Source organism: Atopobium sp. oral taxon 810 str. F0209, assembly GCF_000466405.1.
Lineage (GTDB): Bacteria > Actinomycetota > Coriobacteriia > Coriobacteriales > Atopobiaceae > Olegusella.
In genome coordinates, this window is record NZ_KE952944.1 from 1 (window position 1) to 57,671 (window position 57,671).

The window sequence follows — 57,671 nt, forward strand, 5'->3', positions numbered from 1 at the left end:
GTTTGGCACGTAGGGCTGCTCCAACTGAAAGAATCTGTGGCGTTTGGCAGACAGGTGTTGCCGAAATAGGGCGATGGCTCATTTTGAATGTAAAAGCTAGGAGCCGAGACCCATCAGCGCACTACAAAAAAGACCCCACCGAAGCAGGGTCTGAAAATTTCCTGGCGGGATATGCGGGGCTCGAACCCGCGACCTCCGACGTGACAGGCCGGCGCTCTAACCAGCTGAGCTAATACCCCAGGAATCACGTGCGGAAGCATTGTACACAGAAGCGATGGCATTTGTCTAGCATTTTTTTAAAAATTTGTACCTAAGGACTTATTTGCGGTTACAGTAGTGCCCTAAGCGTGCATTTTGATGGTACTTGTGCACATTTGGTGACCAAACGAGAGGATTTTTTCATGCCCCAGATGAATATGCAGCAAATGATGAAGCAGGCCCGCAAGATGCAGGAGCAGCTCGAAGCAGCTCAGGCACAGCTAGGCGATATCGAAGTCTCTTCTTCAACGGGTGGTGGCATGGTCAAAATGACTGCCACCGCTGATATGAAGGTTACTTCTGTCACTATCGACCCACAGGCACTAGATCCTGAAGATGTTGATTTGCTACAGGACATGATTCTCACCGCAGTTAACGACGTGATTGAGTCTGCTCAGGCGGCAGCAAGCCAGCAAGTCTCTGCTGCTACTGGTGGATTCAATATTCCAGGACTGATGTAGACGTTGGAAAATACCAGTAATAGGCACACTCTGCAGCGCCTCCTTGACGAGTTGGGGCGCCTGCCGGGCATTGGGCCAAAGTCGGCACAGCGAATCGCATACTATTTGCTTGAAGCGGATGCTGAAGAAGCATCGCGCTTAGCTCATGCTATTTTGGATCTTAAGAGCCAGGTGCATTTTTGTCCGATTTGCTTCAACTACGCCACTGAAGATCGCTGTGAAATTTGTGCGGACTCCAGTCGTGATCGCTCGGCAATTTGCGTTGTATCCGAACCGCGCGATATTAGCGCTATCGAACGAACGGGCGCCTATCACGGTCTGTATCATGTGCTCGGCGGCGTTATTTCACCGATGGACAAAATTGGCCCCGACCAGCTCCATGTACGCGAGTTACTCGCACGTCTTTCTGACGGCGAAGTGACCGAAGTTATTCTTGCTACTAATCCCAATGTTGAAGGCGAAACCACCGCTACTTACCTCGCCCGTATCATTTCCCAACTGGGCATAACCACCTCGCGCCTTGCGAGCGGATTGCCTGTTGGCGGCGATCTAGAATATGCCGATGAGGTAACGCTTGGCCGAGCCATTGAGGCACGTCGTATTCTTTAGGTTCTTTAAGTAGCGCAAGCGGTAAAATCACAGAACAGTCTTTAGATGCGGCTGAGAGGACAGACGATGGCAGCAAACCATGCACAGCACGGGAATAACGCTCAGCACTCTGGAGCAGCCGCAAACCCTTCTCGCAGAGGGTCGCGCCGCCACATGACTGGCGTTGCGCCCAGCACAAAACCCGCTAATACGCGAATTCCCTCACCGCTTGATGATGACTCTCCTCGCCCCATTGGCGTAGATCCCGCTCAGACTGGCTCATTTTCACTTTTGGGAAAAGGGCAGGGCGCGCGCATTACCAATCGCGACAATGCTGAGTTGACACGTCAAGCACAGACGCAAACACCACTGTCAAGCAAACGTCGTTTATCGCGTTCTGCTCGTCCTAAGGTAAAGTCTCATCAAACTAAAACTCATGGCGATCACAAACTCTATATCCTGCTAGGAGTTCTAGCGACAATCGTAATTTTGTTGGCTGTAGTCTTGCTGCGCGCTGCTTTTGCACCAAACCCTGCAGCGAAGAAGAACGCTCAGCAGACACAGGCAGCTGTTGGTGAGACCCTCAAACATGATGGTGCTGCATATGCCCTGCGCGAGCAGGCTGATGGCAGCTATGCCCTAACCTATCTTGCAAAAGGCGCAGAAGCAGAACAAACCCTATGTACGCTGAGTGGTCAGCCAATAGGCCTTTACTTCTTTGATGGCTCGTTGATCATCCCTGAGAACACCAAAGCTGGCTGGGATGTTCTTGCATACATGCGCGGCGTCAATACTGAGCCTGTACCTGTTGATGCAGGTGGAAAACCAGTCGGCGGCAAGGGTTCACTGGTCTCTGCTGAATTGAATGAGTCTACGCTGACCGTCACTGCCAAGGATGGGACAACCACCGAAGTAAAGTTGTCGTAAGCCTTTCCCACGCATTCGCATAAGTCCCTACCTCCGCATACGCTTCTGCGTTCTCAAATTTCTACTTCTGCAAAATCCTCGCTTCTACAAGCCTCTGCTTTCCTACATCTCTGTCTCTACATCTCTATAAAGGCAATCCCCCCTCATCCCTGTCTCTACATCTCTATAAAGGCAATCCCCCCTCATCCTTTATCGTTTACTTAAAAAATTTAGCCCTGAGGTAGCCTTTTTATTCGGAATGCGAATAAATCTGGCTCCTCGGGGATAAAAGATTTAACTACCTAGACGCAGGGGTGCCTAGACGCGGAGGGCACCTAGACGCAGAAGGTGCGTAGGCGCAAAGGGTACCCAGATGCAGGGGGTACCTAGATGCAGAGGCGCCTAGACGCAGGGGGTGGACAACCAAGCGGCTAAGCGGATAAGCAGGACGAACGGATGGCCGAATAACTGGGCAGGCTGATAGGCAGCTAGTCGGGCGGACTGCCAAACAGATGTCGAGCAAATCTTGGACAAATTGAGCTAATTCTGGCCACTGCGATCTTTGACTCCGTCACCAAAGATGCTAACAAGCATGTTCATTACACTCGCTGCGTCAGAGGGGTCAAAGTCAGGCTGCGAAGTATTCGAAGACTTCGTAGGTGATGGCTTTGGTGCAGCTGCCGGAGCGGGATGCGACGCAGGCACAGCGACTGGTGTTGGTATTGAATTTGGGACAGGAGCCGAAGCGATAGTTGATGCCGATGCGGACATCGTAGGTTGTGCGGGAGTTTGCGATACGGGCGTCTCAGGCTGCACGGGCACTACTTGCGATGTAGGCGCCGCAGGCTGTGCAGGAATTGACTGTGACAAGGGTGGGATTGCTGCAGCGGGCGCGGGCGTAGGAGCGGGTCGTGGCTGAGGCTGAGGAGTAGACGGAGAGGCTACAGGGTGAGATACTGGCGCATTCATTGCGGAAACGGCAGGTGCGGCAGAGGTAGTGCTGACGGCAATTTCATAATCTATCTGTCGGCGACCAAACTGCATAGCCACAGCTTCGCTCACCGCTTTAGCAACGTCAGACCGAGAAAGCATCTTGACGGCAAAAGGCGAGGCATTGTGCAAAACAACAACCAGCGTACTGCCGTCGTCAGACTTAACGCTAGAGTTAAGAAGCAAAGCAGCACTTGAAGGCTTTGCCTGCTGAAGCTGAGCGATAACTTGATTCCAATCTCCACCACCTGTTACGGCAGGAGCTGATGCAGCTGTCGTGTGAACCGCGTAAGCAGAGGATGTGGGCTGCTGCGACTGAACTGGCACCGCCTGTGGCGTAATAGGATGTAACTCAGGCGCAGCAGGATGCGGAATAGATGCGGATGCTGGTTCTGGCTTGGGTGTGACGACAGAGTGCGGCATAGGCTTCGGCGTGGGCGCGGGTGTCGACACAAACTGGACAGGCGCAGACATGGGGGTGGTAGGGGCTGCAGGCTGGAGTGATCCTGCGGGCTTGGATGCCATCGCAGACTGGAGTGATCCTGCAGGTTTGGATGCTGCCACAGGCTCAGGTGCCATCGCAGGCTCAGATTCCGCCACGGGCTTTGTCATTGCCACAGGCTTTGCCACTGCCACAGACTTCGCCACAGGCAAGGCCGCCCCATCACACGCCCGCGTCTCAAGCACAGCAATACGCTCCGCCAAAGACTCAAGTGTCAAGTCACTTTCAGGACGAGCGCAGCGCGTAAAAGCCAATTCAAGCGTCAAACGCGGATTGCGTGCGGTACGCATCTCCCCCATCGTCTCACTCAAAATGCCCAAAATTCGAGCTACGCGATCTGCAGAGCCAAAAGCAGTAGCCTCTTCACTCAGCTCTCCAAGTTCTTCTTGGCTGGAATACACAACATCTGCCTGGGGACCAACGGCTGCAATCACATACACATCACGCAAGCGTGCCGCCAACTCACGGGCGAACTGAAGCAAATCTTGGCCTTCATCGACCAAAGTGGAAACTTCAGAAAAAAGTTGAACTACATCACGCGCAGCGAGTGCCTTTGTCACGCCCGCAAGTGTTGCCGAGCCAACTTCGCCCAGCAAGCTCGACGCCATCTCAAAACTCACGGAACCAGCACCAAAAACCGATAGCTGCTCAAGCGAGGAAAGCGCATCACGCATACCACCGCGCGCATGGCGTGCAACCAATTCAAGTGCTGCGGGCTCATAACTAAACTCTTCCTGCTCACAGACATACGCGAGCCGCTGCTGCAGCTCTGCGTTGCTGATCGAATGAAAATCAAAGCGCTGCACACGCGATAAAATTGTCGCTGGCACCTTTTGCGGATCGGTGGTACAGAGCACAAAAGTTACGTGCGCTGGAGGTTCTTCAAGGGTCTTGAGCAGCGCATTAAAGGCTGCTGTCGTCAGCATGTGGACCTCGTCAATGATATAAACCTTGTGGCGCCCACGCACGGGAGCAAAACTGACGTTGTTGATAATCTCTTCGCGCACATTATCAACACCTGTACGCGATGCCGCATCAAGTTCGTAGACATCGGGATGTTCACCCGCAGCAATAAGCTGGCATTGCTCACAAGTGCCATCAGGCAACTGACCTACCCCACGCTCGCACATTAAAGCTTTTGCCAGCAAGCGTGCCATGGTTGTCTTGCCTGTGCCGCGTGGTCCACAAAATAAATAAGCATGGCTTGTACGACCTTCAACAACTGCATGCTCCAACGTAGAAACCACATGCTGCTGTCCAACAACATCTTCAAATGTCTGGGGACGATATTTGCGATAGAGCGACTCCATGCTTCCTCCGTACAGGTTGGGTGAATACTAAGTATACCCACCGACCTAGACTACAGAATAGCCAGAGCCAAACGCAAAAATTTATAAGCAGAACAAACGAAAGCGCCTTCAACGTCTAAAGCTAGAACAACAGCTTAATTCCAATCACGATACGAATGGAAAAATGCACGGGTTTCGGGATCGCTTGGATTGTCCATAACGTCGTGAGGCGTACCATTCTCGGCCACCTTGCCACGACGAAGCAACACAATGCGATCTGCCGCACGATGAGCAAAGCCCATCTCATGTGTTGCCATCAAAATTGTGGCACCTTGATTTTTGAGCTCTTCAACCATTTCGAGCACTTCACCCACCAGCAGCGGGTCAAGGGCAGAGGTGATCTCGTCTAGTAGCAGCAGCTCGGGCTCCATCATCAACGCACGCGCAATGGCTACACGCTGTTGCTGACCGCCAGAAAGGCGATCGGGAAATTCGCGAGACTTGGCATCCATGCCAATGCGCTTGAGCAGTTCCATCGCGCGTTCCTCAGCACGCGCTCGATCCCAACCAAAAACTTTACGAGCAGCCAGAGTGACATTATCGATAACGCGCATATGAGGAAAAAGGTTGAATTGCTGGAAGACCACACCTATGCGTGCACGGGTCTTATCCTGATCTATGTGCGGATCAGTAATATCGGTATCTCCCAGCCAAATTTGCCCATCATTGACCTGCTCAAGAAGGTTGACGCACTTCATCAAGGTTGACTTACCCGAACCCGAAGGTCCCAACACTGCCACTGTCTCGTGTTTGCGCACGTCAAAGGAAATATGATTGAGCACAACATTGTCGCCAAAGCGCTTGACCACACCATCAATGCGCAGGACTGGCTCGCCAACCACTCGCTGTTCCCGCTCGCTATAGCCTGCACCAGCAATCAAATCTGCCACAAAAAGCTCCTATACCATGCCAGACGTCTGCTCACGCTTGCGCAGGCGCGCAGTGTACCAGTCGTTAAGAATAATGAACGGGATACTCATGAGGATAAAAAGCAAGCTTGCAACCACATAAGGCGTGTAGTTAAACGAGCGCGCCACCGCAATCTGTGCCGCGCGAACCGCATCAACCGCACCCAACGTCGAAATCAAGCCCACGTCTTTTTGCATAGAGATAAAGTCATTCATCAGGGCAGGTGCAATCTTGCGCAGTGCCTGCGGAATAATAACAAGACGAACCGTTTGACCCGAAGTTAGCCCCAATGAGCGAGCAGAGGCGCGCTGCGAGGGGTGCACATCTTCAAAACCCGCACGCAACACCTCAGCGATATAGGCGGAGTAACTCAAAATAACTGCAATAGTACCCAGTACCGCTGAGTCCATGCGCCCAAAAAGTCCTAGGCCCGGTATACCAAAGCCAATCAGATACAGCACCACCAGCATCGGAATGCCACGCATAATCGTGGTATAAGCACGCGCAAGCACACGCAGAGGGAAAAGTACCGGTGATTTGGAAATGCGCACAACTGCCAACAAAGTGCCAAGCACTGCTGTACCCACGAGTGCATAAACCAACACACGCATATTGAGCCACAGACCATCAAGCACCTTGGGGAACGACTCGGCAAAATATTCAGGTGAGAAAAACATCTCGCGCACACGTGGCCAACCAGGAGATACGTTGAGAATCACACCCACAGCCATAACAAAAGCAACTGTGCTCAGCAAACTCACCACAACAGAACGCATACTCTGGTGACGTCGGAACGCCTCACGCTCCTGCTCGATGCTGCTTACTTCAGTATCGAGTGGCTTGCCGTCTGACATCCTATCCACCTTTTCCATAAATCACGACCACCCATAATAGCGGGCGGTTTTCTTGTCCTGCGCAAAGAATGAGCAGCTGGGTTGATGGCCCGTAATAACAACGGCAGGACGGAAGGGTAGTCCGCCTGCCATCGAAAATAAGTATTACTCAGAAAGTATAGGAACCTCGGTAGTGTACTCTGCCATCCACTGCTTGGTAAGTTCCTCAATCTTGCCGTCTTTGGTCAGGGCGTCAACAGCGGCCGTAACGGGAGCGGTAAGCTTGGAATCCTTGGGCAGAATAAAGGCAAGAGGCTCTGCTTCCGAACCAGGAATCTGACCAATAAGCTTGGCGTTATCAAGCTCGCCGTTATCAGGATTTGCCATGTAAACGGCTGTGGGAGTATCCGTCACGATACCGTCAATCTGATGCAAGTTGAGCTGAGAAGCAGAGTCAACATTGTCGCCCAAAGGCTGGACATTGCTGCCAATCTTATCCTGTGTCCAAGCCAAAGCTGTAGAAGAAGCATCCATACCAATGGAAGCATCCTTGAGCTCAGACAAAGAAGTTGCTTTTGCAAATTTGTCGTGATCCTTGGCGGCATCCACAATCACCGATTGAGTCGGGGTGAAATAAGGGCTAGAGAAGTCCACGGCAGCCTTGCGCTCTTCAGTAATGCCAAATTGCTGGATGTTGACATCCCAGTCTTTATCGCCAGGAGTAATTGCATTATCAAAGCTCGTACGCACCCAAACAACATCGTCATAAGCAAAGCCAAGCTGAGCTGCAACAGCATAAGCAACAGCAGCCTCAAAACCCTCGCCCGTCTCGGGAGCATCATCCATGACATAAGGAGGCCAAGCAGGCTCACCAGTAGCAATAGTCAACTTACCTGCCTCGTGAGTGGCAAGCGCCTTTGCCTCGTCAGTAGTGGCGGCAACAGGATAAGAAGCCTTAAAAGCAGCGACCTTTTCTGCCTTTGCAGCATCATTGCTAGCAGAACCCCCAGCACTACCTGCGGCGCTACCGCTGCTTTGAGGTGCCTTGTTTGAGCATGCAGCCAAAACCATGACTCCGCCTGCACCAGCAGTAATAGCTGAAGCCTTCAGAAAGTTACGTCTGTCGAGATTCGCCATTTGCGTAGTCCCTCCTCAACGCGCTCGCAATAACTACGAGCATGTTATGGCAACAAAATCTGTCACCCTACGAAACCTAAAGCATTAATATCCTAACAATCAGTCGCTCGGTATGCGAGCTATGTCAAGAAATGGGTCGGCTAAACGTAACATTCTTTTCTGTCACTGCTGTAAGGTCATTCCCATCAAGCAGCGCCGTCGTTTCTTATCACCACTCAGCTACTCCCACCAAGCAGCAGCACCGCCTATTCGCCACCTCGCTATACTAAAAAACAGCTCAATTGCGAAAGGATTGCTTGTGGGATTTGAAATTCAAAACGGCTTAGTTTTGCTTGATAAGGGTACAGAGGTTGGCTTTTGCGTAGAGCAAAAAACTCTTTATATCCAAGACGGACTAATCACAGGTATTGGCGCGGCTCCTACTGGGTTTATAGCAGAGCAGATCATCGATGCGCGTGACCGCCTCATAATCCCTGGGCTTATCAATGCTCATACGCATAGCTATATGTCGCTGATGCGCAACGTGGCCAATGATTTGCCCTTTTCCGATTGGCTCTTTGGCGGGGTGCAGCCCATCGAGGACCGCATGGAGCCCAAAGATGCCTACTGGGCATCACTTTTAAGTCAAGCAGAAATGATTCGTACGGGCACTACCTGCTTTAATGATATGCAGATGCATATTAATCAGACCACTCGTGCTGTCAGCGAAACTGGTATGCGTGCTGTCATCTGCCGAGGTCTTGTAGGCAATGACTACGATCTTAATGATCGTCGTCTGGCAGAAGCTCTTGACGAGCTTAAGGACTGGCGCAATTGCAGCAGGCTTTCCTTTCTGCTGGGACCCCATGCTCCTTATTCTTGTGGTCCTGATTACCTACGCATGCTTGCTGAAATAGCCCAAGAGGCTCAACTGGGTATCCACATCCACATTGCTGAATCCCAAGCTGAGACTGACGACATCCAAAAAAAGTATGGCGTCTCTCCCGTTGAATATATTGACAGCACTGGCATTTTTGATGTGCCTTGCATCGCGGCGCACTGTGTTCGTGTCAGCTACTCTGACCGCATGATTCTTGCAAAAAAACACGTCAGCGTTGTAAGCAATCCCGCTTCAAATATGAAACTTGGCAATGGTTTTGCGCCTGTACCCGAACTCATGGCGGCAGGTGTGAATGTGTGCCTTGGCACCGATGGTCCTGCTTCCAATAATGCACAAAATATGTTTCGCGAAATGGGGCTGTTTGCTTTGATACACAAAGGAACCCATGACAGCTCCACCTGTATCACCGCAGCAGACACCTTGCGCGCAGCAACTAGCAATGGTGCCCGTGCGCTCAGACTAAACTGCGGCGAAATCGCTGTTGGTCGCAAAGCAGATCTTGCGCTGTTGCGGCTCGATCTACCTTCTATGATTCCTGCTACCAATCTTCCCGCTGCGCTCACCTATTCGGCAAGCGGTGCTGAGGTAGAAAGCGTCATTATTGATGGCAAATTTGTAATGGATCACGGAGAATTGCTTACCATCGACGAAGAACGAGTCCGCGCAGAAGTCACGCGTATTTATCATCGTCTCAACCTCTAGCTAGGTCAATTTTGTAAGAATGTGCAAAAAGCACTGCGATATGTAACGGAGGATACTTATGCCAGCCGATAAGAGTGTTATCAGGGACATCAATCTTGCTGATTCTGGATTGCTCAAGATTGATTGGGTAAGACGCAATTGCCCGCTGCTTACCATGCTGAAGGAAGAATTCGAGCAGACCAGGCCATTTGCAGGCAAGAAAATTGCCTTGTCCATTCATCTCGAAGCAAAGACAGCTTATCTTTGCCTGGTGCTTGCAGCTGGCGGAGCAGAAATGTATGTTACGGGCTCCAATCCACTATCGACCCAAGATGATGTCGCCGCCGCATTAGTACACGAGGGTCTTGAGGTCCATGCCATTCACGGTGCAACAGCCGAAGAATATGCCGCTGGCACTCACGCCGTACTCGCCGCTGGTCCCGATCTCATCATTGATGATGGTGGCGACTTGGTTTATCTCATGCATACCGATCCAGAGCTGCAAAAACTTATCCCTCATGTCATTGGCGGCTGCGAGGAAACTACAACAGGAATCATCCGCCTAGAAGCTATGAACCGCGAGGGCAAGCTACGCTTCCCAATGGTGCGCGTTAACAATGCCATGATGAAGCACTTCTTTGACAACCGCTATGGCACAGGCCAATCTGTTTGGGATGGTATTGACCGTACCACCAATCTTGTTGTTGCTGGCAAGACTGCTGTTGTCGCAGGCTATGGCTGGTGTGGCAAGGGCGTTGCAATGCGCGCTAAAGGCCTTGGAGCTCGTGTTATCGTTACAGAAATCGATCCCGTCAAGGCAATCGAAGCGGTGATGGATGGCTTCGACGTGATGCCTATGGCAGAAGCTGCACCTTTGGGCGACTTCTTTATCACTGTTACTGGTTGCAACAAGGTCATCGATGAGGAAGATTTCCTCCTCATGCATGAGGGCGCCATCCTCTGCAATGCTGGTCACTTTGACGTCGAAGTCGACATGGAGGGGCTACACAAGCTTGCTGTAGAATCCAAGCTCATGCGTGAAAACATCATGGGTTACAAACTACCTAATGGTATCTGGATTTATGTCCTTGGCGAGGGCCGTTTGGTCAATCTTGCTTGCGGCGATGGGCACCCTGCAGAGATTATGGATATGTCCTTTGCAATTCAAGCGCTCTCAGCAAAATATCTGGTTGAGCACCAAGGTGAGTTTGATGAGATGCTCATGGATGTTCCTACGGACGTTGACTTGGAGACTGCCCGCAAAAAACTCTCCTTTATGGGCAAGCACATCGATGTACTTACACCCGAGCAAGAGCACTACCTCAATGACTCTGACGTGTAAAAGCTTGAGAACAAGCAGTACACAAGTAAGCTAAATAATTTGAACCGCACCTGCAAAACTTGGACTTAGAAAAAAGTTCGGGTTTTGGAGGTGCAGTTTTTACCATCCATCTTCAATGAAATCCACTGTCGCGATTGGCATTCTCAATCCACCAGACTTGATTTAATCCGGCAAATTTTGATTGGTAAGATCGCTTGATGTAACAGGAAGCAACTTCTTCGCTGCATAGTTGTACAAAAGACTTATCGCAAAGCATAAGACGCCGCCAATAATAAAAGCGACGATACGAGAAATTGTAGAACCATCACCAAAGTCAAAGAGCACCATCTTGAGTACGCAAAGCATTGTTACAACCAAGCCATACAGACGCATTGGTCGAATGTTTAATCTAAAGCCTACGGCTATACAAATGAGAGCACAAATCATATAAATCAAACTTATGGCATAACCCAGCTCTTCAAGAATGCCCAAACGATTTAAAACTGCTGGGCATAAGAACGTAAACAAGATTGCCCAGACAACCTGAAGAAAGGCAAGTGAACGTCTATTCTTTTGTGCGTGCTCCCATACACGAGCCACGATCATAGCCAGTACAAGCACAGCGCACAAAAGATATATGGTAGTAGCAAATAGGTTTCTCGCTGGACTGTTTGTATCAGGGCTACCTGAGATATGAAAAATAAAACTGCTGAGAAGAACAACTTCGTTAATCTGTGCCGCTATAATCCAAGCTCGAGAACAAACGGACTTTTCTTGTAATTGCAAGAGAGAAAAGCCCGTAAAAGCTGTCTGTGGAAGACCGGGGAAGAACACAAACAACCCCATAAGCTGAGCCAATCTGAACAATGGTAATTGTTCAATAAAGAGACCATTAATAGATGGAATTGTCTCCATAGATAGCTCGAAGAACACCAGTAATACAAATAGCACAGGAACACGTTTTGCCTCAATATCAACGTTGTAGCCATGATGCCTCCACCATACAAGCGGAGCCATAGTTGCTATTAAAGCAACAAGGGGTCCAAGTACACCAAATTCTGGAACAAGCTGAGCGTAGCCAGTAGTCAAAAGATACACTGCTTCGACGGCCAAAATTACATGACCTGCAATAGCATAGTTGCCGTCTAGCTGTGCGTACGAAAGAGCATAGAGCACAACTGTAACGAGGAGCAAACCAGAAATTGAAGGAATAAAGGCTACCCATCTAAAGTGTGGAGCACTAATCAGCAGCAAGATAGCAGCAACACTTGTTGCCGCAATAATCGCCACTCTGCTCAAACCAGCATTGAAGTCCTTTTTCTGGACAAACAATAAAATAATTCCCACATGAAGCACCAGTACAAGAATGCATATACCAAGCGCAGCATCAAGCTCCCAAGTAATACTCTCCTGCATAATGCGCTGGAAGAAAAACTCCGATGACACCTGCAGATTTGTATGCGTCCAAGATAGAAAAAGATGAACGAGCACCTTGTATACATCAGTGCAAAGCATATAAAGCCACAAAAACTCCCCTATCACATAAGATGGAGTTGCTGCTGTATGTTGAGAGACTTTTTGATCCTGCATCAAAGCTTTTCTTAGTAAATAAAGAACGAATGATGCGGTAATAAACTGAATGAAAAACGCAAGGACAACAACAATACTCGGAAGTTCCGAACGAAATCCCGCGGTATATATAGGAATAACAAACCAGAATATCCCAGAAAAGAGGATTTCTCCTGCATCAAAGCGATGCCACAGATAAGTGCTTGCTATGAGGGCAAGGACTAATGATGCAAGTAGCCCCAAGCAGTATACGCGACGCATACTTACTAGGCTTCCACCTACAACAATAAGACAAGCAAGCAGCTGATAAGCAATAATAATGAAAATACTGCTGTCACTAAAACCAAAGCTGTAGGAAAAACAAACCGAGATGATCATGCCTGCATGGGCTACAACCGCAAGCACAATGGAATTAAAGCGTTTTACCAAATACATACATAAGGCGCTCCAGACTAAAAGCAGCGCCAGAACACCAAGATTGTCAAGATATCCAAAATAAAGGCGTGTTATAAGAAGCGAAATAAAGAATCCTCCTGCACCTGTTCCCAAGAGGATTGATGGGAGCAGCGGCGCATGCTTTGTTACATTAATCTCCCCCGTAGCCAAAGGAATTGTATGAGCAGAAACTTGACGTTTGACGGCAACGAAGCCAACAACCAAAAATACAGCGCTCAAACTGTACATAAGCGAGCAGCGGATAACATCACCCAAAGAAGGAACAACGAGCATGCCAAGAAGTACAAGACCAATAAAGACCAATCCAGCAGAAACAAAACCAAAGATATTTCGACCTATGAGGTTTTCAAATGATGAGAAACTCGCCTTTTGAGAAGGCTCAAAACTAGAGGATGACTCTGGGGTAAACGCTGATTTTGAAATAAACCCCTCTGGTATGGGAGGCACACCTGCAGATCGCTGTGGTACAGCGGGATGCTGCGGTGTAGTAGGGACTGAAGTAGGTATGGTGGTTGGTGCAGGTGTAGCACGGACTACAGAACTGGATGGTGTTGCGGATGTATATTCCGTTTGATTCGGGGGCGTAAGTGCAAGATCGGGGTTATTATTTGTCGATTTAGGCTGCTTCTCTGGTAGGAGCGTCTGCAGCACATTTTCTAAATGCTTGACTTTTCTTTTTAGTGTAGAGATCGAAACAACGCTGTAAATGACAAGCACTATGAGCGCAAGTTCGAAGAGCGGAGGAAGCCTATCATACGGATATAGCATTACTGCACCACCTTTGTATGCAAGCCTTAAGGCAGCCACCAATACAACAAGGCGTTTATACTCCGTAGTATTACACACAATATGGTATTGCGTTTTTAGCATGCCAAGCTGTGATGCCTTTGAAACGCAGGTTAAAAAGGCGAGCTTACGTATTAAGCTCTGTGCTACCAGATACGATTGTAGACAAGCTTACCAGACAACAGTGTTGCACGACAGCTACCGGCACCTTTGAGGACAAAATAATCGAGCGTCTCTTCAACACCCATAGGCGTGCTGATATCGATAGGTATATCAAAGAAAGCAAGGTCAGCAAGGGCGCCAGGATTAATCTGGCCAATACGATTGGAACCACAATTGAGTCCCATTGATTCAGCCCCGCCCAAGGTCAGCGCACGAATAATGCGATGTGACAAATCGTCGCGATCGTAGCCCTGCTCAACTGCAAGCTTATAGACCTCCGCTGCATCATCCATAACATCTAAAGAAGGACAGCTCGACAAAGAGTCAGTACCAATTGCAATAGGATTTCCTTCTTCTAGATAGCGGGCAACGGGCGCATCGCGCACGGTGCAGGTCACACGATTTGAACGTGGACACAAAGCAACGCTCACACCACGTTGCCGCAGAATACGCCTATCCTCACGCGACGCATATACCCCATGCGCGATATGCACATCTGGTCCCAGCACACCCAGTTGATCAACAAACTGGATTGCACTTACCTCAAAACCAGCCGCGTGGAGTGCAAGATAGCCATCCCAATTTTTGTCACTCCATACATACGAGGTAAGATTTGAGAGCTTTGAGGGAAAAGCGCCAGCCTCAACAGGAGTTTCTCCCAAATGAATATGTAAGCGCATACCAAGACCACGCGCAATATCAGGCAAGTCCAACAAGGGACCTGAACCTAATGAATAAGGCGCATGGGGACTGATGCCCAAACGAATATCTTGGTTGCGTCCAGCTTCTGCCAGCTGACTGATAAGCGTGCGTGCGCCCTCACGCGACCAAGCTTCATTTTCCCAATCCATAACTTCCCAGTACGCAATACCGTGCATACCAAGACTACCAAGCGCACCAACTGCTTCGATATCAGACACCACATCAGCCGCCGACGTTGCACCTAATTCAAGAAGCTGACGCGCACCATCATGTGCCCACCGTTTCCAAGGCTTCTCTTCGGGCACATCGTAAATCTCATCAAAAGCCAGTTCCCATGCGCGGAAACTGTCATAAATCTTTTGTCCCACCGAAGACATACCCGTGTACTGCAAATGCGTATGAGCATTTACAAGACCCGGTAACAACATGCCATCAAAATGTCGCTCAATCATCTCTTGCTGAGCCTGCGCATCCAACTCTTCGCGTAGCACTTCAAGCACCCACGAGCGTGTACCCACATGCAAAACCCGCTCCCCGCGTACAGCTACGGCACCATTGACGATAACGGGCATCGATACGGGTACAACCAGGGGAGCCGAATACACAATAACTTGTTGACTCTGCACGCTATAGCCTCCTTGGCGGCAAACTTGGTCACACAGTTTGGTTACACGATAGCGTTTCGGACATCTAGGCTAGACATCCGAAAAACGCATAAGTCTCCAATCAGGCACAGTATCACTCTTTTGCCCCACTTGCCGTGCAGAAGCCCCGCGAACAGCAAGAGCAAGCTGAGCTATAAGGCTCTCATCATCCTTGCCCAGACGCAAAAGCTTGGCAGGAAGCTCCCCCTTATGCTCCACGAGATATGCTATCGCTGCTACCTGCACAGCCAAGCTAAGGTCCATCACCTCAATCGGATTGCCTCCACCAGCGGTGTAATTTACCCCATCGCCATTGGCAAGCAAGCGGAGCGTTGGACCATCTGGAACTTGTAGCTCACGAATAGCATCTGTATCTGCACCCCTTAGTGCGTCAGCGGGCAGCTCGTCTAGAGCAAGCTCATGAGAAATGCCCCCTATCACTGCTAGGGTCACCCCATCTCGTAACAGTTTCATCTCCTCTACCGATACGGTATGGCGAACACCCGTTGCAGACACAACCATATCAGCGCATGCAAATGCTTCTGCAATATCGGCAACCTTAAAGCCATCAAAACGTGCCCGCAAAGCAGCTGCAGGGTCACCATCCACGATACAGACGTCCGCCCCCAAAGTACGAATACGTCGTGCAAAACCTTCGCCCACAGGGCCATAGCCAATAACTACTACCTCTACCCCCGCAAAACAGTGCCACCCAAACAGAGCTTGTATGCTTGTCACACAGGTTTCGCCCGTACCATGCCGATTGTCAAAGCAGGTTTTAAGGCGCGAGTCGTTAACCGCAACCACAGGCCAGGGCAGCTCCTGCGCCGCTTCCATGGCTGCAAAAGCACGAACACCCGATGTTGTCTCCTCTGCCACACCTATAAGCTGAGCAGATAGCTCTGGACGCTCCAACTTGCATAGTCGAGCAAAACTACCCCCATCATCCACAATCAGATTGGGTCGCAGATGATCAAGCAAACACAAAGCACCTGCGTGATCTTGCTCGGACGTCCATGTAGCACATGCCTCAACCATCACATCACGTCTGGCAAGCTCATCAGCCACGCGCGGGTCAACTTCTGCGGCAGGCGCAAATACCCCTACCTCAGCGCCTGCACGCTTAAGTTCTTGTAACAGCACACTTGTCTTGGGCTCCAGTACCAGACAGACTGCAATACGCAGCCCCTGCAAGCTTTGCTTTGCCACAAGGCCATCCACAAGAGCACGGGTAACAGGCATGTATTTTGCAGCGCGCGCCATCGCTTCGGTACCAGTGAGTTCCTTCTTTTCGGGCAACTCATTCCAAACGAAATCTGCTTCCTCACGTTGAGAAATCGGCAGCAATCCCCAACTCTGAAACGCCGTGCGCAGACTGTCTGTCAAAGTTTCCTTAGTCACAAAAACGCACGAGCCCGCTAGTGATCTATTTGTCCGACAGGATAACTCTGCAACCCATTCTGCAAATTCCATATCAGCTATCAAACTCCGTTCTGCTTTGCTTATCTACCTATCTCAATCCTGCCGCCACGCAGCTCACGACGGAAGTAATACAGCGCTGCAAGCGACAAAATCGCACCTAGCCACTCCGCACAAACATAGTTGAGCCACATACCCAAAAGGCCCAAGGGATACAGCAAAAACACCAATGCAACGGGGAAAATGAAGGCATTGCATAATGACAAAATCGAAGCCAAACGCGGCTGGCTGAGCGCCACCAACATGCTATATGTGCCCATCACTAGCCAACGCACAATATAGCCCAATGAAAATAGTCGCAGTGCCCGAATAGCCTCTGCCAGATTGTCACCACTAGCAGTCGTTATAAAGACATGAACAATTTCATCAGGATAAATCCAAAGCAGGACAATTGCGACAATGCATACCACTGCCGCCGCAGCAAAGCAGCGCAACTCAATCTGCTTGACACGATGTACATCATGGCGCCCCCAATTAAAACCAACTGCTGGCTGCAAGGAATCAAGCATGCCATAAACGAGCGGGAACACCATGCCATCAAAATACATCACCATGCCGTAGATAGTAACCGCAGCGGAACCACCTAATTTCAGAAGAAAAAAATTCAATATCAGCGCAGTTGTTTGACCCGCAATATTACTGAGAAAAGTAGGTGTTCCATCGCCCACTACCCGACGAATGAGTGCCCACGTAAACTGAGGCCGCACAAAATGCAGTTGCAGCTCTCCTTTAAAAAACGGCCAAAATGCCACACACACTGCTATAAAAGTAGCCAAGCAAAAAGCATGTCCTGCAGCCGCTACATCCAGATGCCAAACACCTAAAAACAAAATCATAAAAGCGATGCCTAGGCCGCTCATCAAAATATTGACACTCGTTGAGCGGCGGATGCGGCCGCAGATACGCAAATAGTTGTCTACTGCATACATAATGGTTGTGATGGGCGACCACATCGCATTAACCCGCAAGAACTTCACGGCATTATCAAGTAGCTCACCCTCAGCTCCCATTGCCCTAAAGAGAGACGGCGCTCCAAAGAAAAGCAGCGATCCTGTCAGCAAACCTGCGGCAAAAATTAACAGTATGGTACTTGAAAAAATATTGTTAGCCTCATCCTCATCACCACGGCCCAGCGCAATTGAGATGGGCACAGAGGACCCCACACCCAGCAAATCTGCAATTGCATAATTGATAATGACAAGCGGTAGCGCAAGATTGACCGCTGCAAACGCCGCACTACCAAGAAAGCGCCCTACAAAAAGACCTTCGCTCACGTTATAGAGCGAAGAAGCAACCATGCTTACAGCACCAGGCAGCGCTGCCGTAAAAAACAAACGAGTTGGGCTTGTTTGAGTAAAAAGTTTTTCGTTATTCATATGGTCCAAACTATCGTCACCATGCATTTATTTAGCAGTCTCGTTGTGAGAGTAGTCTAACCGTGAACCCTCCTTGGGTACTATAAAAATACCGATAAAGGAGAGGCGTTCATGGCAGATATGTTTGACTACTTAGATTGGTTTGGTGACTTCGATTTTGACCACGTTCCTTTCAATGAAGTGGATAATATCATACTCTCCCAGCTGTCTTATCTAAAGCTCGATAACGTACTTTCTACTTGTGAATTCCTTGATACCTCTGAGGTCTGGCATAGATTTTCTACGCAAAAGGTATTGCCTAGCACGGGACCACTCATTTCGGACCGTACTAACGAACTATTGGGATACATGGTCAAGTCGGGCCAGCGTTTTGCCAATGCAAAGCTCGGTTACTACGAGACGCGCTTTGACGAAGAGGCACGTGAGCAATTTGCTGCGTTGACGCTTTATCTGTCTGATGGCAGCAGTTACCTCTCGTTTCGCGGCACCGATGACAGCTTGGTAGGATGGATTGAGGACTGTGATATCAGCTACAGTATCGTCCCCGCACAGAAAGATGCACTTGCCTACCTTCGCCAAATCGCAAGCCTGACAGATGGTCCCTTGCGGGTTGGTGGGCATTCAAAAGGCGGCAACCTGGCTGCCTATGCAGTTGCTATGGCGCCAGAGCTCGACGAACGTATTATTGAACTTTGGTGCAATGACTCTCCAGGGTTTGACGATGCCGTACTTCCACTCTCAACCTTTGAGCGCCTGCGCGAGCGCACACATCTCTTTACGCCCGAATACAGCCTCGTAGCAGGACTTTTCTCGCATGCAGTAGAACCCGTTCTCGTCAAATCAAGCGCCCAAGGTGTTATGGAGCACAGCGCGGTTAATTGGCAGGTTATGCGCGACAAATTGGTGCGTGGAGATGCAGTGCGCCAAGCAAGCGTTCATGTGGGGCAGGCCTTCAACGAACTGCTCGCCAGCCTTGATTTGCAGGGACGCAAGAAGTTCGTTGACGAACTCTATCAAGCATTTATCTCCCATGACATTCATGACCTCGCAGGTATCATGGGACAAAGTCCCGCAGGAATCCGAGCAGTCACCGATTCGCTTAATTCGCTAGATGAAAATAGCAAACATATCATTAACAGTTTTTTGTGGAATACCATGGGAGGAGCCGTACGCGGCGCTGCGGAGGAATCTGCCGAGCAGACCGCCAAAGCCTTGGCACCTGTTGCCAAAGCGGTCAATGTAGCGCTCTCCGAGGCTGGTGAAAAAACCAAACAAACTCTCGCAGTATGGAAAGCACAAACCGAAGCGCGTATTGAAGGCTTGCAAACAAGCACTGTACAAGATAGGTCTTTACCAAGTCCGCCCAACAAAACTGACGCGAAAACCGACTAGCTTTGCTTACCCTACATACGCGAGCAGTGCTTTGCAGCCAGAAAGCACATCGCGCCAAGTAGCATCAAAATCGCCGGTGTACCAAGGATCTGCAACGTTAGCTGCACTTTGCCCAGGCTTTCCATCCACAAAGGAAAGCAATTTGACAAACTTATCTTCAGGATCGTCTCTGCAAATACGATGCAATCCACCAAGGTTCTCGTCGTCCATATAAACAATCGTCCATATAAACAATTAAGTTCCAATCGCCATACTCAGAGGCACGGAACTGCCGTGCATAATGTTCGCAGACAGGCACTCCTTCTTTATGCAACTTGCGCACAGTACCGCGATGCACAGGATTGCCAATTTCTTCACGACTGGTTGCAGCAGAGTCAATGACAAATTCATGCTGGCGTCCTGCTTTACGCACTAAATCTTTCATCACGCTCTCTGCCATTGTCGATCTGCAGATATTTCCGTGACAGATGAACAGGATTTTATTCATTTCTTTATCCCACCGGTTACGACTCTGTAATCAATTGTTGTTGCGAGGCATCCAACAGGATGCACACAGCGATGATAGTCCAGTCACCTTGTCTCCAAAGGTGACACGGAAACAAATTACCGCTATACGGCAATGTGTGGCGGAGCTCATGAGGAGGAACGACATGTCAAAAACTATCACACGTCGTCGTGCACTTAGCGTATTGGGAGGTATGGGATTAGCCGCCTTTGGACTTTCTGCTTGTTCTAATGCTGGCTCTGGCAGTTCCGCCTCTGGTGAGGGCGAATCCAAGATTGGCGTATTACAGCTAACTGAGCATGCTGCACTTGATGCTGCAAACAAGGGCTTTGTCAAAGCGCTAGATGATTCGGGTATCAAATACACCATTGACCAGCAAAATGCCCAAAATGACCAATCCGCCTGCCAAACTATTGCCTCAAAGTTAGTCAATGAGGGCAACGACCTCATCCTTGCCATAGCAACTCCAGCTTGCCAGGCTGTAGCAGGCGCCACAACTGATATTCCCATAGTCGGCACTGCCATTACTGACTACGCCGCCTCGGGACTTGTGGCCGACAATGATGCTCCTGGAGGAAACGTCACAGGTACCTCTGACCTCACTCCTGTTGAAGAGCAGTTTGATCTGCTGCAAAAGCTCCTGCCTGATGCCAAGAAGGTAGCAATTCTTTACTGCACTGCAGAGTCCAACTCTAGCGTACAAGCCGAAATGGCCCACGATGCTGCCCGTACACGTAAGCTAGACGCCGAAGACTACACAGTATCAAGCTCCAATGAGATTCAGCAGGTTGTTGAGTCTATGATCGGCAAGGTAGATGTTATCTACGCGCCCACAGATAACACCATCGCGGCAGGCATGCAAACCGTTTCTATGGTCGCAACCGAGCACAAACTCCCCATCATCTGTGGTGAAAGCGGAATGGTTGCAAACGGCGGCCTGGCTACCTACGGCATTGATTATGAAAAATTGGGTTACAAGACAGGCGAGATGGCTGTCAAAATTCTCAACGGAGAAGCAAAGCCCGCCGAGATGCCTATCGAACATCTAGATGTCTCTGAGTGCACCTTGGCAACTAACAAAGAAATTGCTAAAACCTTAGGCATTGACCTTTCAAAATTGGATGCCTAGGACAACGCTTTTCTTATGAACCGCGCTTTTCTTATATTGGATAGCCTCAAAATTGCCCACACACGATTATCAACAAGTGCGGCGCGGGCTTTAGGCTGGCAACAAAAGACTATGTTGGGGAGAACTACATGCTATTAGCGCTTTCGGGAGCTGTATCTCAGGGCATCCTTTGGGGTGTAATGGTGCTCGGGGTCTTCATCACGTACAAAATGCTCGACATTGCAGACCTCACCGTTGACGGCAGCTTTGCATTAGGGGGCTGTGTTGCAGCAGTTTGTTCGGTAGGAATGGGCCTTGATCCACTCATCGCAGTACTGCTGGGCACACTCGCTGGTGTTGTTGCAGGAGCAGTTACTGGTCTGCTTCACACTCTCTTTGATATTCCAGCGATTTTGGCGGGAATTCTGACTCAAATCGCGCTTTGGTCCATCAATTTGCGTGTCATGGGCAAATCCAACACGCCGCTCTTAAACGTCGATACTGTTTTTACTCGCACAGCATCCCTTTTGCATATTTCTCGCGATAACGCAACGTTTGTTGTGGGAATCGTTGTCGCCATTTTGGCGATCGTATTCCTCTACTGGTTTTTTGGTACTGAGATTGGTTCGGCAATGCGCGCCACTGGCCAAAACGAAGATATGTGTCGTGCGCTGGGTATAGATGTACGTATTACTAAGCTCTTTGCCCTGATGCTTTCCAACGGTTTTGTGGGTCTATCGGGTGCGCTCATTTGCCAAAGCCAAAAGTATGCCGACATTGGTATGGGAACAGGCGCCATCGTTATTGGCCTTGCTGCTATTGTCATCGGCGAAGTACTTGGACGTCTAACCCCAAATAAATTACAGGCCTTTGGCAGCCGCCTCACATCAGCCGTAGTAGGCTCTGTCGTATATTTCCTCATCCGTGCGATTGTGCTTCAGATGGGCATGGATGCCAATGATATGAAATTGCTGTCTGCAGTTATTGTTGCTCTTGCGTTGGTTGTACCCGTTATCTGGGAGCGCAATCAACAGCGTCGCGTTTACGCAAAAGGAGGTGAGTGCTAATGCTCGTACTTAAAGGCGTCAGTAAGACCTTCAACAAAGGCACCGTTAACGAAAAGCCAGCACTCATTGATGTAAATCTGCATCTCAATCCTGGCGACTTTGTCACAGTCATAGGTGGCAACGGGGCTGGCAAGTCCACCCTACTCAATAGTATCGCAGGTGTCTTTCCCCTTGATGGCGGTCAGGTCATCTTGGATGGACAGGATATCAGTCGGCTACGTGAACACAAACGCGCTGTCAATCTCGGTCGCGTTTTTCAAGATCCCATGCGAGGTACTGCCGCTGACATGCAAATCATTGAGAATCTTTCTCTTGCAGCGCGGCGTGGGGCAAGCCGTGGGCTCAGCTGGGGTATCAGCAAAAATGAACATGCCCTTTACCATGAACGCCTAGCCGAGCTAGACCTAGGTCTTGAAGATCGCATGACTTCCAAGGTGGGACTACTCTCTGGTGGACAACGTCAAGCACTTACGCTTTTGATGGCCATACTCAAAAAGCCAAAGCTGTTACTTTTAGATGAGCATACCGCTGCTCTTGACCCCAAGACTGCTTCAAAAGTATTAGATTTGACTGAAAAACTCGTAGGAGAGTACAACCTGACTACGCTCATGGTTACGCACAATATGAACGACGCCATTCGCTTGGGCAACCGTCTTATCATGATGCATGAGGGTCATATCATTTTCGACGTACGCGACGACGAAAAACGGCAGTTACATGTGCACGATCTGCTTCAAAAATTTGAAGAGGTCTCCGGAGGCGAGCTCGCAAACGATCGCATGCTCTTGTCATAGATGGTTCGAATTTCGGGCATAAAATTCGCAGATGGTTCAAGCTTCGAAGTAGGCGAGCATAAACGCGCAGGTCACATTTTTCGAAAACTCGAAGAATGAACCATCTGTGAAAGGATGCTTATTAAAACCGCTTATTTATTGAGGCGGCCACGAATCAAGCCAACGATCATCGGGATAACTGAAACTAAGATAATGCCAACAACCACCAGTTCAAAGTGCGCTTGCACTGCAGGGATACCACCAAAGAAATAGCCCAAAAGCAGGAAAAGTGTTGACCAAGTAATACCGCCGAGGATATTAAAGAGCACAAAGTGGTGCCACTTCATGCCACCCATGCCAGCAAGGAAGGGCACAAAAGTACGAATAAAGGGAAAGAAACGCCCGAGAAAAATTGCAAGACGACCCCATTTATCCAAAAACGCCTCGGACTTCTCTATGCGCTCAGGCGTCATAGCCTTTACTTTGCCTGAATCGATAATGCGCTTACCCAGAAAGTGACCAATCAAAAAGTTGCATTGATCGCCCAAAATTGCAGCGCACCACGCCACTGCCAGCAAAAGGTAGATATTAAAGTCACCCGTTGCAGCAAAAAAGCCTGATGCAAAAAGTAGAGAATCACCAGGTAGAAAGGGAAAGAACACAACCCCTGTTTCAATGAAAATAATCAAAAAGACAAAGCCATATGCAGCAACAGGTCCCATCGCAATCCAGCTTGCGATAGCGCTGCGGGGATCGCGGAGAAGGTCGACAAAAAAGTTGACGATGTCCATAGGTTCCTAACGTCGTTATGTATGATGACGCCCCGGGGCTTTCAGAAAGTCTCGGGGCGACCGCAAGTGCGCTCGGTGGGAACGGGCGCCCGCCCGAGGCTCCTTATGGCTGCTGCCTTCCGGCCCTGACCAGGTTCGGAACAGTACGTCGCCCGAACCCACCCAACTCACTTGCAGGCCAAAGTATAGCGGCAGCCGAGCTTTGTTGCCTAGCTCGGCTGCCGCACTGCCACAAATACTCATAAAGCTTGTGATTTACTGAGACATTCGGACGCAAAATGCCACAAGCACGCACGTGAGCACTCTCTAGTGGGCACTCTCTAGCTACTTGTCTGCAGGGAAGCGCACACCAAGCTGTCTGCGGGCTTCGTCCATTGTGGTTAGCGCATCACAGGTCACCTGCTGGAATTGATGAACGCGTTTAAGCGCTTCGGCTTTCCCCGCGACCGCATCACGGAAGAAGGACAACTCACACACCATATCGTTTTCAGGCGTCACAACAGGGAGCTCTTCTTCCGCACCACCCACAGTGCCATATGCCATACCTGCATCCACATGCGTCACGAGCTTTAACTGTGAGCAGTTAGGCAGCGTTCCAATAGTCAGCGTGGCTTTTTCACCTTGAATCTGAGATGGGATAAGATCGTCAGTCACCTTTCCATAGGAAAGGTTCACCACCTTGTCGCCGTAGTCAAGCAGCATTTCACCCGCTAGATCAATCTTTCCGTAAGCGCTATCAACGGGCTCGCCAGGAACCGCTGCGCAAATTCCTGCAGCTAGTACGCGCTGTGGGCGACCAAAGAGCGCTACTGCAGGCTCCATGGTATAGATGCCAATATCCATCAGCGCACCCTCGGAAAGCAATGGATCAAACTGACTGACACGCTCACCAGCGAGCAATCGCGCCATGCGAGAAGTAATTTTAGAGAAGCGCAGAGTTGCTTGGCGAATAGTTCCCAGGCGGTCTAAATTCTGTTCAATCTTGGCAAAACCAGGGTCATAAAGATTGCGCATTGCTTCCATCGCAATAACACCCGCGGCTTCTGCAGCAGCAAATACTTCTGCCGCCTCGATGGCATTCGATGCAAAAGCTTTCTCTACCAACACATGCTTGCCACCTGCAATGAGTTGTTTTGCCTGAGGTCCATGTAGCGCATTGGGGCTTGCGATATACACTGCATCCACATCAGGTGAAGCAGCCAATTCAGCAAGATCATCAAACGCCAACTCTGCGCCATGCTTTTGTGCAAAATCTTTTGCCCGCACGAGCGCACGCGAATAACAGCCTACTAGGCGTACACCTTCAGTTTTTGCTACCGCATCAAGAAACCTCTCACAAATCGCACTGGTACCGATAGTTGCGATTCTTAGCTCGTTTTCCATAGCTGCTGCCTCCCTCACGTTGCTTTGACATTTTTCCGTCATTTCTAATTATCCCACCAGTGAGAATTGTTTTGTTTAACTGCGGGGTATTATGTTGAGAAGCAAAATCCATGGATTGGAGCCGCCATGTTCAACACCTATTGCAAAAAGTCCCAATGGGAGTGCCAACGTGACCTCATCCACGTTGCACGCGGTGAGCAAGCCGCGGATTTGGTCATTCGCCATGCAACGTTAGTTTCTACTACCACCCGCGAACTGCTAAAAGATGCAGATATTGCTGTCGTTGCTGGCCGCGTGGCTTACCTGGGTTTGGAGGGAAAGACCGCAGAGCATTGTATTGGACCTAACACCAAAGTTGTAGATGCTACGGGCTACTATGCCTTGCCCGGTCTTATTGACTCACACATCCACATTGAATCATCCATGTGTTCGCCCGCCGAGTATGCTCGCGCGGTTGTTCCTCATGGCACCACAACCATCATGTGGGATCCGCACGAAATCGCCAACGTTGCAGGTCTTGCAGCAGTACATGCCGCTGAAGCCGATGCCAAACGCACACCACTCAAAGCGATGGTTACCACACCAAGTTGTGTGCCGGCAGTGCCAGGTTTTGAAGATACCGGCGCTGAGGTCACCGCTATCGATATCGCCCAAGAAATGCAACGCGATGACACAGTAGCCCTCGGCGAAATGATGAACTACCCTGGCATTCTTTCCTGCGAAGACAATGCTCTTAATGAGGTTGCGGAAACTCTCAAAGCAGGGCGCACCGTCACTGGCCATTACACTGTGCCCGAGCATGATCGTGATCTCAACGCCTACATCGCCGCAGGCATCACAGCAGATCATGAATCCTACCGTCCCGAAGACGTAGTCGCAAAACTGCGCTTAGGCATGTATGTACAATTGCGCCAGGGTTCTGCTTGGCAAAATATGAAACGTCTAGCTCCTGCAGTGACACATCATCAGATTGATAGTAGATTCTGCACACTGTGCTCCGATGACAATCAACCACGCACTATTGTTGAGGATGGACACGTGGATCGCTTGCTGCGTCTTGCAGTGAGTTGCGGCATCAATCCTATCGAAGCAATACAGATGGCAACTCTCAACACAGCTACATGCTTCCATCTTGACCATGATTTAGGGGCGATTATCCCCGGGAAATGTGCCGATATTGTGCTATGCGATAGCTTGGATGAATTCAATGTCCACCAAGTCTTTATTGATGGTGAATTAGTTGCTGAGGATGGTAAACCCCTCTTTGACTTTGAACCCTACGACTGGCCACAGGAGTATACGCACACCATGAACCTCGGGATGGAAATTACTCCCAAAAGTTTCCGTATTCCCACTGATAAGGCCGATGGCCCCGTCAAGGTGCACGTCATTGGCTCTGCTCCTGGCTCAACAGTAACTGATGATCTTGTCATGGAAGTCCCTGCCAAGGACGGCGAGCTGCTCAGTGACCCCACAAACGATTTGATTAAGGTCTGTGTCTTTGAGCGCCATCATGCTACAGGCACACATGCAGCTGGCTTCCTGCATGGCTTTGGTATTCACGGTGCCCTCGCCCAGACCGTAGCACATGATGCTCATAACCTGCTGGTTGCAGGCGACAACGACGATGATATGGCCCTAGCTGCACGCACCCTCATCGAATGTGGCGGTGGCGAAGTCGCCGTCCAAGATGGTAAGGTGCTCGCGCTAGTCGAGCTGCCTGTCTTTGGTCTGCTTTCCGACCAGCGCATCGAGCTTATCGCTGAAAAAGTTGCTCAAGTCGAGGAAGCGTGGCGCACAATGGGATGCACTATGCCCTCGCCGTTTATGACTATGGGCATTATGTCGCTGGCTTGTGTGCCTGTGCTACGCATCACCAACAGAGGTTATGTTAACTGCATAACCTATCAGTTCCAACCACTCGAAGTTGAGTAAGCCGCTGTCAATCCCTATCGAAAGGAATTCCTGTGCCGCAGCACGTGCAAATGCAAACCTATCCCTTCTCGCTTGTTGCCTTTGACCTTGATGGCACCACTATCGATACGGTTTCGGGCGAAATGCATCCACGTGTCCAAGCAGCACTTAAATATGCTCATGACCACGGTGCTCAAGTCTCCGTGGTGAGCGGTCGTCCTCTGCATATGCTCCACAACTTGCTGGTATGGGACTGGGTCGATTGGCTGGTAACGCTTAATGGATCAGTTGTGCGTCGCCAGACCGACCAGAGTGTTCTTTTTGAAAATGAAATGCCCGATGAGCTGGTAAGCACTGTTTTTTCTACCCTTGATGACCTTAACCCCGCATGGTTTGTCTTTTATGAAAGTGAGACTTACCGCGAGCGTCGCGCAATTACATATATGGCACGCGGAGGATCGGACGGCTTAGGCGAAGCCAATAGCGAGGAAGACATCATAAACGCAATGGCAGGTATGAAACCGGTAGATTCCATCCATGAAGCCATGGCTACGCACCCCGACACAGTCTTCAAAATGGAATGCAGCTTTGAGACCGCCGCACTAGCCGATGAGGCTGGCCAGCGCTTGCACGCGCTTGGCCAGCTGGATATCGCTCGGATGGGACCGATCGAATATGAGCTTACCTACGCTGGCATCAACAAGGGCGCCGCGCTTGAACAGCTTTGTCAGGAGCTGAAGCTCGACATTTCGCGTTCTGTCGCATTTGGTGATAGCGGCAACGATTACTCAATGATTGGCCATGTTGGTACTTTTGTCGCAATGGCTAACTCCACACCCGAAATTCTTAGGGATGCTGATGAGATTTGCCCCTCTTTTGACAAGCAGGGCGTAGCTGTTTGGCTGGAACAGTATCAAGCTTAGGGCACTCTTAGAGCGCCCGTCTAATCAGATACTTGCTTGATAAATTTGCGGTCTTCAAGCTGATAAACGCGATCGCATGATGATAAGGTCGAAGGCCTATGCGAAACCATAATGATGGTCTTGTCGGCGTACACCGTTTGCAACGTATGCACTAGCTCGCGCTCGTGCAGCACATCAAGCGCACTTGTTGGCTCGTCCATCACAATGACATCAGGATTGGCTAGCAGCACACGCGCAATACCTATACGTTGGCGCTCGCCACCCGAAAGGCGCGCTCCCATCTGGCCCATTTGCGTATCATAACCTTCAGGCAGGCTCTCGATAAGATCTGCAATGCCTGCTCGTTTGGCAGCACGCCTCACCTCTTCAAGCGTTGCTGTTGGCTGCGCAAATGCAATGTTATCTGCAATGGAACAATCAAAAAGATAAGTATCCTGTTCGAGCAATGCTATGCGCCGACGCAAAACATTTAGAGAGATCTCTCGTGCATCAACACCATTAATCCTAATGTGTCCCTGATTGGGGTCATAAAAACGCAACAGCAAACGAAAACTCGTTGATTTACCTGCACCACTGGGGCCCGCAATGCCAATACGTTCACCCGCTCTGATATGCAGGACAGCGCCATTCAATACGGCGGTATTTGCACCAGGATAGGTAAAGCTCACGTCCTCAAACTCGATAGACTGAATCGGACCGCAATCCTCATGTCCCGTCTCTGTAATTGCTGCGGCGCAATCTTCAATACGGAAAATCCGATCTGCAGCAGCAAATGCTTCGAGCAAGTGCGTTACCACGAACGTTAAGGAGAACGTCGACGAAAACGATGCCGTTGCAACAAAGGAGACGATAATCGCTCCAGCAGGATTCCCCACGCCTGCTGCCGCAAGACTTGCCGCTACAACAACTACCAAAATACGCGCTAGATAGACAAAGAAGTCAGGAAGCGCGGATACTGCCTGCTGATGCAGGGCCAATCCGTGCGCAGAGCTATTAACCCGCTCATTTGCTTCTAGAACCTGACTTTTGCGCTGTTGACCTGCATTGAATATCTGGATGTCTCGTATGCCATACACGCTTTCAAGTACCAATGATTTGAGTTGCGCGAGAGCGGCTCGATACCTTAGGCCAATGCTTCTGCCTACACGTAAAGCTAGCAACGGAATCAAAACACTCGTCAGCACAAAAATCGGCAGGAGTACCGCAACATACAAAAGATGCACGCGCGCCGCCACAATAAGCGCAGCGAGAGGCACAAGCACAACTGTGGACAGCGGACCTATCGTATGTGCAAAAAAGAACTCTAGGGTTTCAACATCAGTTACTGCAATAGATAGCAACTCACCTTGACTGCGTTCAATCAAAATTGTAGGTGCCAAGCGGTCGATTTCCTCAAATAGATGTACACGCAGCTGTGCCAACAAGTTATAAGCACCTACATGCGAGTAACGTCCCTCAAGGTAACGGCACAGCGCGATAAGACTGCTGCTAAAAACTACCATTGCAAGATAGATGCGCCAATCACCGGCCAACATTTGGGCTACATTCAAAATCGCAGCGGCACCAAAACCCATAACGCCTAGACGTGCCAGATTGCCCACAATTGACGCAAGCGCAGACACCACAAGATAGGGAGCGATTGGCTTGCCTATGCGCAGTAGCCGAATTGCGAGCACAGGAAGTGGATATGCATAGCTGTAGCTTTTCTTTTTACTCATGCTGCAGCTCCTTCGAGCTTTGCTTGTTCTGCGACAAGTTGCTGGTAGAGACCCTCATGCTGCATAAGCTCTTCATGCGTGCCCCGTGCCGTGACACAGCCGTGTTCGAGAACATAAATACAATCTGCCCAGCGAATGGTTGAAAGGCGATGAGAGATAATTACTAACGTACGGGTACGTGACAATTTACGGATGCAGTGCCAAATCTCCTGCTCGCTCGCTTCGTCGACCGAGGAAGTCGACTCATCAAAGATAAGATACTTCGCCTGCGACAAGAGTACGCGTGCGATACCCATTTTTTGACGTTGACCACCCGAAAGACGCGACCCCGCGTCACCTACTGCAGTATCTAATTTGTCAGGAAGACTACGCACCCAATCACCCAAGGCAGCTTCGTCCAGCGCCTCATAAAGCTTTTCGTCATTTGCATTCGGAGCGGCAATCTGAAGATTTTCGCGGATACTACCCGTAAAGAGACTGACTGTCTGAGGAACCATCGCTACGTGATAACGCAGCTCTTCGGGAGTAAGACTGAGATAGTTTTGCCCATCGATATAAAGATTGCCAGCTGTGGGATCTATAAAGCGCGCAAGAAGCGCCGCAACCGTTGACTTACCGCAGCCCGAAAGCCCTACCAGCGCAATTGTCTTGCCGCGAGGCACCCGAAGCGAAACATTATTGAGAGCCATACGATTCTTAGACTCGGGGTAGCTGAAACTCACATGCTCCAATCGGATACCGTCATATGCCTCGGGATCGGTAGGCGCTTGAGGATTGTAAGCTCGGGAAGTATCAACAGCAAAGATATCTTCGACCTTTGTGGCAGCCGATACTGCGGTGAGCGCATCGTGAGTTGCATCCATTAGCTGGCGTATTGACGCGAAATAACCATAAGCAAGCAAGAGAATGGTGAGGCCAGAGCCCACATTTATCCTAGCCGCTGCCAAGTCGAAACATACGATGACAAGTGCAATGGTTATAGCCAAATACATAAGCGCTTCATTTACAAAGTGCGAGCTAAAGTTGATACGCATGAATTCGTTGATATCTGCGCTCAAGCGGCGAGCCTTGGATTGTAGAGTCTGGCTGCGATCCGCATCGCGGTCAAAAAGTTTGATACTCGTCAGTCCTCGCACCGAATCAAGGAAGTACGCCGTCATGTCTTCAACCGAAACCCAATAGCGACGGCGCAGAGCTTCTATCTGATGGCGGAACAAGTTGTTGAGCGGCAAGAGCACTACAGACACTACCAGCAACAATACCGCTATAGACAGCGACATAGGTGCTAAATGGAAAAACAGATATACAGGAGCAATTACCGAAAAAATCAACGAAGGCAAATAGAGGGAGTAATAGGTTTGCATCTGCTCAACAGCATCCGCTGATGAAGTAATAGCTGATACCGGACCAATTTTTTCGATACCACCTACATCCAGAGCAAGAACCTTGTCAAAGATGACTTCGCGCAAATGAACACGGGCAGAAGCGGTGGTGCGGTACTGCAGCTCCCCCTGCGCAAGACGCGTAACCAAGGTAAGTAACGAAGCGGCAGCTGCGGCGGAAGCCGCAGCTGCTAACTTTGTAGTATCAGGATGAGGACTTGCCAAATTACCCAGAAAAGTACCGATAACCTCCGCAAACAGAGTAACGCCGATAAGTTGTGCAAATCGCACTATAACAATGGCAACTATCCAACCCCAGAGTCCTTTAGACAGTCTTAAAAGCGTTTTATCTAATAACAGCATGCTGCCCCTTCACATGCAATGGCGATTCTAATTAGGCGCAACAAAATGGATGATAGTTCTATCATCCATTTTGTTGCTAGGATTAAGTTTATCTAAGGAAACATTCCCTTTTTACGCAATAGTATTTCAACCAAAGACAGTTTTCGACACCTTCAATTTAATCTGTGTTTATTTGCATTATTTATGACTGATTCTAAGCCGTTTTAAGGCGCCTCAAACCATACTTATGAGTAATATGACCTCAGTACATAGAGGACTCTAGCCAGCAATTCTGCCCCATACATACGGGGCGTGAAATTTAGCTCAAAAACACCTAGCTTTACCTGCACTTTTGTGAGGCACATTTCTCTACGGTGGAGCAATAGGCCAAAAATTCACCCCATTCTATATGGGGCTTTACGGGTGTATATATTTTCATTTTTCTCAAATGACAGCAAAAAACATCCACACTATTATATTTATATATCTAAAAACCGCAGGTTACTGGATATGTATTTTAATTATATGGTGAATAGTGTGGATGTTTTTTTGGCTTAAGGGGCAAAATTGGAAATTGTTGTCGGGTTATCCGCGTTACTCCTCACGCGCATTATCCGCAGTCATTCAAATCGGGGAAATGCCATCAAGGAGCCTCTCGTTGACCTGCCACAGATACAACTTTCATTTCCTGCAGACAAAGGCATTCCAAACGCAGAGTCTTTAGCTATATTTCATTCAACGCTCTGCACCGAACAACTCGTGTCCAATTCTGAGTTATCCATACCGTCTAGACATACTCTTGAAGATAGCAACTTTGACTTTGACAGCGTCAACCCTCTTGCAAAGACAGATCTCAGCCGATTTATCGATAGATGTGCCATCGATACAGAACACCCTTTAGAGCTGGGAGTCTTCAACCTAAATCACCGATATCAACGTACAAAATCTCGTACGATTATGCTGTCACGCAAGTTACCCACAGAAGCGATATTTCCCATTGATCCAAGTCTCGCGATTTCGAGTCCCGAGCTCACCATCATGCAACTTGCCCCTAAGCTAGATATTATTGACCTTGCGCTTGTAATAATGGAATTCTGTGGGCGTTATTCTCTGCGCCCACAACGCGATGGCTCTCTCTACAAAGAACGAAGTTTTGTTAATTGTGACTATCCTGCTACAACATGTGCACGCATAGCAGCCTTTATCAAAGCGGCAAATATGCGCAGATACCGTCACAAACTCGAGACTGCTCTTAAGTACTGCGCGGATAATTCCGCTTCGCCAATGGAAACCGCCCTTGCCCTCACGCTGACGCTTCCTGAAGAGTTGGGTGGATACGGCCTTCCGCGGCCCATTCTTAACCCAAAAATTTCCATCCCAGACGATGTGCGTCTATATGTAGGTCGAAATAATTTTCACCCCGATCTGTACTATCCACAGTGGCTCTGTGACTTGGAATATGAAAGTAGCGGATTTCACTTTGACCCTCTGCAAGCTGGTATAGCCACCGATCAAATGGATCGCTGGCGCAAAAGAGAAATCAGTCATCAAGCAGCGGATCGCAGGCGCTCGCGAGATATACAAGCACTGGGCATCAAAGTCATCCCCGTCTTGAGTAACGATTTCCTCAGTGCACAACGTATGGACCAAGTAGTATGGGCGTTAGAACGCCAGGCGCAAAAATTCACGAGCAGCACCATCAGCCTCGTCAAGACTGCTGATACTCGTGAGTTACGCGACATGCGCACTCAACTCCTCGAACGCTTGAGCCTAGCAAGTCCTAGACATTCGGCCTTTTAACCCGGTCAGACGCCACCATATTGATAGAACGCGGGATAAAAATAGCCCCAGCTATGTGAACTACCTCCCATTTTTGGGCACAGGAAATGGGAGGTAGTTCACTCAAGCTGAGGCTACTTCACACCAAGTTAAAAGCACTTACTTTCTATGGGTGCGATAATAAGCAATCAGGCTTTGTGTGCTTGCATCCTGAGTCGCCAACGCCTCATCGTCATGGAAAGCGGGCGTAATCTGCTTTGCAAGCTGTTTGCCCAGCTCAACGCCCCACTGGTCATAGGAGTCAAGACCCCACACCGTACCCTCAACAAAGGTAATATGCTCGTAAAGCGCAATCAACTCACCAAGAGCATGTGGCGTCAAAGCCTCACCAAAAATAGAGGTTGTTGGACGATTACCCTCAAACACACGCGCAGGCACCATCCATTCAGCAGTGCCCTCAGCACGCACCTCATCTGCAGTCTTGCCAAAGGCTAGTGCCTTGGTCTGCGCAAGGAAATTACCCAAGAAAAGCTCGTGTACATCTTGGTCACCATCAACAACAGGATGAGCCGTATTGGCAAAAGCAATAAAGTCCGCAGGGATCTTGCGAGTTCCTTGGTGAATTAGCTGGTAGAAAGCGTGCTGGCCATTGGTACCAGGCTCACCCCAAAAAATCTCACCTGTGGCACACGTCACCGGTGTGCCGTCCCAACGTGTTGCCTTGCCATTGGACTCCATCGTAAGCTGCTGCAAATAAGCAGGGAAACGATGTAGGTACTGGCAATACGGCAACACGGCATGGCTGGTAGTTCCCCAGAAGTTGTTATACCAAACGTTCAGCAAGCCCATCAGCGCCACAACATTATTTTCAAGCGGCGTCTCTTGGAAGTAGACATCCAACTCGTTGAAACCTTCAAGGAACTGACGCCAGACATCGGGTCCCAAAGCAACAATCAACGACAGGCCCACTGCAGAACCAACCGAATAACGACCGCCGACCCAACTCCAAAAACCAAAGGCATTCTCAGGATCAATGCCAAAGTTTTCAACTAGCTCAAGATTGGTCGACACAGCAACAAAATGCTTACGAATTGCATCAGCCGCTTGCTCGTCTGATCCATCAATAGCACCCGCCTCCTGTAAGGTCTTGAGCAGCCAGGTCTTTGCCTCACGCGCATTGGTCAATGTCTCAAGCGTCGTAAACGTCTTGGACACAATGATGACCAGTGTTGTCTCAGGATCCAGACCACGAGTCTTTTCTGCCATATCATTAGGATCAATGTTTGAGACATAGCGGCAGTCAATACCCGCAGTCGCATAAGGCTTCAACGCCTCATACACCATGACCGGACCCAAATCAGAGCCGCCAATACCAATTGAGAGCACGTGCTTGATGGTCTTGCCACTCACACCACGCCACTCGCCAGAGCGGACGCGCTCAGCAAAGGCATACATGCGATTTAGCACCTCGTGCACGTCAGCAACACAATCCTGCCCATCCACCATAACCTTGCCCTTATCGGCGGCGGGGCGCCTCAAGGCTGTGTGTAGCACTGCACGATTCTCGGTAGTGTTAATTTTTTCGCCCGCATACATGGCGTCGCGACGAGCCTCTAGGGCCACCGCACGTCCAAGGTCCGCCAACAGCGACACCGTAGTATCGTCAATCAAATTTTTCGACAGATCAAAATGCAAATCCGAAGTATCAAAGGAGAGTTTTTGAACGCGTTGAGGATCCTCGGTAAAAGCTTGCTTTAGGTTAAAACCATCAGCAACCATCTTGTCGTGATGTTCCTGAAGTGCTTGCCATGCGGGAGTTTGGGTCGCATCAATAGGTGCGGAAATTGCTGCCATAGCTACTCCTTTTCCTGCCGCAGGATCTGCCTGCGGCATACAGTGCTACCTATGCATAGCCTACCACCGTATCACCCAATTTTTGACCTGGGCGCCCCAGTTGTCAGAGAATCTTATGCAAATGAAATTGTTCAGCGGAGTTTGGGATTCAACCAATGAAACAATTCAGCGGAGTTTGGGCTGCAGCCAATGAAATAGTTCAGAAAATCGCATTCACGCCCACATGTCGCTAGGGCCGCTATGGCTCGTATCGCCATGCCTAATATGGCTCACCCAGCGGTGGAACTCGCTTGAGGCAGGCCCATGCCCACTGTTTGCGTTGTGGATCTTCCAGCGACTTTGCAAAACCGCCCAAGTTTAACACCCGCATACCCAACACGCGTACAACCAGACCAGCCTTAAGCAGTGCCGCGTCCAACTCTTCAACTTCCGCCAGCTGATTCACATAAGCAGAACGCACAACGTCCGCTGCAACTTCATCAAGCGCCACCAGCGTTGTAGGCTCCAGTGCTGCCACTGCCTCACGAAAAAGCTCTGACTGCATAACACTGCCATCTGCACGCAGCACTGATAACGCAGTCCAATCCTCAGGCGCATAACCCAGCGCCGCAAATGCCTGTCGCAACGCCTTACCATCGGCACCAGCCAGCAGCTCGCCGCCCGCACGTTCCTCAGGTGATAGGTCACCCTTCACCAGCAGCAGCGATGAAAAAGCATTGCCGCTCATTACCACGCCACGCCCCGCCAGCGACGCAAGTTCCGCTTGCGTCTTGGCAAGGTATGCCTTACGCCGACTTGATTGACTGGCAACCACGAACGTCCGCCGCCTTTCCTTCGTATTCTTCACAAACAATTCTACATGAGCGATTGCGGCGTAAGAAATTGGGTATACGTCAAAGCAAGGAAATAAGCGCGCCTAAAACTGGCGCATCCCGTATTGTATGCGGTACTTTCACGAGAGGAACCAACCATGGCAAGCAAGCAGCTCACCACTAGCAACTTTAACGATATTAAGTCCAGCGACAAACCCGTCCTTGTAGACTTTTGGGCATCTTGGTGTGGCCCCTGCCGCGCAATGGGTCCTGTTGTCGAGCAAGTTTCCGACGAGATGGCCGATAAACTCAATGTGTATAAGTGCAATGTTGACGAAGAACCTGCGCTTGCTCAGCAGTTCGGCATCGTCTCTATCCCCACCTTAATTCTCTTTAAGGGTGGCGAGGTGGCCCAGCAGTTTGTTGGCTCCATGCCCAAATCTTCCCTTATCAGCCAAATTGAGGCCAACCTCTAAGGGTTCGTGCAGAAGCTCAATTCAGTCATTAGGCAGTACAAACAAAAAGCCAATTCACTCCAAGGTGGATTGGCTTTGAGCATATAAAGTGACACGACAAGCGATTTGCTAAGTTTATGCCGTCTCCTTTTAGATGCGGGAAAAGGGTGGTATAGCACTTCTAACCAATATTTACCTAGACATGTATATCAACAACCATGCGTTGGGGTTTTGTTGCCAAAAGATAGTAAAATTCCTTTTCCTTAACCGTTGCAAATTCGGAGTCCATTTTTTCAGCTGGACCAAAAAACTCTTGCCCCTCATCACGAATTAAATAAAAAGGTAAATACGTGATATAAGAAGTGCCCGTTCTTACACCAATTCCCGTATAATTCTTACCTGCCATTTTGGTCTCACGATGTTCCCAAAGCTCGCTGTCTGTGCGATAGAATGTATTTTTGTCGGGCTTCCCTACTACCCATGAAGAAATATAGTTGAAGTTACCACCGTCTTTTTTGCCAGAATTCTTAAACTCCACCTCAAGTACAACTCTTGTATTGGGTACGTCTCCACCTTCAACACTTGTCACACCATCGCGAGAATAACGCTGCAGATATTCGTTAGCAGACATAATTTGTGCCTTTTTGACTGTAAGAGAATAGCCGTTGGTATCCTCACTAATATCATCAATAAAGGCTCCGTTTAGTTTTACTTCTTCATTCATCGAAAACGTTTGCTCTGGAGTCTCAATACGTGTGGCATTAACCCACCAGATACGTATGCCTATAAGAGTAGTCACCACAATTAAGGCAGCTAGTACAAAAGGAGTTCTTTTTTTGCTCATAGTGTTTAGCTCCTCGCAAGGTGGGTGGCAGGCTCAAGCTTTTCATAACCATCAATATGGCCTTCTGCAAGGTAGTAGATTTGATCGGAGAGCTCACGCAGTATTGATGCGTCGTGACAAGAGATGACACAGGTTGCACCACGCTCACGTTCACGGGCAATTATGCGTTTGAACATAGCCACACCATCAGAATCTAGCGCATTGGTAGGCTCATCTAACAAGAGTAGGTCTGGACGCTCCATTATTGCAGCAGCAATACCTAGGCGCTGTTTCATACCCAAGGAATATTTGCGAAACTTACGCTTATCATCTGGGTCAAGGCCCACCTCTTTAATGACTTGTCGCAGATCGTCTTCTTGTAGCAAGTCCTTAATGGAAGCCAAGATACGTAGGTTTTCTAGACCTGTGCGGTCATTAAGAAATGCTGGGTTTTCAATAAGTACACCCACGCTTGGAGGAAAGGATATATCACGCCAGAGGCGTTTTCCATCAATATCTATCGTTCCTGAGTTTAGGCGTATAAGTCCTGCCACTGCTCTCATAAGCATTGTTTTACCTGATCCGTTAACTCCAGCCAAACCAGTCACACATCCAGAAGGCATGCTCATTGAGATATTGCTAAGGATAGTCACACCATGGATTGTTTTATTCAAATTATTAATTTCTACTGACATATCAAGCTTCTTTCTCGAGGATGTCTGTCTTTGTAAGGAAATAGCCCCCAATAACCACAGAGGCCACTATCGCTATCAATCCAAGGCAGGTGCTCCATAGGGGTGATACGCCATCCGCAACATACACAGTGCTCCGAATTGCCATCAAAGAATTGCCCAATAAAAAATGATTTCCCGAAAAGGCTGACACAAAAAGAATGCTAATCGTTACTACATAGCCCCACAGCGGACGAAAAAGCAGTGATATCGCAAGCTGCAGCATGCAGAGTGCACAGAGCACCACGGGCACCACATAAAGAAATGACATGATATCGTAACTGGTAACATCGAAGTTTATTACGCTATCAAATCTAAGTAATAAAGCTGATGTATCTGTTGCAATAAAAGAATGATCACATCCAATAATCAGCGCAAAAAATGTTGTCAATACAAATCCAATAAGGCAATAAATGCAAACATAAACAATTATCCAGGCACACTTTGCAAGCCACCACGACCAGCGTGAGCCGCTTGCAATCATCATGGTTTTGCCCGAACCCATAAGATCATGATAGGGATACCACAGGGTGATATATGCTAACAAAAGAATGGGGGCAAACCAGCTAATAGGCAGCGTAAATGGTGTTGAGCTTGTCGGATCGTAGGCAAGCCCACCCGCAGTAAGATTAAAATAGTAATCTCCTAAGGTAAATTGAGCTGCTATGCCTTCTGCTCGTAGATTTAGTGTGCTTAAATAAAATGCAACCGGAAGAATAAGAAAAACCCCTGCTGCAACTAACCACCATGCTAACGAGCGGCGCCAACCCTCCCTGATATCTAGCATAAAGAATTTAAAAAACCTGCTCATAATACATCTCTCTTTAATTTTAATAGTGAAGGCACCAGCGATAGAATTAAAAGAAGCAACATCCAAATGCCTACTATGGTGAGACTGTGTGTAGCGTCTCTTTCGAATGCCCGTATGAGCTGCGGCAACCCAAATTCAGGATGAGCCACTCCACTAGCAATCAGATATAAGCGATCAGAAATAAAATCGGAAAGAATGGCTGCGAGATATGTGCCTGAAATGAGCGCGACGCGATTGCGAATAAGAAAAGATAGCCCGAGCACGGCTACTGCCCACAAGCCGCACATACAAAATGCAATAGCCGAATAAAGCACGCAATATAACAGCGGATTTGTATAAAAAATTTCTGACCAGAGGGCAGAGGTGTAGACACCTGTATAAATAACATTTTCAATCGAAGGAGTATATGTTGGGACAAAGCAGGCAAGTACTATAAGATTGATCGTAGACGGAATGAGGGCAACAAGACCGCCTGAGATAAAGGCTGCAATATACTTTGCAACAAAATATTTTACGCGACTTACACGTGAAAACACTTGGTTTGCGTATCCAAATTCGAGCTCCTGACGCATCGAGCAGGCATAAGGAATTGCTGCAAGCAGAAGCACCAACTGATAAAACAAACCCTCAAACGGAACCACATTATGCACTGACATCCAAAAGGCATAACAGCTATCCCAATTCGTTGGACCCCAGCTCGTTGGAGAAAGCTGCTTTGGAATCATGTCGAAATGGGTTTGAATACCAGGAATTGCGCTTAACAGAGCCAAGACAATGCCTACAGCAAGAACGGCATAGTATAGTCTATTGCGAAAAGCGCGTGATAACTCCATTTTTAGCAAGCGAATCATTACTTGTCATCTTTCTCTGTACTCAGGGAGATGTGGTGGTACATCTCTGACCCAGCAACACCAATAGTGAGCTCGGCTGGCTGGTCTGAAGGATCGGTGTCCAGATAAAACCCTAAAACCATTGTCTTTTCTTCACCTGGATCTAATCTGAAGTGAAGGTATTCTGGCTGTCCAAGTGTATAAGCTGAGTTATTAAAGTAGGAAACATCCGATCCCAAATTGTATTTAAAGACACTGCTATGAAATGTATCATCGTCGCTATGAAAAGGCTTCGCATCGATATTTTTTAGTCTAAAGGTAATAAGTGCAAATCCATATGTCTTAAACTCAGCCGATAACTCATGGTACTCTCCAACGGCAAGACCCGCATCTTTTGGAGAATCAAACAATTCGTACTTATCAACCGTAACTTGCATCGTTCCAGACCATGGATAAAACACGCCATATGAATCGCCTGATGATGTCTTTTTTAGATCTTTTTTGGAGTCAAGGGTAATTGTTGTGTGCATTGCTCCATGCATACGCTTATTTTCACTCTGTTCAAATTCCTTGGCCTCTTGGTGAGCTTGTCTTAAAAGTGCATACTGATAGGTAAGCCAAGCTCCATATATCAACACGGATCCTATGGTAAAAGCTACAAGCAACTTTAAGGCACGTTTCTCACTTTTTGTGATTTGAGCTATCCTTGCCACAATAACTCTCCCTCAAACAACTCTTTCAAAGTCGATAAAGACACCCGGAAACGTAATGCATAACCTCAGTGATTCATAATTTTATTCCTAGTTTTTTAACAAGAAGCTAGTTCATCGATGGATATGAATACATGCTGTCAGGACTCCAAACACCCGATACGGTTACCTTAGATCCCCTAACAAACCAACCTCTCAGACGTGCGTAGTCATATCCACTTTCTTTCACGTTGTTGTGTATGCACCACTGCCCTTTCTTCAGTATGGGCGCATAGCCGCCAACAGTCATGTTTTTCCATGAGCCTGTTTTGCTTTTGGCTCCGTCTACATACATCCTTGCCGTGCCGTTGTAATTTGAGTTATTTAAATATGCGATGTTTACATACGTGGGACTTGTGTCGTCTTTTTTCCGCCCCGGCGTGCTTTGCCCACGATTAAATGCCGATAACTCGAATGCATAGTATTCGTCGTCTGTTATACGCCTCAATAAGATTTTTGTCTCGGGGGGCGTTGTAAGAGGATTAACATCATCTTCATTGATTGGATGTGCGAACGCGGGACTAACTGGAACGCACATGAGTAATACCGCTACCGCCACAGCCCATTTCCAACAACAGCGCTTTCTACCTTGTTGCATGCCTCTTCCTCTCTTCAAAGTCTCCGGGTGCCTGTACTAAGGCAGATTGTTGTGCGATAGCACGTGTAGCGCTAGTCAACAGGGGTACCAGAGTTGGAAGAACGGGCTGTTTACATGCCTAAACCATGTGAAACAAAGTCAACAAGCTTATCTCTACTTGAGATGCCAAGAATTTTGTAGCCACTTGAACGCGCCGCGCTAATACTAGAAGAGGAATATCCCAGGTGAGAAGCGATTTCTCTTGTTGTACGTCCGCGAATTACGCCAAGTAACGACTGGGCTTGAATTTCGCTGAGTCCTCGGGATGCAAAAAGATAAAGAATACGCTCGTCCAGTGACTGAGGCAGTTTATCGGTCAGCTCATAGCTAGAAATCCTGCCAGATATCTGTACGTAGCAGAAGATGGCTGCGGCACACGCCAACACCGATCCCATGCCCGAGCAAAACAAAAAAATCTGCCTTAGGATGGTGGGGCCACCCAACCATTCAAAGTAGTATGAATTTGCTATCAGCAAGGTTGCATACTTATCAACTGCAATTGAGCCAAAAACTGCTCCAACGCCAAAACAAATAAGACAAACCGACGCGATATGCCGCACAGACGATAATCCATTTACTGGAGATAGCTCTTCTAAAATGGAGGACAGCCACGGATAGTGCACGAATACGGCCGCAACCACCATGGGACACCAAGCAAAAATGATATAGGGGCATATATTCCAAATGCCTTGCTGCGCTATCAGTAGCATCCCGCTCACACAGACGATACTTACAGGAATCAGAAGGCGTGCTATACGGTGTTTTATCAGTATAAATCCCGACAGGAATACCAACGTTGCTATAAATGGAACAAACGCAGGGAGCGCGCACAGCAGCGTGTGAATTCTCCACGACTCCTCAAAAACGAAACCAAGTGCACAGGCGAGTAGGCAGAGCGATATTCGCTCGGCAGCACCTATAGTAGCCACGTGCATCGCACCAGTTTGTAGCTGAGACATCCGTTGGGAGCACTCCCCTTTTAGCTCATATGTATTTCCATCACTCACTATCCACGTAGTATCGACTACAAATAAAGCCGTAAAAGCCGCTGACACAGCAATCGCAATAAGCCAAGTAATGTCTCCAAATAACGAAAAGGCCATCATCCCCGCTGCAACAGCAATAGCCTGTATAAATTCACATGCACGACTTGTGTGAATTGCTGCTCTGATACATAAAAAAATACATGAAGTGAGACTGAAATACGCGAGTAGATACCCTAGGGCAGCAAAGTCCAACAACCCGTCATCCTTTACGCGTATATAAGTTTGGGTGTACTTTACACATATGCCAACCATAAAAACGATGCCTACAACCAATAAAAATTTTTCTATACCACTAAAGGCTACAGCGTCCTCTTCATCTTTTTCTTCTGTCTGATGAAACTCTGCATACAAACGCAGAGCGCCGCATACAACAAAGGCAAGAGCAACGCCAAGTACGATATGGCGACCTGAGCCCCAGAGCTGATTGGTGGCGCCTATGGGTAATAAGAGTAAATAAATAAGTGAAATAGGTCCACAAAGCTCAAGGCATCTCGGGAGATGTAGCCAACTTGGCAAACTTAGCCGCTGCATCCATTCCAGTTGCCCAGACAGCCCCCACTCACCTTGAGAAACATCTGCCAAAGAATCGATGTTTTGAAAACTGTGGTTCTCATTAGCCTGAGGCTCTTCCTCACTACGAGCGCTTGTACTATCATCTGCCCAATTAAGTTGCGACATGAGTTCCTGACCATCAACAACGCCAAGTTTTTTGTAGGAACGTCGGAGATAGGTACGGACTGTTGACGCACTGATGCCTAGTTCTTCGGCAGAGTCTGCAGATGTCTTTCCTTTAAGCATCAACTCAACTGCCGCCGTTTCGCGGTCACTGAGATCTGCTTCAACACACAACGTTCTCAGCTCAGCAAGCTTTTTCTTCAGCTGGTTATCTTCAGTGGGGGCTATGGAATCTTTTTTCATACCCCAAAGCGATAAGGCAAGCAGTATCAAAAGGAGAGCAAGGAGCATACAAGCGATAACGCCCACCGCAAACATACTTACAACTCGTGTCACGACATTCCATATAAAGAGTCCGCAGGCAAAAAGTCCCATATAGACAGCGCGTTGTGTTGCCAGCTTGTCTGCCTGTAAAAAACCTTCTTCCAGAGCATGTGCCTTTGCAATCATTTCTTCTTTTGTAGGTATCCGCTCTGCAGCAGTTGTTTGTATTTTCGCGGACTCGCCATCAGTTCCGGAGTCTTCTTCACAAGCTATATCGTCAATCTGTGGGGTACCACAATAAAGCAGCACAAGCGTTGCAACAAGCACGATACCTGTGGAAATAAGGTTATACCCAAGTGATAGATGTTCTGGAAAAATTTGCGAGACTGATTGACAAAATCCTGCAAGCAGAAGTAAAGAAAACCCATAGCGGACTGTCAAATCTTCTTCTTGAATTGCCTTATCAGCATAAGTTTGGGCACGTGCAGCAAAGCTCATGGTGCAAAGGGCACCAGAAATTATGATGAGTGTCTGGGGCAGGAGTTCCCATACCCAATACAGCTCACCCATAAACGGAAGCTCTATAAATCCTGTAGAATATATCGCAAAAAACAGTGCGGTATATGTCGTTACGACATATCCAGAGACAAGTAAAACTACATCTCCATGAGCCACTGTAAAAAAGTCTGTTTGTGCGATTTTGTTATAGAACACTGCGCCTGCAATGATGCCCATTGCAAGGTAGGCAAATATGCCAGGATATCCCAGTCCATCTCCCTGCCAAAGCCGTGTAGTAAGCAGAGTTTCAGCCATGAGGGCTCCCCATGCGATATCGGGTTGCCGCCTTCTCATGTGCATCCTTCCGCCTTCTCACGACTATCCGCGTATAACCTTACACCAAAGAACTGGAGACAACTGCACAGTAGACGTTGCGGGCATAATGGACGGCGCAACAATATATGCGTCGTCCATTGTGCTGGCCTTCAATTAATAGGATGTTGGCATAAAGATCAGAGCGATCTAATCGCTTGCACGTCAGAGTTCACCCTCTCTTTATAAAAAAGAAGTATCCTTAAACATGCACATTAACCCTCATCTGCTGAGGTTTTGTCGCAATCAGGTAGTCGAATTCCTTTTCATTAATGGTTGCATAGGTAGAAGCCTTCTCCTTATAAGGGGAAAGAAAAGGAGGGTTAGTCAGCATATAGAACGGTATGAAAGTGGTATATGTAGTGCCATCCTTTATCGATACTGCCGCGTAGTTCCCGCCAATTTTGGTTTCACGATGCTCCCAAAGCTCCGTATCCGTACGATAGTAGGTATTACGACTAGGCTTACCTGTTACCCAGGAACTGATGATATTAAATGCTCCCGTGCTTCCCGAATTGCGGAACTCAACTTCAAGAACAACTCGCGTATTCGGTGTATCCCCACCCTCGACACTCTTCACATCATCGCGAGAATAACGCTGCAGATATTCGTTAGCAGACATAATTTGTGCCTTTTTGACAACGAGCGAATACCCATTTGTGTCCTCACTGATATCATCAAGAAATGCACCGTCTAGTTTTATCTCTTGGTTCATGGGAAAAGATTGCACAGGAGTCTCGATGCGATGCGCGTTTATCCACCAAATGCGCACTCCTATCAGCGCAGTTACCACAATTAAGCTAGCCACAAATAGCGGGATTCTTTTCTTACTCATAGCAGTCAGCTCCTCTGTAGATTGTTAACAGAGGTCAATTCTTCATAGCCATCAATATGACCCTCCGCGAGGTAGTAAATACTGTCTGAAACTTCCCGCAACACAGAAGCATCGTGGCAAGAAACTATGCATGTTGCACCTCTTGCGCGAGCCTTAGCGAGAATATGTTTGAACAGGACAACACCATCAGAATCAAGGGCATTTGTTGGCTCATCCAAAAGCAGTAGGTTTGGCTGTTCCATCGTTGCAGCCGCTATTCCTAAGCGCTGTTTCATCCCGAGAGAATATTTCCGAAACTTGCGTTTATCATCTGGCTCAAGTCCAACCTCCTCGAGAGCTTGGCGAAGGGCGTTCTCTTGCACAATTCCTTTTATAGACGCCAAGATCTGCAGGTTTTCCAAGCCAGTGCGATCGTCCAAAAAGGCAGGATTCTCAATCAACAGCCCAACACTTGGCGGGAAGGAAATATCACGCCATAAACGATTCCCATCTATATCTATCGTTCCAGAGTTTGGACGTATAAGCCCAGCTACTGCTCTCATGAGCATTGTTTTACCTGATCCGTTAACTCCAGCCAAACCAGTCACACATCCAGAAGGCATGCTCATTGAGATATTGCTAAGGATAGTCACACCATGGATTGTTTTATTCAAATTATTAATTTCTACTGACATATCAAGCTTCTTTCTCGAGGATGTCTGTCTTTGTAAGGAAATAGCCCCCAAGAAAAATTGAAAGCAGCGTGATTGCTACACCCAAACCAAGGCTCCATTCGGAGGTGATCCCATGCGCAGCAAAGGCTGTACTGCGAATGGCCATCAAATTGCTGCCCAAAAGGAGGGGGTGCTCTATAAAAGCAGAGATAAACAAAATGCTCACCGTTGTCACGTAACCCCAGAGGGGTCGTGCTACTAAAGAAATCGTAAGCTGTAACAAACATAAGGCACAAATACCTATGGGTACCGTACGTAAAAATGACACAATATTATAGCTTGCAAGGTCAACGTTAACAGCATCTTGGAAACGCAATAACATCGCAGCTAAAAATGTTGCGTGTAAAGATTTATCGCATCTTGCAATAAGGGCAAACACAACGGTTACTACCAGCGCAATCAGGCAATAGCTCACAACACAGACAATTATCCAAGCACATTTTGCAAGCCACCACGCCCATCTTGACCCGCTCGCGATCATCATTGCTTTACCTGAACCCATTAGGTCACGGTAGGGATACCATAAGGTGATATAAGCCAACAACAATAAAGGTACAAACCAACTGATAGGAAGCTTAAACGGAGTAGAACTGAGAGAATTAAAGGCATTCCCCCCTGCAACAAGATTAAAAAAATAGTCCCCCATAGTAAGCTGCGAAGCAAGATTTTCATCACCAGCTGTTGCAGCATTCCAAAAGAAAGAAAATGCCAAAAAGAAAACTGCTATTGCAGATAGTAGCCACCAGAGCCACGTACGTCGTAGACCTTCCCTGACATCAAGCAAGAAAAATTTTGCAAACCTGCTCACAATACATCATCCCCAAGTCTGAACATGGGGAGGGCAAGAGATACTACAAGCAAAGTAAATGCCCAAACGCCCATAACAAAGAACGTGTGAGAGAGGTTTACCTCGCATGCCCTCATCAGTTCTATTAAGCTAAATTCTGGAAATACAACATAGCCCAGCATTACATATATACGCGTGGATACAAAGCCCGATAAAAGCGCAACAAGATAGGAACCAGAAACTAGCGCGACACGATTATGTACAACAAAAGACAACCCAAGTACTGCCACAGCCCATAGCCCACAAAGGCAAAAAGCCACAAGCGAATATAGAACAACATAGAGCAATGGATTGGTATAAAAAAGATGTGACCAAGGCATTTCAGGATAGACGCCAGTATACAAAAGCTGCTCAACCGAGGGTACATATGCGGGAACAAAGCACGCAAGCGTTACAAAATTCACTGTAGAGGGAATAAGGGTGACACATCCCCCCGAAACAAAAGTTGCAAGATATTTTGCTATGAAATACTTGCTGCGTGGAGTACGGGAAAATATGTGGTTTGCATAGCCAAAGTCAAGCTCTTGGCGCATGGAGCATGCATAAGGAATAGTAGCGAGCAGTGGAGCAAGCTGATAGAGCAGCCCCTCAAAGGGCACCACATCATCAAGAGACATCCAATAAACGTAGCAGCCATCCATGGATGTTGCTCCCCACTCCGTAGGGGAAGCCTCTTTCATAAGTAACATTTCGTGACGCTGAATTCCATACAGGGCACTTATTAATGCCAGAGCAACAACGATAAAGAGAGCTACGTAATACTTTCTATTGCAAAATGCACGGGAGAACTCAATCTTGAGAAGCTGACTCATTTCTTATCACCTTCCGCCTCTTCAACAAGCGGAATGTGATACTGCACTGCAGAGCCATCAATACCAATCACAAACTCTGAAGAATTCTCATCAGAGTCTGGATCAAGATAAAATCCCAACTCTATCTGTTTTTCTTCACCAATTCCCAGCTCATAATTTAAATATTCATGCTCAGAATGTGCGTGTGTCGCAAGGTTAAAGTAATCTATTTCACTAGTCGCGTTATGGTGAAATACAGATACACTATACCCATCGTGATTGCCCAAGATTCCACTAGGAGTAGCGCTCACGTTCTTGAGGGTAAACGTTACAAGTGCAAATTTACTTTTTTTGTCATTTGTTGGTGTAACCCCATATTCACCAACCTTGAGTCCAGCCTCTTTAGGACTATCAAATACCTTGTATGAATCTACAGTCGCCTGCATTACGCCAGACCAGTCGTAATACACACCCATTGGATCTCCGTCTGGGATATCCACCACGTCTTTTTTAGAATCTAAAGTCAGAGTCTGATGCATGGACCCCTTAAATCTTTTATCCCTCTTAAATTCTTTTACTATCTGATCAGACTGCCTGGCTAGAACATATTGGTAGGAAAGCCACCCACCATAAGCTATGGCAGCTATGCCAATAAGTACCGCAAGCAATCTGATGGTTCGCATTTCGCTTTTTTTAATATTCACCAGCAGCTCCTTCTAACATGAAAAACTAGGCATGCATGAGAGAAGCATTGCCAGCGCTGCAGCAATCGTTAAAGCGAAGGGCTTTTTGTGCAACATAATCTCATCCTTCCTTTTGTAATTTCTCGGGCGCCCTTAGTGAGGTCAATGATTGGTTAGCTGCTCACTCTTTACTAGTCATCAGGGCACTAGAGTTAGGAAGGATGGCTGATTACATGCCTATACCTCGCAATATACAGTTCACTAGACCCTTGCGCTCATGAACATCAAGTACCTTATAGGCACTGGTTCGAGCGGCACCTATTGCGGAAGGAGAGTAGCCCATACGGGTAGCAATTTCTTTTATACTAAAACCGCGCACGATGCCCAACGATACGCGAGACTGAATCTCGTCCAAACCGCGGGATTCCAGATAGTGAAGTATGCGCTCGTCAGTAGAAAGAGGCAACTTCTCTAAAAGCTCATTACTCGCAATTCTGTTATAGAGATGCATGCCGCAAACAGCTGTAGCTGCACTCGAAAACACTGATACCACACCAGCGAAAAACAAAAAAGCCTGTCGTAACACAGTCGGTCCGCCCAGCCAAGAAAGATAGCTTTGATGCGCTGAGAGTAACTGTGCGTATTTATCAACTGCAACCAAACTTGCGACGATACCCAAACCAAAGCAGATGAAATATCCTGGTAATGAAGAGGCTCTGGCTACTGAGTGGTCGCCTTCGTTATACGCCACCAAAAACTGCGCAAGCATCAGCGCACACCAGATAAAAACAACAAGTGGACAAATGCTCCAGATCCCCTGTTGCAACACCAACACCAAACTAGCCATAGAGACAATAATTAGAGGCATAAGTTGCTTATCGCTTTTTTGTTTTACGAACATCATTCCTGAAAATAAAATTAAAGTCGTAATAAACGGAACAAGCATGGGTAACATACAAAGCCAAGTAGAGATACGCCACGTTTCCTCAAATGTGACGCCAATCCCAAACGCAACAACAAACATTGCAAAGTTCGCAGGAGAAGCTTCGCTAAAAAATGATGGCTGGTCACTCGCCGCTTGAAGAGCTCCCACATTTTCTGTCATCTTCCCAGACAATCGGATAAAGGCTATCGAGAGGACTGAGGCAATACCAACTGCAATTACCCAGCAAATAGTACCAAACGAAGAAAATGCTACGAAACATGACGCGCTTGAAATGGCGTATACAAGATCAGAAATACATATCGTTCGAATGGCAATACGTGCACACATCAGTAAGCAAACCATAAGGATTGCAAACGCAAGTAGATACCATAAGGATGTTATTGAGTCCCTAGGCCAGTCTTCTGTCTGGACATAATTCAGGTGATATACCGCACAGATACCCACTGCCCATAGAAGACACAAGCTAAAGAGTATCCAATATCGCTTTGTACTCGTCTCGTTAAGAACTTCTGATGCTTCATCAAAACGACGAGTAAAAAGATATCGTTTATAGGCACCAAATAAAATACAGGCACAGGCAACGCCCAGCGTTATATGACGCCCTAAACCCCACGGATGCATAGCAGCTCCGATTGGGAAGAGCAGCAAATAAGCTAACGATAACGGGCCGCACAACCAAACATAAATCGGCAAACACAATAATTGTTGAATTTTGTTTGCTTGTACACTATCTATAATTTTTTCGCTTTGCTCTATGCAGGTCTTCGCTATTGTTTCTGATACCGAGTCAAGATTGTTCTCTTTGTTGTCCTGAAAACGTGATTCCAATTCTTGGGCATCGGCAACATGAAGCTTTTTATAGGATCGTCTGAGATATGTGCGCACCGTAGGTGCACTAATACCAAGCACTTCGGCGGACTCAGAGGAAGTTTTTCCTGCCAGCATCAGTTCAATTGCTGAAATTTCACGCTCGCTAAGACCAGCCTCTATACACGCTACGCGTACAATATCAGATTTTTCTTTTGGCATCGATACAACAACGGGGGAGCCCTTTTGCCTCTGCAACTCATGCATTGATTTCACAAGTAATATGAACGCGAGAATAAGAAGTACGCATGCGCCCATGCCAACAACTGTCATATTAACTACGCGAGTTACCACATCCCACATAAGAAGACCGCAGGCAAATAATCTAAACTCCTGAACTGCTTGGCTAAGCGCGTATTCTACTTCAGCATTCTTACCCATCGCTGTGTTTTCAGGTGATTGCTCAAATGGGGTCAGGCAATGCAACAAAACGCATACTGCAAAAAACGTTGCAATGGCAGATAGCACATAATAACCAACCGACAGTTGTTCGGGAAAAACCTGCGGGATAGACTGGCAAAATCCTGCAAGCATCAGAAGGGGAAACTCATAAGGAATAACTGCACTATGAGCTTCTTGTTGTCCTTCTTGAGTGCGTCTCAATGCTCTCGCCATATATGATGCTACGCAAAGAATACCAAGGGCAACGAGACATATCGGAAGCAATACTTCTATAATCCAGACCCTTAAAATGAGTCCCTGAATATGCATCACATTAAACAAATCATCAATGAAAAGAAATATCGAAACGAAGCAAGTAAGAAATCCAGCAACAAAAATCCAGCGAGCTCTTCTCGCTGAAATTGAATGATGAGACTGTAAAAACTTGCGACATAAAATAGTTCCAATAATTATTCCGCCCGCAAAATACATAAATATGCCCGGACTTGGCGCATCCCCTCTCTGCCAGGGTCGTATAACTATCAAAGCAAGCGCTATGAGAGCTCCCCAAACTATGTCAGCCTGTCGTTTTCGCATGCGGGTACTCTCGCCTCTCATCATCTCTTTAGAATTACTGCTTGCTATGGACCAAAGTATAGACCCCCTACTCTTACTTGATGGCTCATATATCGATGGGCTGACTCTAGAAATTTTAGAGTCAACCCAAAGCATCCCTCTTATTTTTTTGTATCATCCTCGTTTGCTAGAGAGCACAAGCAGGAAAGACGCTCATGTTGCACAGCATTCTAGATTATGTAGAGCCTACTCGTACGCTAACTCCTCACTACATCACCGTGCGAATAACCAAAGCCATTGACACAGCTCCCGCATCGGGTGTGCCTAAACTACGTTCCGCCGCAGGACGCGCGCGACCAACCTTGGGGACAAGCTGTGCTGTATCCTTGGCAGCCTGATCGGCAACCTCAGACGCCCTTGTCCACGCATCAGCAAGAGAAGATCCATCTTGTGCTGCAGCCTCAAGTGCTTCGGCAAAAGGAATAAGGGTATCTAGCATGGTTTTGTCACCACGATGTGCGCCACCAAGCTCAAGCATACGCTCATATGCAGCTTTGGTTGCAGCTGCCGCAATCGTGGCATCGTAGCTGTCTGCGTTGTCTCCCACAACTTTGCCAGCAGCTTCGAGGGCTTCTCCCCACAGCACTCCGGAGGTACCTCCGGCCTTAGATGCCCAAGCCTTACCTGCTTCGATGAGCACAGAACCCGCAGCGGCACCTGCGGCATACGCTTCGGCCGCTGCCTCAGCAGCAAAAGTCGTTCCTTTTACCATGCCGCGACCGTGATCGCCATCGCCTGCTACACCGTCAATCTTTGCAAGTTCAGGCTCGGCCTCAGCAATCGCTGCTTTCACGCGGTCAAACGCATCAACGATATAGGAGGCAGCTACGCGAGAAGCCTCGGAACCCGCAACGTAGCTCTTGCTTGCGTCGGCTACTGCAGCATACTCACGACGAGCACCAGACAGCCCTTCGCTTGCACCCTTGCGGAATGCAGGAGTGGATGCAGGAGCTTTCCAGTAGCGCTCCAACTCATCGGTTAAGAATTCAACAGAAAGTGCAATGCCTTCCATATCAAGACTGGTGACAAACTCGCCCACCAAGGGTTCAACCAAGGTATATCCGCGTTCTTCAAGCAAGTCGCGCACGGTGCCCCATACCACAAAAAGCTCTTCATACTTAGTGGAACCTAAGCCATCAAGAATAACAGCGATACGCTTGTTGTCGTCTGCTGGAGCCTCTGCCAATACGCGGTCTACTAGCAGTTTTGCCACCTCTGCTGCAGACGCAAGATCTGCTTCACCAACACCAGGCTCGCCATGAATGCCCTGACCTACCTCCATTTTGCCTGCGGGTACATGGAATAAGGGTGCGCTCTCACCTGGCAATGTACAGCCACGGAAACCCATGCTCATCGTACGCACGCGATCATTGGAAAGCTTTGCCACACGCTCAAGCTCATCAAGGCTTTTGCCCTCAGCCGCAGCGGCGCCCACCGACTTGAATACGGTAAAAGTGCCGACGTTGCCACGTCTCTTTTCCCATTCTTCGGGCTTTGCTGCAGCTACATCATCGGTAATGTAGAAGGTACGCGCATCGATTCCCTCCTTGCGCATAGCGTCACGCGCGAGGTTGAAATTCATCTTGTCGCCAGCGTAATTACCACCAACGATAAAGACGCCGATACCATGCTCGACAGACTTTGCTACATGCAAAACATCATCGGTAGAAGGTGAAGTAAAGACATTACCTACCACTGTTGCATCCATGAATCCGTCGCCAACAATACCGCAAAATGCAGGATAGTGACCCGAGCCACCACCATTGATAACGGCAACTTTATCCTCAGGCATTTCAGTAGCACGAGCTACACCACCTGGCACCTGAACAATATATTCAGGATAGGCAGCTGCATAGCCTTTGAGCATTTCCTCACGAAAGGTTTTAGGATCGTTATATAGCATTGGATCTCCTTTAAAAGCTAGAAAAAACGGGCGCGACAGCCAAAGGCCCATCGCGCCCGCCGGAAAGGGATAAACTAAGCGTTTTTGGCCTGGAAGTAGTTCAAGATGGCTGTATCAAGATAGCAACCAGCCACAGCACCCTGGTCCGCAACGCCCTTGGCCTTAGCAGAAAAAACTGCCGCCTTACCATACTTAGGAATCATATCCTTGGTAGCCTCAACGCCTGCTTTGGCACCCTCAACCGCAGCAGTGGCAACAGCCAAGAAGCCTTCTGCGGGATCTACCTCTGCAGCTTTCACTGCACCTGCGTCCAGCGCATCAAGAATGGTGCGGTCGCCCAGCTGAGTCTTGCCACGTTTTGCCAAGCCATCAGCAAAAGCACGATAGAAGGTGATAAGGTCAGCAGGTTCAAGCTCGGTCTTGCCCTTGAGAGCCTTACCTGCGCCCATGATGCCCGAGCTCATCAAGGTGCCCATTGTTGACGGAACAACCGAGGACATCTTCATGCCACCTTTTGCAAGCATCTTGCCAATATCACCCTCGGCAGAGTTATCGCGAAGCAAGCCAGGCAGTGCGGCATAACCCTTATTCATCGTCAGGCCTAGGTCACCATCGCCCATAGCGGCATCCATCTCGCAGAGTTCTTCTTTCTTCTCAGCGAAAATAGCAGCTACGCTCTCAAACATCTCAATAACGTCTTCTACGCCCATCTTGTCCATAAGGATTCCTTCCTTGCGTGTAACTTGGGACAAGCAGAACCTACTTGTCCCAGACATTTCTTACTTCTGGCAGATGAAGGGGGTATTCACGGGGTAGTCAACATAGCCCTTGAGCTCGTCATCCATCTTGCAGATTGAGATAGAGGCACCCATCATTTCCATTGAGGTAGCATATTCGCCGACGATAGCCTTGTAGACCTTAATACCCTTGGCATCAAGATAGCGACGGACCGAATCAAAGAGAATGTAGAGTTCCTCACCAGAGGTGGCACCGAGGCCGTTAATAAGTACGGCAACTTCTTCACCCTCTGCCACGGGCATATCCTTGAGAATAATGTCGAGAGACTCTTCTGCTAGCTCATCAGCAATCTTGATGGGACCATTCCAAACGCCGGGCTCGCCGTGGATGCCCATGCCAAAGGCCATCTCCTCGTCGCCAAGAGTGAAGTTAGATTTACCAACTTCAGGCACAACACAGGGAGTCAGAGCAAAGCCAACAGTCCTGACATTATCTCCGGCCTTCTTTGCAGCTGCAAGAACCTCATCCAAAGTGCCATCCTGGTCTGCCTTGGCACCAGCAGCTTTGTACATAAAGTAGATGCCAGCAACACCACGACGCGCCTCAGGATTTGCGTTGGAATTGACATCATCAGCGCCGACAATAGAGCGAGTCTCAATGTCGTCCATATCAAGCATTTCGGCCGCCATGTCAAAGTTCATGATATCGCCCGTGTAGTTGCCATAAAGGAACAGCACGCCAGCACCTGTTTCAACCTGCTTGGCAATGTTGTAAATCTGCTCACCCGAAGGGGACTGGAATACGCCGCCAACACCGCAGCCGTCGATAAGACCTTCGCCTACATAACCCAGAAAGAGGGGCAAATGTCCCGTACCGCCACCAGTGATAATGGCAACTTTGTTGGGCTTGGGCTTGGCAATGCAGTAGCAGCGCAGGTCATCCTCGGCGTAAGTAACCTCGGGATGAGCTGCGTAGATGCCACGCAGCATATCGTCGGTATAGTTCTCGGGTGCGTTGATGATCTTTTTCATAGCTCATCCCTTCTTTTGCGCGGTGGCAACTTAGCGAACGACAAAAAACACGATGTAATTGGAGAACATCGCAATCAGGCAAAAAATAGTCTCCATATAGGTAAAGGGCACAAACTCAATACCTTTGTACTTGATAGTCCAGACATAACCCAGATAAGCAGCACAAGCGATATAGACCACATCCATTGCAGTGCCACTAATAGGCAGTAAACGCTCGACAAACCACATAGCCGCATACACTCCAAAAGTGATAAGGCCCCACCATCTGACGTCGTAATGCAGCATTTGCATGTAATAGTGAATTGTCGAGGCCGAAGGTTTTACGTCGTAGCGACGACGCGACTCCAACAGACCGCGAGTCACGTGCATGGCAAACAATATGCCAAAGAAAAGCACCGCAAGACCAACGCCTGCCATGATGTCACTTAGACGATCATAGAGCAGATTAAAAGCAAAAATCCACACTGCGCTGAGCGCAAGCACCTCAACGATAGTCCAAATGCGCATGCCCACCGAAATAGGCAAGGGCTCTTTGCGCTCAGTCATACGCTCAAGACCATATTTTTTGCGCAGGTGCTCAATGCGTTTTTTCTGGCGACGACGCTCATCGCGCTCATTGGTTTTATTGGCATTTGTGAGAGGATTTTCCGAGACAATCAAATCGCCGTCTTCGGTCTTTTTCCAAACGCTCTTGTGAGTAGGTTGTTCTTCGGGTGCCTCAGTCTGAGTATCTGCCTTCTTTGACTCACGGCGCGCCGCAGGGGTAGCAGCGTCAATAGCAGCAGTGATATCCTGCTCGACAGAGTTCACCGAACCATCCTCCGCCTGAGGAATTTTTTTGCTCTTATGCACCTGCTTGCCCTTGCTCATATAGTTATTCCAAACCCTTGTTGCGATGGCGATATACCGCTGTTAGCAAAATCACATTCCCGTCGGTACAACCACATGTAATGGCAATACCAAGACACGGCAGATGCACGCAACGTCTGCCGTGTCCGAAGCTTTACCTACTTAGCGTTGGGAAACTTAATCTCCTTGGGGTACTCCCACTTCTGAAGCTCGTCCACAGGGAAGCTGTAAGGCTCGACACCCTGACCAGCAACGAGAGAGTGATAGTAGAGCTCAGCCAGCTCTTCGATGTAGCAAACCTTGAGGTAGGCCTCCTCCACACTGGTCTCATCAACAGCAACGCAACCATGACCTTGCATCAGGAAAACGTCAGCCTCATGAATGGCCTCAACCACATTATCGGCAAGGGCAGGAGTGCCGGGGCGACCATAAGGAGCCACAGGAATACGAGCCTGAGAGCAGTTGAGATTGGCAATCTCATAGACAACTGCAGGGATGGGCTTGTTTAGCACCGCAAAGGTTGTGGCATACATCGAATGAGTATGCGCCAAAGCGACAACGTCTTCGCGCTCCTGATAAATCTTGAGATGCATCAAAGACTCTGAGGTAGGACGCAAACCGGTCTGGTTTTCGACGACATTAGCATCAAGGTCCATAACAACCATATCAGGGACAACAAGGTCCTCACGGTCAACACTGGTTGGGGTAATAACAACGAGACCAGTTTCTTTGTCACGTGCAGAGAAGTTACCGGACTTGTGCTTGCACAGACCATCGCGCTGAGCCTGCTTTGCAACATTCATAACACGGAGCTTAAGATCCTCAAGCATTGTTGGATCCTTTCTATTTGGTGGAACCAAAACTAGACAGAACCTAAAAAGCCGCCGTCCGTGCTGGGAAGAACACGGGCGGCGGCGATGCCAGATGAGTGGCTGGCGTTACCGCCCAGACAAACTACTCTTCAGAGGTGGTCTCGGGAGCAGCGTTGCCACCCTTCTTGATGTCGTGGACTGTGTACATAAAGCCCAGAATCCAGATAACCAAGCAAATCAAAGGCAGGAAGTTACCCTTGAGACAGTCAAGGAACTCTGCAAAAGCATAGGTCTGCAGAGGAGCGTCCATACCAGAGTTCGAAATCATCTGACCAGCAGCAAGACCCAGCTTGAGGCCCGTGCTGTTTGCAAGGTCAGTCATGAAGGGAGCGAATGCAGTACCAACGAGCAGATACACAGGAACAGCGATGACAAAGAGGATGCACATACGAGGCACGTTGCCACGTGTAACAAGCCATGCGGGAACTGCAAGAGAAACATTGACAATGCCTGCAAAGGGCAGAATCTCATTGCCATGGCCGGCAAGCAGAAATGCCCAGATGGTGGTTACAGGAATGCCCCACATAGCAGCAAGCCAAATCTCGTTGGCGCCGCCAAGGAACGGCCAGTCGAGACCGACGACCAGGGTGCGACCCTCGAAACGAGCGTTCATGTAGTCGGAGACAGCCTCGGAGATGGGGGACAGAGCCTCCATGAAGTACTTGGAGATAACAGGGAAGAGTGTCAAGCACATGGCACACTCAATGCCAGTGCCGAGAAGCTTGCCCGGATCATAGCCAGCAAGCAGACCAAAGAAGCAGCCAAGGATAAAACCAAGGACATGATTCTCTGCAAAGATACCAATCTTTTCACGCAGTGCTGCAGCATCCATCTTGGTGTTCAGCGCAGGAATCTTGCGGAGAAGCTTGTCGATGGGATACAGCCATGCAGCGGTAAATACCATCCTGTGAGTAGTGGTAACACCAGGAATGCCACTCATCTCATAAATCTGATCCTTGAACACGTCAGCAATCTTGAGCTCAAAGACGATTTGGACAGCAGCAATAACAAAAGCGATGGGCACAGATCCAGTAATGGCAACAACGCCGACGGCGGTAAAGATCTTGCCCCAGACATTCCAGAGGTCAGCGTTAAACGTATCGGTCTGGTTGATGGTCAGCATGATGATGTTGATGACAATCATCAGGGGGAACATCAAAACGGCATACGGCCAGGTCCAAGAGATAGCGGACATGGTTGTCCAGCCACCGTCAACGATGGGCAAGTTGATGCCTAAGCGACCCAACATGGCCTCACCGATGGGGCCCATGATGCCGGTCATGTAAGAAATCAGCATGGACATGCCAGTAAAGGCAACACCCAACAGCAAACCAGAACTTACAGCCTCAGACGGCTTCATCTTGACGATAAGACCCATGATAATCATGAGTGCAGGTACAAATACGTACGACGGGACAGAACTCAAGAAGCCTTGAATCCATGTCGAAGCAGCACTAATGTCCATTAGGCACCCTCTCTTCGTTCGCGTGAAACTACACTTGCTAAACCCGCCACCAACTCCACGCTCTTCCCTACCAAGCTTCCCCCCAGATAGGGAAGAGTAGAAAGCTGGCGTAACGCCAAATCACCAGAGAACGCTACTTAGCAGCGTTCTGGAAATCCTTGATGTAGCCCAGCAGCTTCTGGTACTCCTTCTGCTGGTTCATGCCAGTAAGAAAAGCGATGCCATCGACAACGGGTACGCCGTAGTTCTTGTTCTTCTCACGGACAATGGTGATATAGGCCGCCGCGCCCTTGAGATGACGCTCAACGGACTTAAGGTCAACAGCAGTGACCTCGGCATCAATGTTGTCTTTTTTAAGCATGCGGTTCACCTTGGAGGCAACGGTCTGAGAAGTGGCAACTCCGCTGCCGCAGGCGACGATAATAGGTACTGGCATAACTAATCCCCTTTCAATCAGGACTTTCCTTGCTTTTTGCGGCTCTTACTCGTCG

Annotated in this window: 49 protein-coding genes, 1 tRNA gene and 1 other RNA gene (1 of these 51 running past the window's edge); 13 read left to right on the plus strand and 38 right to left on the minus strand. The window is 48.6% G+C overall.

Going from position 1 to position 57,671, the window contains the following annotated elements:
- Positions 1-162: 162 nt before the first annotated feature.
- Positions 163-239, minus strand: a tRNA-Asp gene (locus tag HMPREF9069_RS03405).
- A gap of 171 nt (positions 240-410) precedes the next feature.
- Between HMPREF9069_RS03405 and HMPREF9069_RS03410 the strand changes: the two genes are divergently transcribed.
- The 3 genes from HMPREF9069_RS03410 (at position 411) to HMPREF9069_RS03420 (ending at position 2,234) form a co-directional block, all read left to right on the plus strand.
- The gene (locus tag HMPREF9069_RS03410) at positions 411-719 is read left to right on the plus strand and encodes a YbaB/EbfC family nucleoid-associated protein (RefSeq protein WP_353640730.1); all 309 of its coding nucleotides are present in this window, start codon (positions 411-413) and stop codon (positions 717-719) included.
- 3 nt (positions 720-722) lie between these two features.
- Complete coding sequence (gene recR / locus HMPREF9069_RS03415) at positions 723-1,328, plus strand: recombination mediator RecR (RefSeq protein ID WP_021625752.1); 606 nt, start codon at positions 723-725, stop codon at positions 1,326-1,328.
- 66 nt (positions 1,329-1,394) lie between these two features.
- The gene (locus HMPREF9069_RS03420) at positions 1,395-2,234 is read left to right on the plus strand and encodes a hypothetical protein (RefSeq protein WP_035438356.1); all 840 of its coding nucleotides are present in this window, start codon (positions 1,395-1,397) and stop codon (positions 2,232-2,234) included.
- 519 nt (positions 2,235-2,753) lie between these two features.
- Here HMPREF9069_RS03420 and dnaX read toward each other — a convergent pair.
- The 4 genes from dnaX to HMPREF9069_RS03440 all read right to left on the minus strand — a co-directional run bounded on the left by dnaX (position 2,754) and on the right by HMPREF9069_RS03440 (position 7,933).
- Positions 2,754-5,015 carry a DNA polymerase III subunit gamma/tau gene (gene dnaX / locus HMPREF9069_RS03425; RefSeq protein ID WP_021625754.1) on the minus strand — a complete coding sequence of 754 codons (2,262 nt, stop codon included), beginning with the start codon at positions 5,013-5,015 and terminating at the stop codon, positions 2,754-2,756.
- Positions 5,016-5,149: 134 nt separating this feature from the next.
- Positions 5,150-5,944, minus strand: a complete 795-nt coding sequence (locus HMPREF9069_RS03430) for an amino acid ABC transporter ATP-binding protein (protein WP_021625755.1) — start codon at positions 5,942-5,944, stop codon at positions 5,150-5,152.
- A 9-nt stretch (positions 5,945-5,953) separates the two neighbouring features.
- The gene (locus HMPREF9069_RS03435) at positions 5,954-6,817 is read right to left on the minus strand and encodes an amino acid ABC transporter permease (RefSeq protein WP_035438357.1); all 864 of its coding nucleotides are present in this window, start codon (positions 6,815-6,817) and stop codon (positions 5,954-5,956) included.
- A 144-nt stretch (positions 6,818-6,961) separates the two neighbouring features.
- Entirely contained in the window at positions 6,962-7,933 is a 972-nt protein-coding gene (locus HMPREF9069_RS03440) for an ABC transporter substrate-binding protein (protein ID WP_021625757.1), read from the minus strand.
- 298 nt (positions 7,934-8,231) lie between these two features.
- On the opposite strand from HMPREF9069_RS03440, the gene HMPREF9069_RS03445 reads away from it, so the two are divergent.
- Together HMPREF9069_RS03445 and HMPREF9069_RS03450 are read left to right on the plus strand one after the other, a co-directional pair.
- The gene (locus tag HMPREF9069_RS03445) at positions 8,232-9,515 is read left to right on the plus strand and encodes an amidohydrolase (protein ID WP_051317773.1); all 1,284 of its coding nucleotides are present in this window, start codon (positions 8,232-8,234) and stop codon (positions 9,513-9,515) included.
- A gap of 58 nt (positions 9,516-9,573) precedes the next feature.
- Positions 9,574-10,836, plus strand: a complete 1,263-nt coding sequence (locus tag HMPREF9069_RS03450; RefSeq protein WP_021625759.1) for an adenosylhomocysteinase — start codon at positions 9,574-9,576, stop codon at positions 10,834-10,836.
- A gap of 162 nt (positions 10,837-10,998) precedes the next feature.
- Here HMPREF9069_RS03450 and HMPREF9069_RS03455 read toward each other — a convergent pair whose 3' ends face one another.
- The 4 genes from HMPREF9069_RS03455 to HMPREF9069_RS03470 all read right to left on the minus strand — a co-directional run bounded on the left by HMPREF9069_RS03455 (position 10,999) and on the right by HMPREF9069_RS03470 (position 17,989).
- Positions 10,999-13,608 (minus strand): DUF2339 domain-containing protein, encoded by a 2,610-nt coding sequence (locus tag HMPREF9069_RS03455; protein WP_232204033.1) that lies wholly within the window; start codon positions 13,606-13,608, stop codon positions 10,999-11,001.
- Positions 13,609-13,772: 164 nt separating this feature from the next.
- Positions 13,773-15,116, minus strand: coding sequence for an amidohydrolase family protein (locus tag HMPREF9069_RS03460; protein ID WP_035438359.1), 1,344 nt, complete (start codon positions 15,114-15,116; stop codon positions 13,773-13,775).
- A 69-nt stretch (positions 15,117-15,185) separates the two neighbouring features.
- Positions 15,186-16,607 (minus strand): adenosylhomocysteinase, encoded by a 1,422-nt coding sequence (locus HMPREF9069_RS03465; protein ID WP_021625762.1) that lies wholly within the window; start codon positions 16,605-16,607, stop codon positions 15,186-15,188.
- A 29-nt stretch (positions 16,608-16,636) separates the two neighbouring features.
- Positions 16,637-17,989 carry an MATE family efflux transporter gene (locus HMPREF9069_RS03470; protein WP_035438381.1) on the minus strand — a complete coding sequence of 451 codons (1,353 nt, stop codon included), beginning with the start codon at positions 17,987-17,989 and terminating at the stop codon, positions 16,637-16,639.
- A gap of 111 nt (positions 17,990-18,100) precedes the next feature.
- On the opposite strand from HMPREF9069_RS03470, the gene HMPREF9069_RS03475 reads away from it, so the two are divergent.
- A complete protein-coding gene (locus HMPREF9069_RS03475) occupies positions 18,101-19,381 on the plus strand; it encodes an Mbeg1-like protein (protein WP_021625764.1) in 1,281 nt (426 codons plus the stop codon).
- Between the two features lie 157 nt (positions 19,382-19,538).
- On the opposite strand, the gene HMPREF9069_RS09535 is transcribed toward HMPREF9069_RS03475, so the two are convergent.
- On the minus strand, positions 19,539-19,820 hold the full coding sequence (locus HMPREF9069_RS09535; protein WP_021625766.1) for an arsenate reductase/protein-tyrosine-phosphatase family protein: 282 nt from the start codon (positions 19,818-19,820) through the stop codon (positions 19,539-19,541).
- A 211-nt stretch (positions 19,821-20,031) separates the two neighbouring features.
- Between HMPREF9069_RS09535 and HMPREF9069_RS03485 the strand changes: the two genes are divergently transcribed.
- From HMPREF9069_RS03485 to HMPREF9069_RS03495, 3 genes are all read left to right on the plus strand, one after another.
- The gene (locus HMPREF9069_RS03485; RefSeq protein WP_035438360.1) at positions 20,032-21,015 is read left to right on the plus strand and encodes an ABC transporter substrate-binding protein; all 984 of its coding nucleotides are present in this window, start codon (positions 20,032-20,034) and stop codon (positions 21,013-21,015) included.
- Positions 21,016-21,143: 128 nt separating this feature from the next.
- Positions 21,144-22,061, plus strand: a complete 918-nt coding sequence (locus HMPREF9069_RS03490) for an ABC transporter permease (protein ID WP_021625768.1) — start codon at positions 21,144-21,146, stop codon at positions 22,059-22,061.
- Positions 22,061-22,855: an ABC transporter ATP-binding protein gene (locus HMPREF9069_RS03495; protein WP_021625769.1), complete on the plus strand. Its 795-nt coding sequence runs from the start codon at positions 22,061-22,063 to the stop codon at positions 22,853-22,855. Before HMPREF9069_RS03490 ends, HMPREF9069_RS03495 begins: the two co-directional genes overlap by 1 nt.
- Positions 22,856-22,986: 131 nt before the next feature.
- Here HMPREF9069_RS03495 and HMPREF9069_RS03500 read toward each other — a convergent pair whose 3' ends face one another.
- The 3 genes from HMPREF9069_RS03500 to HMPREF9069_RS03505 form a co-directional block, all read right to left on the minus strand.
- The gene (locus tag HMPREF9069_RS03500; protein ID WP_021625770.1) at positions 22,987-23,625 is read right to left on the minus strand and encodes a VTT domain-containing protein; all 639 of its coding nucleotides are present in this window, start codon (positions 23,623-23,625) and stop codon (positions 22,987-22,989) included.
- Between the two features lie 69 nt (positions 23,626-23,694).
- Positions 23,695-23,790, minus strand: an RNA gene (gene ffs, locus HMPREF9069_RS09005) — signal recognition particle sRNA small type.
- A 159-nt stretch (positions 23,791-23,949) separates the two neighbouring features.
- Positions 23,950-25,008, minus strand: a complete 1,059-nt coding sequence (locus HMPREF9069_RS03505) for a Gfo/Idh/MocA family protein (RefSeq protein ID WP_035438362.1) — start codon at positions 25,006-25,008, stop codon at positions 23,950-23,952.
- Positions 25,009-25,134: 126 nt separating this feature from the next.
- Here HMPREF9069_RS03505 and ade point away from each other — a divergent pair, with 126 nt between their 5' ends.
- Both ade and HMPREF9069_RS03515 read left to right on the plus strand, forming a co-directional pair.
- A complete protein-coding gene (gene ade, locus HMPREF9069_RS03510) occupies positions 25,135-26,943 on the plus strand; it encodes an adenine deaminase (RefSeq protein WP_021625772.1) in 1,809 nt (602 codons plus the stop codon).
- Between the two features lie 32 nt (positions 26,944-26,975).
- Positions 26,976-27,845, plus strand: a complete 870-nt coding sequence (locus HMPREF9069_RS03515) for an HAD-IIB family hydrolase (protein WP_035438364.1) — start codon at positions 26,976-26,978, stop codon at positions 27,843-27,845.
- A gap of 20 nt (positions 27,846-27,865) precedes the next feature.
- Here the strand turns inward: HMPREF9069_RS03515 and HMPREF9069_RS03520 are convergent, their stop codons facing one another.
- Together HMPREF9069_RS03520 and HMPREF9069_RS03525 are read right to left on the minus strand one after the other, a co-directional pair.
- Positions 27,866-29,563: an amino acid ABC transporter ATP-binding/permease protein gene (locus HMPREF9069_RS03520; RefSeq protein ID WP_021625774.1), complete on the minus strand. Its 1,698-nt coding sequence runs from the start codon at positions 29,561-29,563 to the stop codon at positions 27,866-27,868.
- On the minus strand, positions 29,560-31,308 hold the full coding sequence (locus HMPREF9069_RS03525; RefSeq protein ID WP_021625775.1) for an ABC transporter ATP-binding protein/permease: 1,749 nt from the start codon (positions 31,306-31,308) through the stop codon (positions 29,560-29,562). Before HMPREF9069_RS03525 ends, HMPREF9069_RS03520 begins: the two co-directional genes overlap by 4 nt.
- A 546-nt stretch (positions 31,309-31,854) precedes the next feature.
- Between HMPREF9069_RS03525 and HMPREF9069_RS08815 the strand changes: the two genes are divergently transcribed.
- Complete coding sequence (locus HMPREF9069_RS08815) at positions 31,855-33,087, plus strand: hypothetical protein (RefSeq protein WP_021625776.1); 1,233 nt, start codon at positions 31,855-31,857, stop codon at positions 33,085-33,087.
- 138 nt (positions 33,088-33,225) lie between these two features.
- On the opposite strand, the gene pgi is transcribed toward HMPREF9069_RS08815, so the two are convergent.
- Together pgi and HMPREF9069_RS03540 are read right to left on the minus strand one after the other, a co-directional pair.
- Positions 33,226-34,920: a glucose-6-phosphate isomerase gene (pgi, locus tag HMPREF9069_RS03535; protein ID WP_035438366.1), complete on the minus strand. Its 1,695-nt coding sequence runs from the start codon at positions 34,918-34,920 to the stop codon at positions 33,226-33,228.
- A gap of 259 nt (positions 34,921-35,179) precedes the next feature.
- Entirely contained in the window at positions 35,180-35,734 is a 555-nt protein-coding gene (locus HMPREF9069_RS03540) for a hypothetical protein (protein ID WP_035438368.1), read from the minus strand.
- Positions 35,735-35,890: 156 nt separating this feature from the next.
- Between HMPREF9069_RS03540 and trxA the strand changes: the two genes are divergently transcribed.
- Positions 35,891-36,208, plus strand: coding sequence for a thioredoxin (gene trxA, locus HMPREF9069_RS03545; RefSeq protein ID WP_021625779.1), 318 nt, complete (start codon positions 35,891-35,893; stop codon positions 36,206-36,208).
- A 175-nt stretch (positions 36,209-36,383) separates the two neighbouring features.
- Here the strand turns inward: trxA and HMPREF9069_RS03550 are convergent, their stop codons facing one another.
- The 21 genes from HMPREF9069_RS03550 to HMPREF9069_RS03650 all read right to left on the minus strand — a co-directional run.
- A complete protein-coding gene (locus HMPREF9069_RS03550; protein ID WP_021625780.1) occupies positions 36,384-37,031 on the minus strand; it encodes a DUF5028 domain-containing protein in 648 nt (215 codons plus the stop codon).
- A gap of 5 nt (positions 37,032-37,036) precedes the next feature.
- The gene (locus tag HMPREF9069_RS03555; RefSeq protein ID WP_021625781.1) at positions 37,037-37,705 is read right to left on the minus strand and encodes an ATP-binding cassette domain-containing protein; all 669 of its coding nucleotides are present in this window, start codon (positions 37,703-37,705) and stop codon (positions 37,037-37,039) included.
- Between the two features lies 1 nt (position 37,706).
- The gene (locus HMPREF9069_RS03560) at positions 37,707-38,618 is read right to left on the minus strand and encodes a hypothetical protein (RefSeq protein ID WP_156894154.1); all 912 of its coding nucleotides are present in this window, start codon (positions 38,616-38,618) and stop codon (positions 37,707-37,709) included.
- The gene (locus HMPREF9069_RS03565) at positions 38,549-39,403 is read right to left on the minus strand and encodes an ABC transporter permease (protein ID WP_021625783.1); all 855 of its coding nucleotides are present in this window, start codon (positions 39,401-39,403) and stop codon (positions 38,549-38,551) included. The genes HMPREF9069_RS03560 and HMPREF9069_RS03565 overlap by 70 nt, the downstream gene beginning before the upstream one ends.
- A complete protein-coding gene (locus tag HMPREF9069_RS03570) occupies positions 39,403-40,095 on the minus strand; it encodes a hypothetical protein (RefSeq protein ID WP_021625784.1) in 693 nt (230 codons plus the stop codon). The genes HMPREF9069_RS03565 and HMPREF9069_RS03570 overlap by 1 nt, the downstream gene beginning before the upstream one ends.
- 106 nt (positions 40,096-40,201) lie before the next feature.
- Complete coding sequence (locus tag HMPREF9069_RS03575; RefSeq protein WP_021625785.1) at positions 40,202-40,729, minus strand: DUF2712 domain-containing protein; 528 nt, start codon at positions 40,727-40,729, stop codon at positions 40,202-40,204.
- Between the two features lie 110 nt (positions 40,730-40,839).
- A complete protein-coding gene (locus HMPREF9069_RS03580) occupies positions 40,840-43,605 on the minus strand; it encodes a helix-turn-helix transcriptional regulator (RefSeq protein ID WP_232204034.1) in 2,766 nt (921 codons plus the stop codon).
- Positions 43,606-43,825: 220 nt separating this feature from the next.
- Complete coding sequence (locus tag HMPREF9069_RS03585) at positions 43,826-44,458, minus strand: DUF5028 domain-containing protein (protein WP_021625787.1); 633 nt, start codon at positions 44,456-44,458, stop codon at positions 43,826-43,828.
- 5 nt (positions 44,459-44,463) lie between these two features.
- Positions 44,464-45,132 carry an ATP-binding cassette domain-containing protein gene (locus tag HMPREF9069_RS03590; RefSeq protein ID WP_021625788.1) on the minus strand — a complete coding sequence of 223 codons (669 nt, stop codon included), beginning with the start codon at positions 45,130-45,132 and terminating at the stop codon, positions 44,464-44,466.
- A gap of 1 nt (position 45,133) precedes the next feature.
- Entirely contained in the window at positions 45,134-45,979 is an 846-nt protein-coding gene (locus HMPREF9069_RS03595; RefSeq protein WP_021625789.1) for a hypothetical protein, read from the minus strand.
- On the minus strand, positions 45,976-46,830 hold the full coding sequence (locus HMPREF9069_RS03600) for an ABC transporter permease (protein WP_021625790.1): 855 nt from the start codon (positions 46,828-46,830) through the stop codon (positions 45,976-45,978). Before HMPREF9069_RS03600 ends, HMPREF9069_RS03595 begins: the two co-directional genes overlap by 4 nt.
- Positions 46,827-47,513, minus strand: coding sequence for a DUF5027 family lipoprotein (locus HMPREF9069_RS03605; protein WP_035438370.1), 687 nt, complete (start codon positions 47,511-47,513; stop codon positions 46,827-46,829). The genes HMPREF9069_RS03600 and HMPREF9069_RS03605 overlap by 4 nt, the downstream gene beginning before the upstream one ends.
- 208 nt (positions 47,514-47,721) lie before the next feature.
- The gene (locus HMPREF9069_RS03610; protein WP_232204035.1) at positions 47,722-50,283 is read right to left on the minus strand and encodes a LuxR C-terminal-related transcriptional regulator; all 2,562 of its coding nucleotides are present in this window, start codon (positions 50,281-50,283) and stop codon (positions 47,722-47,724) included.
- A gap of 247 nt (positions 50,284-50,530) precedes the next feature.
- Complete coding sequence (locus tag HMPREF9069_RS03615; protein WP_035438374.1) at positions 50,531-52,225, minus strand: dihydroxyacetone kinase family protein; 1,695 nt, start codon at positions 52,223-52,225, stop codon at positions 50,531-50,533.
- A 74-nt stretch (positions 52,226-52,299) separates the two neighbouring features.
- Complete coding sequence (locus tag HMPREF9069_RS03620; protein WP_021625794.1) at positions 52,300-52,944, minus strand: dihydroxyacetone kinase subunit L; 645 nt, start codon at positions 52,942-52,944, stop codon at positions 52,300-52,302.
- 60 nt (positions 52,945-53,004) lie between these two features.
- Positions 53,005-53,994: a dihydroxyacetone kinase subunit DhaK gene (locus tag HMPREF9069_RS03625; RefSeq protein WP_021625795.1), complete on the minus strand. Its 990-nt coding sequence runs from the start codon at positions 53,992-53,994 to the stop codon at positions 53,005-53,007.
- Positions 53,995-54,024: 30 nt separating this feature from the next.
- On the minus strand, positions 54,025-54,864 hold the full coding sequence (locus HMPREF9069_RS03630) for a hypothetical protein (RefSeq protein WP_021625796.1): 840 nt from the start codon (positions 54,862-54,864) through the stop codon (positions 54,025-54,027).
- 137 nt (positions 54,865-55,001) lie between these two features.
- The gene (locus HMPREF9069_RS03635) at positions 55,002-55,673 is read right to left on the minus strand and encodes a class II aldolase/adducin family protein (RefSeq protein WP_021625797.1); all 672 of its coding nucleotides are present in this window, start codon (positions 55,671-55,673) and stop codon (positions 55,002-55,004) included.
- A 124-nt stretch (positions 55,674-55,797) separates the two neighbouring features.
- The gene (locus tag HMPREF9069_RS03640) at positions 55,798-57,180 is read right to left on the minus strand and encodes a PTS galactitol transporter subunit IIC (RefSeq protein ID WP_021625798.1); all 1,383 of its coding nucleotides are present in this window, start codon (positions 57,178-57,180) and stop codon (positions 55,798-55,800) included.
- 133 nt (positions 57,181-57,313) lie between these two features.
- The gene (locus HMPREF9069_RS03645; RefSeq protein ID WP_021625800.1) at positions 57,314-57,616 is read right to left on the minus strand and encodes a PTS sugar transporter subunit IIB; all 303 of its coding nucleotides are present in this window, start codon (positions 57,614-57,616) and stop codon (positions 57,314-57,316) included.
- A gap of 45 nt (positions 57,617-57,661) precedes the next feature.
- On the minus strand, positions 57,662-57,671 hold the 3' end of the coding sequence (locus HMPREF9069_RS03650; RefSeq protein ID WP_035438375.1) for a PTS sugar transporter subunit IIA. It continues 467 nt past the right edge of the window; the window shows 10 of its 477 coding nt (coding positions 468-477); its start codon lies off the right edge, out of view; its stop codon occupies positions 57,662-57,664.

Excerpts from the sequence above, each read along its gene's own strand:
- HMPREF9069_RS03555 (WP_021625781.1), bottom strand. The coding sequence starts at position 37,705 with ATGTCAGTAGAAATTAATAATTTGAATAAAACAATCCATGGTGTGACT.
- ade (WP_021625772.1), top strand. The coding sequence starts at position 25,135 with ATGTTCAACACCTATTGCAAAAAGTCCCAATGGGAGTGCCAACGTGAC.
- HMPREF9069_RS03455 (WP_232204033.1), bottom strand. The coding sequence starts at position 13,608 with ATGCTATATCCGTATGATAGGCTTCCTCCGCTCTTCGAACTTGCGCTC.
- HMPREF9069_RS03505 (WP_035438362.1), bottom strand. The coding sequence starts at position 25,008 with ATGGAAAACGAGCTAAGAATCGCAACTATCGGTACCAGTGCGATTTGT.
- HMPREF9069_RS03590 (WP_021625788.1), bottom strand. The coding sequence starts at position 45,132 with ATGTCAGTAGAAATTAATAATTTGAATAAAACAATCCATGGTGTGACT.
- HMPREF9069_RS03630 (WP_021625796.1), bottom strand. The coding sequence starts at position 54,864 with ATGAGCAAGGGCAAGCAGGTGCATAAGAGCAAAAAAATTCCTCAGGCG.
- HMPREF9069_RS03495 (WP_021625769.1), top strand. The coding sequence starts at position 22,061 with ATGCTCGTACTTAAAGGCGTCAGTAAGACCTTCAACAAAGGCACCGTT.
- HMPREF9069_RS03475 (WP_021625764.1), top strand. The coding sequence starts at position 18,101 with ATGGCAGATATGTTTGACTACTTAGATTGGTTTGGTGACTTCGATTTT.
- HMPREF9069_RS03490 (WP_021625768.1), top strand. The coding sequence starts at position 21,144 with ATGCTATTAGCGCTTTCGGGAGCTGTATCTCAGGGCATCCTTTGGGGT.
- HMPREF9069_RS03410 (WP_353640730.1), top strand. The coding sequence starts at position 411 with ATGAATATGCAGCAAATGATGAAGCAGGCCCGCAAGATGCAGGAGCAG.
- HMPREF9069_RS03575 (WP_021625785.1), bottom strand. The coding sequence starts at position 40,729 with ATGCAACAAGGTAGAAAGCGCTGTTGTTGGAAATGGGCTGTGGCGGTA.
- HMPREF9069_RS03625 (WP_021625795.1), bottom strand. The coding sequence starts at position 53,994 with ATGAAAAAGATCATCAACGCACCCGAGAACTATACCGACGATATGCTG.
- HMPREF9069_RS03485 (WP_035438360.1), top strand. The coding sequence starts at position 20,032 with ATGTCAAAAACTATCACACGTCGTCGTGCACTTAGCGTATTGGGAGGT.
- HMPREF9069_RS03465 (WP_021625762.1), bottom strand. The coding sequence starts at position 16,607 with ATGGAATTTGCAGAATGGGTTGCAGAGTTATCCTGTCGGACAAATAGA.
- HMPREF9069_RS03550 (WP_021625780.1), bottom strand. The coding sequence starts at position 37,031 with ATGAGCAAAAAAAGAACTCCTTTTGTACTAGCTGCCTTAATTGTGGTG.
- HMPREF9069_RS03440 (WP_021625757.1), bottom strand. The coding sequence starts at position 7,933 with ATGGCGAATCTCGACAGACGTAACTTTCTGAAGGCTTCAGCTATTACT.
- HMPREF9069_RS03565 (WP_021625783.1), bottom strand. The coding sequence starts at position 39,403 with ATGATTCGCTTGCTAAAAATGGAGTTATCACGCGCTTTTCGCAATAGA.
- HMPREF9069_RS03585 (WP_021625787.1), bottom strand. The coding sequence starts at position 44,458 with ATGAGTAAGAAAAGAATCCCGCTATTTGTGGCTAGCTTAATTGTGGTA.
- trxA (WP_021625779.1), top strand. The coding sequence starts at position 35,891 with ATGGCAAGCAAGCAGCTCACCACTAGCAACTTTAACGATATTAAGTCC.
- HMPREF9069_RS03520 (WP_021625774.1), bottom strand. The coding sequence starts at position 29,563 with ATGAGTAAAAAGAAAAGCTACAGCTATGCATATCCACTTCCTGTGCTC.
- HMPREF9069_RS03645 (WP_021625800.1), bottom strand. The coding sequence starts at position 57,616 with ATGCCAGTACCTATTATCGTCGCCTGCGGCAGCGGAGTTGCCACTTCT.
- HMPREF9069_RS03600 (WP_021625790.1), bottom strand. The coding sequence starts at position 46,830 with ATGAGTCAGCTTCTCAAGATTGAGTTCTCCCGTGCATTTTGCAATAGA.
- HMPREF9069_RS03635 (WP_021625797.1), bottom strand. The coding sequence starts at position 55,673 with ATGCTTGAGGATCTTAAGCTCCGTGTTATGAATGTTGCAAAGCAGGCT.
- HMPREF9069_RS03620 (WP_021625794.1), bottom strand. The coding sequence starts at position 52,944 with ATGGACAAGATGGGCGTAGAAGACGTTATTGAGATGTTTGAGAGCGTA.
- HMPREF9069_RS03420 (WP_035438356.1), top strand. The coding sequence starts at position 1,395 with ATGGCAGCAAACCATGCACAGCACGGGAATAACGCTCAGCACTCTGGA.
- HMPREF9069_RS03580 (WP_232204034.1), bottom strand. The coding sequence starts at position 43,605 with ATGAGAAGGCGGCAACCCGATATCGCATGGGGAGCCCTCATGGCTGAA.
- HMPREF9069_RS03450 (WP_021625759.1), top strand. The coding sequence starts at position 9,574 with ATGCCAGCCGATAAGAGTGTTATCAGGGACATCAATCTTGCTGATTCT.
- HMPREF9069_RS03615 (WP_035438374.1), bottom strand. The coding sequence starts at position 52,225 with ATGCTATATAACGATCCTAAAACCTTTCGTGAGGAAATGCTCAAAGGC.
- HMPREF9069_RS03435 (WP_035438357.1), bottom strand. The coding sequence starts at position 6,817 with ATGTCAGACGGCAAGCCACTCGATACTGAAGTAAGCAGCATCGAGCAG.
- pgi (WP_035438366.1), bottom strand. The coding sequence starts at position 34,920 with ATGGCAGCAATTTCCGCACCTATTGATGCGACCCAAACTCCCGCATGG.
- HMPREF9069_RS03525 (WP_021625775.1), bottom strand. The coding sequence starts at position 31,308 with ATGCTGTTATTAGATAAAACGCTTTTAAGACTGTCTAAAGGACTCTGG.
- HMPREF9069_RS03640 (WP_021625798.1), bottom strand. The coding sequence starts at position 57,180 with ATGGACATTAGTGCTGCTTCGACATGGATTCAAGGCTTCTTGAGTTCT.
- HMPREF9069_RS09535 (WP_021625766.1), bottom strand. The coding sequence starts at position 19,820 with ATGGCAGAGAGCGTGATGAAAGATTTAGTGCGTAAAGCAGGACGCCAG.
- dnaX (WP_021625754.1), bottom strand. The coding sequence starts at position 5,015 with ATGGAGTCGCTCTATCGCAAATATCGTCCCCAGACATTTGAAGATGTT.
- HMPREF9069_RS03500 (WP_021625770.1), bottom strand. The coding sequence starts at position 23,625 with ATGGACATCGTCAACTTTTTTGTCGACCTTCTCCGCGATCCCCGCAGC.
- HMPREF9069_RS03470 (WP_035438381.1), bottom strand. The coding sequence starts at position 17,989 with ATGAATAACGAAAAACTTTTTACTCAAACAAGCCCAACTCGTTTGTTT.
- HMPREF9069_RS03610 (WP_232204035.1), bottom strand. The coding sequence starts at position 50,283 with ATGCGAAAACGACAGGCTGACATAGTTTGGGGAGCTCTCATAGCGCTT.